Consider the following 57,671-nt stretch of genomic DNA (forward strand, 5'->3'; position numbering starts at 1 on the left):
ACAACATTTCAAAAACTATAAACATGCCTAATAGTGCAACAGAAGAAGATGTACTGAACATATACCTCGAAGCAATGAAGCTAAATATCCGTGGATTAACGATATACAGGGATGGATCACTGCAAACTCAAGTACTCACTTCTGCCAAAAACCTTAAAACAAAAGATGCTTCAAAAGTACAGTTCTTCGTATTGGATGAGAAACATAAACTTAGACCAAAGCCGAGAAAAGAAACGCTCAGAAGCGTCACAAGGAAATTTAAAGCAGAAAGTGGCACAACTTATATAACCGTTAGCTTCGACGACAACGGTGAAGCAGTTGAAATATTCCTCTCGAATGGTACAGAACTTGCCGAGGCGATAGGAAGACTTAGCTCTATTGCGCTAAGAGCAGGTGTTTCAGCTGAAGAAATTCTAGAACAACTTAAAAAAGTTAAAGGCACATATACACCCGCGCTTGCAAAGGAAATTAAACTTGCTGTTGACGATTTCGTGGAACTTTGGGGAGAAAAACCAGCTGAAGAAATTGATACATTTGTCATCGACGGAACTATTAAAACAGCTGAAGAAATAGAAAAATTCGTTACTGCAAATGGTTTGCAATGGAGCGAAGGATATTACATAGATGCAGATGGTAACACTTATTGCCCATCATGTTTATCGAAAAATAGTATTATAAAACAAGAAGGATGTACAAGCTGTAGAAAATGTGGATGGAGCAAATGTAGTTAATAATTAATTGATGCTATTTATTATTCAAAGAAAAACACCCCCGTGGTAATTTTGGATTTTGTTAACCAAAGGTATTGATAAATTTCAAAAACCATATTATCTTCTTAAATAGGGGACACCCCCCAATATACTCTCAATAAGGAGGTATCCCGATATGGCTAATGTCCAACTCAAATGCCCTCATTGTGGCTCTTCTAACTTCATCAAAAACGGTCATGATAAGTTCAAAAACCAAATCTTCTTTTGCAAAGACTGCAAGCGTTACTTTAAACTTTCTTTCACCAAAAAACACAAACTTTTCTCTTTCCCTTACCCTCGTTGTGTTCATTGTAACCATGTCATGGAAATTTACAAAATCCGCCGTTATTTCGTTCGTTTCAGATGCAGAAAGTGCAACTTCAAAACTTCTGTTCCACTTTCTCTTCCTCAGCCTGTGCCTTTCAACTTTCATCCTTTCAAATTCTTCCGTTTCCCTATCTATATCATTCTCAAAGCTTTCATCTTGTACTTCAAATACAACCTTTCTCTTCGTGCTATTAAAGCTTGCTTGAATATCAATGTCTCTCATGTTGCTATTTACAAATGGATTATCAAGTTATCTTCTGTTATTTCGCTTTTTGAGTTTGAGAATGTATTTAAAGTTCACGGTGATGAAACAGTTATTGTATTTCGAGACAAAAAGTACTATGTGTGGCTATTAGTTGAGCATGGTACGAATTTAATAGTAGCTTGGCATGTATCAAGATATCGTGATATGTCACAAGTTAAGATATTGTTAGATAAATACTTTAGTCAAAGAAAACAAAACACACAAATAGAGTTAATAACCGATGGACTAAAAGCGTACGAGATAGCAGTGAAACTAAATTTTGATAATGTTGAGCACAGAGAAGTAAGACTAGGTAAAAACAACGAATGTGAATCGAAATTTTCGTTATTTAAGATGTTTGTTAGAGCAAAAAGGAGCTTCAAGAAATTTAGCAACATACGGTACTATGTAAATGGTTTTTGTGTAGTAAGGAACCTATGCAAGTTATATGAGAACGAAAATGAGATGATTACAGCTTTAGCTTCCATCATCACTACTAGTTAACAGCATCTAATTTTGATATACCATCTCGGGGGTGTTTGTTTTTATTTTAGTTGTATGTTATTTACTCATTTATTTCATTTCCAAGCATTCTGTTGATTATCATATACGACAAAGTTTCAAATGAAAGAGTTATATCAACATCTTCAACAGGTAAAGATGTTCTCAATTTTACAGGTGAGAAGTTAACTATTCCTTTTATACTGGTTTCTTCGATTTGCTCCACAACTAATTGAGCGGCACTTTCTGGAACTGCGATAACTGCCATTTCAATGTTCATTTTTTCGACTAATTCTTTCAAATCACTCATATGATATACGGTAATTCCCGCGATTTTCTTACCGACTTTTTCTCTATCGTTGTCAAATATAGCTACGACTTTGAATTTGTGCTTTGGCAAACCAGGGTAATTTGCCAATGCGGTCCCGAGATTACCAGCACCTATAATAGCTACATTCCATTCTTTATTTATACCAATGATATCAGCTATCTCTCCAAGAAGCTTTTTGACGTTGTATCCCAATCCTCTTTTGCCAAACTCCCCAAAGTAAGATAAATCTTTTCTAACTTGGCTAGGTTTAATATTCAATCTTTCAGCAATATCTTGCGAAGACACAAAGTTAACACCATCATCTTTAAATCTGTTAAGGCACCTATAGTAAAGCCCTAATCTTTTTATAGTTGGTTTTGGTATTTTCATCCAATATTCCCCCTGTTTTGTTTGTTATCTAATTCACAATTTTACCATAACATGATTTTTAAATCAACTATAATAAAAATAAGTTGTTACAAACCTAGTTCAAAGGTTGTCAATATAATCTTTATTCTTTTTGGTTGCCTCAAGGATGATTCCACAACAACAAAATAATTACAAATTCTGTTGCTTGACAAACAATCTTGACAAAGGCCGTTGATGGTACAGGGGGTTTTTAAATTTAATCTTTTCGAATTCATAGGAGAGATATACCTTAATCTTTCACGTGCTTCTTCAATATCTTTTACAACTTTGTTTAAACTGGAAATCAATAAAACATTTTTGGGACCATAAATGACTGCTGCTACACGATTACCGTTACCATCAAGAAATATTAGCTTCCCATCCTCAGTTATAGCGTTTGTACTGCAAACGTAATAATCTGAACGAAAAGCTGCTAATTCTATTTCTCTTTTTTCTTCAGGTGTTTTTGCGCTTGTCCTATCTAAAAAGTTATATTTTCCACTTTTGAGTAGTTCTAAAACACTGCTTTCACTAACGCTCAATGAACCACCACTTGTAACCATAGACTTTTCTGGTATGATTGAGCTCACAGTTGATAAAAGCTCGTCTGTGGAATTTACCACATATACTTCAAAGCCTTTTCTTTCAAGAACAGGTTTGATTTTTTGAGCAAGTGAGTTATATTTCCAATTGTAAAGTTCACTTCTCATGCCCTTCCCTCCTGATTTTTCATATATTTGTAAGATAAATACAAAAACAGGCGAGACATCATGTCTCGCCTGTTTACCATTTATTTGGCGGGGACGACGAGATTTGAACTCGCGGCCACCGGTGTGACAGACCGGCGTGCTAACCAGGCTGCACCACGTCCCCGTCTTTCTTAATTCGTCAACTCATCGCTGACCGTGATATATTTTGCCATAAGGTCATTGGTTTGTCAATGGGTATTTTTCAATTTTCACATAAATTTTCTTTAAATTTTTTCCAACAATTTTCAAACTATTGTTTTAAACATTTCTTCAATTTCTTCTCTTCTTCTTATTAATCTGAAGTCGTATTTTCCGTTTTCCTCGTACACAATCACTTCTGCAGGTCTTGGCATAGAGTTGTAATTGTTTGACATGGAATAACCATAAGCACCTACGTCTCGAACAATTACGTAACTTCCAACTTTCGGTATTTCCAAATTCCTTTCGAAAGCGATAATATCTCCTGATTCACAAAGTGGACCGACTACATCAATGATATATTTTTCACTGCTTTCTGGATCTAATACATTTACTTCATGATAAGCATTGTACATTGCAGGTCTCATAAGTACATTCATTCCTCCGTCTAAAACTACAAAGGTTTTGTGCCGAGTTTTTTTCACATATTCCACTTTTAAAACAAGTAACCCGGCTGGAGCAATCATATATCTCCCAAGCTCGAGAATCACCATTTTGAAATCTTTTAAATAAGGCACAATTCTCTCTTTATACTCTAAAATGTCCAATTCCTTATCTTTGTATTTTATTCCCCAACCACCACCTATGTTAATTTTTGAAAATCCGTATTTTTTAGACAAATCAACAACTTTGGAAATAGCTTCTTCAAAAGGTTCAACATCAGTTATCTGAGAACCTATATGAACATGGAATCCAGAAATGTTCAGTCTCTTCTTTGATAGTATTCTATCAATTTCATCAGTTTGTATACCAAATTTGCTTTTTTTCAAACCTGTCGATATATGCGGATGTGTCTTTGCATCGACGTCAGGATTTACACGCAGAAAAAACTCCGCACTGCTATCTATTTCTGACCAAATTTCGTATTCTTCTTCAGAATCTATATTTACATACCCTACTTTTTTTGAAAGTATTTCTATTTCTTTTCTAGTTTTACCATTTCCATTCCAAACAATTTTTTTGTCATCTACATCTGCTAACTTACAAGCATGATACTCACCGATGGATACTATATCTGCACCAAAACCATTGTCTTTAAACATTTCTATAATCCTTGGATTATTATTTGCTTTGCATGCAAATGTTGGGAAAAGATTTACGCTGCTGAAAACATCCTTAACGGTACTTATTCTTTTCAAAATCTCTTCACGTGAATAAACATAAACTGGTGTACCATAAGTTTTTGCTATAGCCTCAATTAATTCTTTTTCCAATAAAGTACTTGGCACATTCAGTCACTCCTTTAATTATTTACTAATTATTCGGATAACTTTCTCAATTTTACCGCCGTCCCGTATGCAAGAATCTCTGCAGCACTTTGCATTACAGACGATGAACCAAACCTTAGGCCGATAACTGCATCAGCGCCGAGTTTTTCAGCTTCATCTATCATGCGTTTCAATGCGATGTTTCTACTCTCAACTAACAATTCCGTATAACTTTTTATCTCACCACCTGCCAAAGTCTTAAATGCAGCTGCTATATCTTTACCCAGGTGCTTTGAATTAACTATACTACCTGTAACAATTCCTAACGTTTCAACGATTTCATATCCTGGAACAAAATCAGTCGTTACAACTATCATACATGGCACCTCCTTTGTGAATTATGCCTCTTTTTTATTGAAAATAATATAGGCAAAGATGAAAGATACTATTGTGAATATTATAGCACCAATTGTGTATTTAAAATCTATGAAATTTTTTTGGAAAATGTTTGTACCAAGTGCATATGAAAATGTATTTAAAAACTTCAATGGTTTCAGTAGACCTGCCACAGTAGTGATGGCAAGTGTCCCCAAACCCGCAAGGAGTGGTTTTACTTGATCATTGAATAGAACTGAGAAAAATATACCGATGCCATACCAAAGCAAACCCGCAAAATATGATTGAAATGCAAATTTTAACCCTGTTTCGTAAATATAATCCTTTCTAAGCAAAAATGAATAAACCAATGGCAGTAGGCCAGCGATTATTAAGATAACACTCAGCGCAATAAAACCAGTAAGCACTTTATTCAAAAAGATTTCTTTTCTCGATTTTCTAACAAGTAAAAATTCTATTGTTCTATTTTCAAATTCCCTTGCAAAGAGTGGGAATGCCATGATAATACCAATTATTGGAATCATTTGACCAAAATTTTTACCATACCATTGTGAATTAACGTAAAAATTCCATTCTTTAAGTTTATTTAACATACTACCAGGAAGAAACTTTTCTAGTTGAGGATTTCCTGTGTAACCTTCCAACATTGAGAGTGTGAATTTTTGTAAAGGAGCAACTAAAAAGAAGAGTATGAACACAACAACTAAAACTCCAAAAAAACGGACTCTCAAATCGTTAAATTCCTTTCTCATCTTATATCACCTCTGTTATTACCATTAGTATTGCTTCCAACTATAAAAGCTTCAAATAAGACATCGAAGGTCACAAGTTCATATTCAAATTTATTTTCCTTAGCATAATCTTTTGTGACTATGTATATATCTTCCGATTTAGTAGACTTATATTTATAACCTTCCACTTTCTTTCCCTTTTCAACCTTTATTGCGCAGTATTTTTCTTTAATATCATCGAGATATCCGATCTCGATAATCTTTCCTTTATTCATTATGGCAACTTTATCTGCAACTTTTTCAACTTCGCTGAGTATATGACTTGTGTAAAGTACAGACCCACCATCCATCGGAATGTTTCTTATAGCATCAAGTATTTGATTTCTCACGATGGGATCTAATCCCCAAGTTGGTTCGTCTAATATATATAAATCTGCCTTCTGTGATAACACTAAAGCAAGATATAGCTGAGTAGTCTGACCGTTAGATAATTCTGACACCTTTTCTGAAAGTGGCAAATCAAATTTTTCTATTAAACCATAACACTTACTTTTATCAAAATCCTCTGTTAAATCTGCGGTAAATTCCACCATTTTCTTCACAGTATAGCTTTGATAAAGTTCTTTTCCTTCTGGCAGATAAGCTATTTTACCATTTTTGATTATCTCACCTGAATCTTTAAACCTAAGTCCTAATATACATTTAATAGTTGTTGTCTTACCTGCGCCATTCGGACCAAGTAAAGCAAAAATCTCGCTTTTTTCGATACTAAAAGATATGCTATCAACGGCTCTAATCTCTTTGTAGTACTTTTTCAAACCTCTAACTTCTAAAACCAAAATCCTCACCTCCAAGATAAACATTATTTAATTTAATTACTTCCATTTGAAAATTCATTGTCTAGTATTGATTGAATATGTTCTTTTTGGATACCCATTGACTTTAATTTTTTTACTATCCTTCTGAGTTCTTCTAAAGTTTCTATCTTTATTTCATCTTCAACTGATTTTTTTACCACATACCCTTCTCCACGTTCTGCATGAATTATCCCTTCCTGCTCAAGTTCCCTGTAAGCTCTTGCGACTGTATTTACGTTCACACCCAAATCTTTTGCTAAAGCTCTTATCGATGGTATATAATCACCTACTTTTAATTTACCTTTTAAAATCATGCCTTTTATATTTTCTTTTATCTGTATGTACACCGGCACATGTGAATGAAAATCTACACTAAACCACATTCCATTTCCTCCTCAGAGTTCTCATAATATTTTTTAATTCTTTTCACTGTAATATTGTACTATTACAGTAATTAAAAGTCAATAGTTAAAAACAAAAAAATAAAACCTTCGGCTTAAAGCCGAAGGTTTTGAAAAATATTATGAGAGCTAATATCAATCAAAAACTCTTATTGCTTCTGAAGGTGGTATTTTCCTTGATAAATCTGCTGGTATAGAAACAAATACAGTCGTTAGCCCAAACACACTTAAAAGTGTAAGAAGTACCTTACCGTAAGGAATTACAATTTTGAAAGATGGTAATAAAGGACTTACAAACTTAATAAGGTCGTTTATTACAAAGATGCTTGAAATCACAGCAACTATAGTGGCTACAAAAACAACGATTAATCCTTCAAAAATGAACATTTTGAATATTGTATTTCCATCTGTTCCAATGGCTCTGAGCATTCCTATGTCTTTCTTTCTTGCGTAAACATTTCTGAAAGTTATTATCGCAAGGCCTGCAAAGCCCGCGAAAAATCCAAGGTAAAAAAGCTGAAGTGACAATGTTACGAGATTATCTATAGCTGTATACATCTTTTCTATCTCTGCAGTTAAATAAACTGCTGCATCAAATTTTCTTGTTACAAATTCCTGAGCTTCCAAAGCCTTATTTTTGTCTTTAATAACTCCAACATAACCGCTAATCGATCCAAATATTTTTTTGTCCTTCCAGATTATAATACCATCCATTGGTAACAACGCTTCGGTTGGATCGTAAACTCCTTGAACAACGAAACTTTCAGTTAATTTTCGAGAAATTCCGGGAAGAATACCTTTAATTGTGAGTGTTAAAGATGTACCTTTATCAACATCAGCGAAATTTTTAGATATATATATAGACTTATCTGGAATTTCTTTTGGATTGATTTTAGACAAATCTTTCATTAGTTTTTCAGAAGGTAAGACGAGTTTTTCAAATATTTCTTGACTTGATATTATGAAAGAATATTTTCTTTTTTCTCCTAACTTGCTTACTTCAACAAGTTGAATGGGTACTAGTTTCTCAAACTTCTTTTTAAATTCTTCATCGTTTAGATATTTATAAGACCCAAAGAAACTTTTAATAGGATTTTCGATTATTATAAAGTTGTAACCAAATGCCCCTTCTTCTTTTTTTGATTCTATATACTTTGAAATGCTTGTTGGTACAATCGCACTCACTAATATTAAAATAAGCGTTATTGAGTAAACAACAAAGATTATAAAATTTCTCTTTTTGTATTTTTCAATATAAGATATAGCAAGTACAATGTGGATACTCTTAAATTTCTCAAATAGGAGTTTAAGGTAAGGTAGTAATCCAAATATTGAGTAGATGCTACCAATAAGAACAAAACCCGAACGAATCAAAAAATCTTTGGCTGTACCAGATGAAAGGAGTGGAACTATAGAAATCAATATAGCTAATCCATAAACAAATGTTACTATATTTTTTCTGTTGATCTCACCAATAAAGTTAATGATAATTGGTATCAACGAAAGTATTCCTAACAAAAAGTAATTCAGAGAAGTTCTGTATAGTACAAACAAAAATAGGATTACAACCAATATAGCTAAAGCATTGAAAGCTTTGCTTCTCTTTTTCCCTTCAATGTTTCTACCACCGTAGAGGATAGAAGGAGATATATTAGAGAATTCTATGCTTTTGCATGTGAGTATTATCATAGGTACAATTGCAGCTATAAAAATACCAAATATTACACTTAAGAACTTAATATTGAATGGTATTTTATCCTGAACAAATGCAAAGAGTTCATCCGTTCTTTGGAAGGAATTTACTTTGTAAAGAAGATATCTACCAAATCCAACACCAGCAATTGCACCAACTATTTCTGATAAAATCAAATATGCAAGCCCCTCAAGGAACAATATCCAAAACATCTGAGCTCTTGAGTACCCAATTGCCCTTAATACTCCAAGCGATATTTTACGTTCTTCGGCGAGAATTCCAAAAAAGGAAGCTATAAACAAAAAGCTCGATAGAATAGAAAAACCGGAAAATCCTATGAATAAATATCCTATTATCTTATTCAACGGTGATGTCGCTAGTCTGTACTTTACAGCATTTGTTCTAATTGACCCCTCTACTTCTTTCAACTTTTCAGCAAACTTTTCGTGCTCCTCAACAGGTAGGTCGAGAGTAACAAAGTATGCATTTGGTTCTTTTAAAGGATATATACCGTATTCTTCAAAGAGTGATTCAGGCAAGAATATAGTTCCGTTTGACGAACCGGTTTCCCCTCGGAAGTTCAGTTCATCTTTTCCAAATGCCTCTATTCTAACTTTGTAAGTTCCTTTTGAGGATATTATTTCTATTTCATCACCTATTTTCAAGTTAAATGCTTGAGCGGTATCTGAACTTATTGTAATTTTCTCCACGCTTTTCTCAATGTACTTTTGGAATTTTTCAGATACAGCTATAGCGTACATATCAACGTACTTCGAACCAATTTTCGCTGTAATTTGAGCTAATTTCACAGGCACAAAATCTGTGACTTCACCAAATTGTTTTAACGCTATTTCAACTTTATCAGAGTTTATAGCTTTTGGAAGAAATATAGTATCAGATTTATCTTTAATGACTAAATCTATCTTCCCAAAGTTTTTTGTAATTTTTTGTTTTAAATAAATATTAACTGAATCATTTAAAGAAAGGCCACCAATGAGGAGCATGGTGGCCACAAACGTTCCTAATATCGCAAGTAGTCCTATTTTCCAATGTTTTGCGAAATTTCTAAAAGCTATTTTTAGTATCATACTTATCATCTCTTTTCTAGTTCAAAACTCTATCGTGATTTTATCAATCTTCCTCTGTTAATTTTTGCAGCAATCTTAAATATCTGCTTCTTGATGGATGTCTCAATTTTCTGAGTGCTTTGACTTCTATTTGTCTGATTCTTTCCCTTGTAACACCAAAAAATTGACCAACTTCTTCCAGGGTCATAGGCTTACCATTGTATAGCCCGTATCTCATTTTTAATACTTTTTTCTCACGATCATTAAGAGTTTCAAGTAATTTATCTATTTCTTCTCTCATAAGTGTTCTAATTGCTTCTTTTTTGGGTGAACCTATGCTTTCGTCCGCAATGAAATCTCCCATTGAAGAGTCATCTTCTTCATTAACAGGTGTTTCTAAGGAGAGTGTCTCGGGAGCTGCTTGCAATATTTCCTCGATTTTGTCTACGGGCTTTCCAACTTGTTCGGCGATATATTCAATCGATGGTTCCTCACCATGTTCTTGAACATATTCGCGCTTTATTTTCTGTATCTTGTTTATGGTTTCAACCATATGTACAGGTACCCTTATCGTTCTTGCCTGGTCTGCTATAGCCCTAGTAATAGCTTGCCTTATCCACCATGTTGCATAAGTTGAAAACTTGTACCCTTTGGACCAATCGAATTTTTCAACCGCTTTTATCAGCCCAAGGCTACCTTCTTGGATAAGGTCCAAGAAAGACAAACCCTTTCCAAGATATCTTTTCGCCATGCTTACAACAAGTCTAAGGTTTGATATTATTAGTTCTTCTTTGGCTCTTTGATCTCCCATCTGTGCACGTTGAGCAAGCCTTTTTTCTTCAGATGGTGTTAAAAGCCTTATTTTACCTATATCCCTGAGATACATTTTTATTAAATCTTTTGGTTCTGTGCTGTTGAATATTTCTGGGCTTTCTGAAAGATAAGCTTTAACTTCTTCCTCTATGTTCATAAGATCCGTTGTATCTCTAATTTCTATTTTGTTCTTTTCGAGGGTCTCGTATACCATATCCAAAAAGTTGCTATCAAGTGAGTCAGCATCACCTGGTGGAAATGTCCTATCGATATCATCGTATGTAATATACCCCTTCCTTTTGCCAAGTTCTACTAATTTTTCAAGTTTCTTTTGTAACTCTTCGTTCTCCTTAATAACAGTTTTAGACACAAAAACACCTCCTCTTTATTTTGAGGACTTATTAATCATGTTTTTTTGTTTTACTAATTCCATCCGAGCATTTAGTAGTATATTTCTTTCGTCGGTGCTTACCGATTTTTTTATTAGCTCATCTATTTCTGCAATTCTTTTTTCAATCTTTCTAATTTGAAGGTCTTTCTTTATATTTTCAAGAACTTTTTCATCCACCTCGATATCTATCTTCTCTAAGCATTCTTTAACAAAACTTCCCATATCTTTAGACAACTGTTCAAGAGAAACGTTCAAATCTTTTGCAATTAAGAAAAATTCTCTGGCTTTTCCTTCAAGAATATCTGGTGAAAAATCCAATGTTTTAAACAAATCAGGATAGTTGAAATAAATATATACAAGGTAATCTTCAGTCTTTGGAATTTTTACTTTTCTTTCCTCTATTTGTGCATTATAGATTGTACTTTTGCCACTATCAGCTGTTATAGTTGAAAATCTTGATTTAATAACTTCTTTTTCAGAGTTAAGCAAAGAGGCTATCCGTTTGTAAAAGTTATCAAGTGCCGTTGGATTGAATTCAAAAACATTTTTCCATTTTGCAAGGTTCCTTAAAAATGTGTTGACACCATTTGGATTTGATAAATCGTATTCACGTGATAACACGTTAACAACAAAAATTTCAGAGCTTTCAGAGTTATCTAACGCTTCAAGTAATCCATTGCTGCCGAATTTAAAATATACCTCATCTGCATCTTTTCCTTTTGAAAAATTGGCAACAACAACATTGAACTTTTCTGAAAGCAAAGTTTCTATGTTCCTCAGCGTCGCTTTTATACCAGCGCTGTCACTATCGAATGCAAGAATAACGTTATTTGTGTATTTCTTCAATTTGTAAATATGTGACTTCGTAAGCGCAGTTCCAAGTGTAGCGACTGCGTTTTTAATTCCAGCCCTATGAAATGCAAGGACATCGAAGTAACCTTCGCAAATTATAACGTAATCTATTTCTTTTATGTATTCTTTTGCACTATCAAGCATAAATAAAGTTGATGTTTTCTTAAACATCAAAGTATCCTGCGAATTTAAGTATTTAGGCACTCCATCGCCAACTACTCTTCCACCAAAAGCTATAACTCTTCCATAATCATCTTTTATAGGTATAATCACACGACCTGAGAAAGGATCGCTATGTCCGAAACCAAACTTTTCAAGCATTTCCTTTGAAATTTGCAATCTTTGGGCAACTTTCTGTGGTAGCTGCGAGTTTGAAGGTGAAAAACCAAATTCGTAAAGTGAAATTTCCCTCTCGTTAAATCCCCTTTTTTTTAGATAATCAACGATATTTGGCGACTTTCCAAGTACGGCAATATATTCTTGATGTAATTGTTTATAAAAAGAGTAGTAAAGACTCCTTGTCTCATCTTCTTCTGTGAAGTTTACTGTAATTCCAACACGTTCTCCTAGTTTCTTAATTGCTTCAGTATAAGATATATTTTCAATTTGCTGAACAAACTTTATAACATCTCCAGAAGCACCACAACCAAAGCAATGATATATATTTTTGGTGGGACTTACGTAAAAAGATGGAGAAGTTTCCAAATGAAAAGGACATAGGCCTCTGTAGTTAGAGCCTACTTTTTGAAGATTTACGTATTCAGATATGACTTCCACAATATCATTCTTCTCTTTAATTTTCTCAATAATGTCCTTTGGAATCATAATCAAATAAGCCAACCTTATTATGAAAAATCATGAGATTTATAGTTTTTACTTTGAAAGGATCCTTAAGCTGAACATATCAAGGAGTGTTTCAGAGACAGAAACTTACCATGTAGATTCAATTATATTTAATCATATAAGATTAAATAAGGGTAGCAGAGGAGAACTCTTTTCCATCTGCCACCCAGATTGGTTTTGAGAGCACAAATGAGGAATTGAAGTAGGAAAAATATTAACGTTTGGAGAATTGTGGAGCTCTTCTTGCTTTCTTAAGACCGTATTTTTTCCTTTCGACCATTCTTGGATCTCTTGTAAGGAAACCTTTATCTCTAAATGTTTTTCTAAGATCCGAGTTGTAACTTACAAGAGCCCTTGCAAGACCAAGCCTAACTGCTCCGGCTTGACCATTCTTTCCTCCACCCTGAACTCTAATCATTACATCAAGTGTACCTTCAAGTCCAGCAATTTTAAGTGGTTCAATAGCGTGCATTGTCCAAACTTTATTCTCAAAGTACTCATTGAAATCGTTGTATTCTCTATCGTTAATTACTATTTTTCCAGAACCTGGCTTGAGATAAACTCTTGCAGTTGAAGTCTTCCTTCTTCCTGTTCCCATGTAAATTTCTGCCATTTATTTCCCTCCCCTCACAATTAGAGAAGCTCAACTTTTTCTGGCTTTTGAGCAGCATGTGGATGATTTTCGCCAGCGTAAACTTTAAGTCTCTTAAATTGGTGTTTCCCAAGTACCGTTTTTGGAAGCATCCTCTTAACTGCAAGTTCGATAATTCTTTCTGGATATTTTTCCATTATTTGTCTTGCAGTTTGTGATTTTAATCCACCAGGATAACCTGAGTGGTGATAGTAAACTTTTTGATTAAGTTTTTTACCTGTGAGTAATACCTTTTCAGCGTTTATAACAACGACAAAATTACCGTTATCAACATGTGGTGCCCATGTTGGTTCATTTTTTCCTTGTAAAAGTAATGCTATTCTTGTAGCTAAACGTCCAAGTGGCTTGCCAGCTGCGTCCACAAGGTACCATTTTCTTTCTACTTTTGGAAACGAAGTCTTTTGTACAGGAAATGGCCTTGCCATTTTTATTTCCTCCCTTCACTTACTCACATTTTATTTTCTTAGGTTTTTAACTTTCAAATATCTTTTCAATGCGTTTCCTTATAAGTCCATTAATTAACGAGTCTATCGAAAATTTTATTGCATTAAATCCTGCTATCCATGGTAAAAATTTCAATGTTTCTTCAAATGATATTTTCCAATATTTCGGTACTACTATCATGTTCAAAAGAACCATCACACCACTAACAACTATAACACCAACTATATAGCCTATTATTTCAACAACTCTATTTTTACGCCATCTGTAAATTAAAACCGTTGGCAACAAATATGAAACCCCTGCTGCAAAGTTCATGGCTATACCAACTATATCTCCAGATTTCAATAAATAAAAGAGCAAGTTTTTGATTAAGAGAATTATTACTCCATCAACTGGACCAAAGATGAAACCTGCTAAAATCGCCAAAACATCACTCGGATCGTACTTTAGGAATCCAACTGCTGGAAATATTGGAAATTCCAAAAACATTAATCCTGTTGCGAGTGCCGACATTATTCCAATTGTAGCTATTTTGGTTGTTGTTTTTTTCATAACATTATCGCCCCTGATGTAAGGCAAAAATTAGTTTAAAATATTTTAATCTTCAACAACTGTAACATATTTTCTGTTGTTTTTTGTAACAAATTTTACTGTTCCATCTTTTAGTGCGAATAATGTGTAATCCCTACCCATTCCAACATTTTGACCTGGCCAGAATTTTGTTCCCCTTTGTCTTACAATTATGTTTCCTGCTATAACTTTCTGACCATCGAATTTTTTTACTCCCAAGTATTTTGGATTGCTATCTCTTCCGTTTCTTCCAGCACCACTTGCTTTCGCGAAAAGTTGTATGTTAATGCGCATCATCGTTCACCTCCAACTTAATATACTTTGGATACTGTTGTGATAAATCATCTAACGTTTCCCATAGTTCATTTATAAACCTCTGCGATAAGTAATCTTCTGAAATATTCAAAACTTTAAGATAGCCGTCTTCGACAATTACTTTTGCTCCTTCTTTTTCTAAAACCCTTGCAGTATGCTGCGCTATGGTACTTACAGCTGCACAAACAATATCTTTACCCTTCTTACTGTATTCTGCGTGACCACTTATTTCAAATGATAGAAACTTACCATTTTCTATAAAAAACTTACACTTTATCATACGAGTTATATAACACGCGTGAATTACTTAATTTCAATGTTCTCAATCTTTATAGTTGTGTACCACTGCCTATGTCCTTTTATAGTCTTGTGTCCTTTTCTTGGGATGAACTGACCAACGAGGATTTTTCTGGCTCTTGCGTGCTCAACAACAATTCCAGTGATAGTTACGTTCGTCAAGTATGGTTTACCAACAAGAACCTTACCGTCATCTGTCTTCACAAGAACCACCTTGTCAAGAACAACTTTGTCACCCTGCGCAACACCGTTCATCTTCTCCGTGTGTAGTAAATGTCCAACTTCCACCTTGTACTGTTTTCCACCGTTTTCTACGATAGCGTACACAAACCTTCACCTCCTGCGATTTTTACAGGTACTAAAACACGTAGGTTTAGAGACGTGCGGGTATCCCTAAACCGTTTCAAACGCGTTTTATGTACCTTTTTTTCTTAAAATAAACCAATGTTTATTTTACCACTGAAGTTTCGAAAGTAAAATAATTTTTTGTTACTCTTGTTTAACTTTTTGTTACTAAAAACAATTGGCAAGATTTTGGAAATTTTTTAGTTAAGATTTGATTTTTATAAAAATATGTGTTAAAATATATTCAAAGCTTATAAAAATATCACACTACAGAATTACAAGGAGGACAGGTACTATGGAAATATTAAAAGTCAGTTCAAAGTCAAATCCAAACAAAGTTGCGGGGGCTATCGTTGGTTCTCTCAAAAAGAACGGTAAAGTTGAAATTCAAGCTATCGGTGCAGGAGCAGTTAACCAAGCATCAAAAGCACTTGCCATCGCTAGAAGGTTCTTAGAACAAGAAAAACTTGATTTATACGCTGTTCCAGCATTCATTGAAATACAAATCGGTAATGAGACAAGAACTGGTATATCATTCAAAGTTTATATGAAATAATTATAACATTAAAATGGTAGGTTTTTAGTTGAGCAATGGAGGAAATTTCCGAAGTATTAAGTGAAGAATTAAAAATTATCGCAGAAGCTTGCATAAATGACGATAGAATCTTAGAAATTGTCACGTCAATTTCAAAGATGTCTGAAACAGAAAGAGATAATTTTAAAAGCAAAATAACAAGCTATTTTATGAAAAAAAACTCCAAAGAAGATATGGAAGCATACAAGTTTTACAAATTAATCCTTGAAAATTCAAATGCTCATAAGGTTATTGAATTGTACACTAAAATTGTTAGCTCAAAATGATTCAAATAATCATACCGGTGCCAAGAGGCACCGGTTAATTTTGAAAAATTTTTACATTCTTTTTATCTTTAACAAATATGTTCAAAAAATGTGAAAAAGTGAGGTGAATTAATTGAAAGTTGGAGGTCAAGCAGTAATAGACGGTGTTTTAATGATGGGAAAAAAAGTTGTCGTCGCAGTAAGAAAGAAAAACGGAAATATAGAAGTGCAAGAATTAGGAAGTGTAAGTCGAAGTTCTAAATGGTCAAAAATTCCGTTTGTTAGAGGTTTTTTTAGTTTGTTTTATTCTTTGTACTTTGGGATAAAAGCTATAAATTTAAGTGCAGAACTGTCTTCAGATGAAAAGATGAAAAAAAGTGAATCGTTTTTCTCGATACTTTTTTCAATAGTTTTAGCAATAGGTTTGTTCATAGTACTTCCAGCGTATTTAACAAAATGGTTAGGTTTTAAAAACAACGAATTCATTTTTTCTCTTGTTGATGGCTTCATACGTTTAGGAGTGTTTTTACTTTACGTTTACATCATTTCTTTATTCAAAGACGTGAAAGACGTGTTTAGATATCATGGAGCTGAACATAAAGCTGTTCATACATACGAAAATGGTGAAGAATTGACAGTGGAAAACGCGAGAAAATACTCAACTATACATCCAAGATGTGGAACAAATTTTGTGATGATATTTTTAATTATAGCTATTTTAGTACATAGCGTTTTCGGCATATTCGGTCCCCTCAACATGTTGAACAGGATATTACTAAGAATTTTAGTACTTCCAGTTGTTGCAGGGATTGCTTACGAATTATTACGCTTGTTTGACAAGTACCCATCATTAAGAATTTTAGCTGCTCCTGGTTTGCTTCTTCAAAGACTTACAACAGCCCAACCAGATGATTCACAATTAGAAGTCGCTATCGTTTCCCTCAGACACGCCCTTGGAATGTTCGAAATGCTTGATAGTGTTAATTTGGAAAACGAAAATAATAGCAGAAACGATAAAGTAGATGATCAACCCGAATTTCTTGGTTGATAGTATCGCAAACCCCAAGGAGAGAAGATAAGCATTAATTAGGAAAAAAACGTGTCCGAATTTTTTCACACCAATATGATGAAGGTGATAAGTATCAGGTTTAAAAGGATTCCTTCCCAAAAGTATCCTCCTCAAAAATGAGGAGGATATTTCATAAATAGGATATCCAAAAAACACTACCAATTTCAATATATCAACTGAGATTTTTCCAGCTGAATTCAAAAGAATATATGCAACTAAAAAAGCTCCTGAATCTCCCATAAATAAAGACTCTTGAAAGTTAAAAAATAAAAGTATTAGAAGTAATAATGCAATCTCAAAATTAAGTGTCATAAGTGAGTATATAATTGCAATTCCAATTAAAAGTCCGTTCACACCATCTATTAAATTAAACGCATTAACGATTACTATAAAAAATAGAAATGTGACTATTTTTGTAGTTAGATTATCAAATCCTAGAAAATATAAATGATGAGAATTTATGTAAAAAATTCCAGCAATAAATTGGAGCAATAACTTAAGATAATATGGTATCTCAAGTAAATCATCTATGATGCCTATAGCAAATACGATATAAAATACTACATCACTAATTATGTTATTTTCATAAATTCCTAATTTTGAGAGGAATAAAACCATTAAAAATAAAATTACGCCACCTATTAGTGGCACGGGTTTATTATGTTTTTTCCTTTCTGAAGGATATTCAAGCAGTAAACTAGTTTTATTAGAAAAAAAACTGAAAATATATACCAAGATTACTTCGAAAAGTATTATTAGCAAGAAACCGGTCATTACCATAGCAACATCTCCAAACGCTATCGCTGAGTTCAAATTATCGATTCAAGAAAAAAGCTATGTAAAAAATCGCTATCGCTAAATTCCACGCCGAGAAAACTCCGACAATTTTTTCTTCTTTCCAGCCAAGAAGTTCAAAGTGATGGTGAATCGGCGCCATCTTGAATAATCTTTTCCCTCTAAGCTTATAAGAACTAACCTGTAAAATAACACTTATTGTTTCAAGTAAGAAAATTGGTGTAAAGAATAATAAAGAAAGTTCATTGTTAGTCATGAGAGCATAAGTCGAAATGTAAGCTCCTAGTGCCAAAGAACCTGTATCACCCATGAAAACTTTCGCTGGTCTTGTGTTATAAACCAAGAAAGAAAGTAAAGGCATTATTATAACGAAAATCGCTTTATATTCCATAGAACTCTTTGAAAAAAACATGAAGGGAATCATACTTGTTACAAAAACCCATCCAGCGAGCCCGTCAATTCCATCGGTAAGATTTGTAGCGTTCGAGTATCCCGAAACTAATAACATTGTAAACAAATAGAATAACCAACTTGGCACCGTTATGCCAAATATACTACTCGTCCTGTATTGAAGAATTGTATAGGCAATCCATATAGAAAATAAGAATTGAAGAGCCAACTTTTGCCAAGCTCTCAAACCAAGTGAACGCTTCTTTACGATGCTCACAAAATCATCTAAAAAACCTATAAAGCCATAGAAAAGCAACGTAAAAATAAGCTCTTTGGGAAGTTTTAAAATTAAACCCGCAATTACTGTTAAAGATATAAAAACTATTCCTCCAGCGGTCGGTGTACCTTCTTTATAATTATGCAAATCTGGGCCCTCCTGGCGGATATACTGCCCAAGTTTGAGTTTTTTCATGTAATCTATGAACTTCGGGAATATGATTATCCCTAGTACAAACTCAGCTAACAAAGTTGCTGCACTGTATATATCCATTTCGCTAAACTATCCTCCTTTAAAATACTAAGAATCGTTAAAAATACCTAAATATCTAAAATTTTCGATTTAACACTTCTTCGACTATTTTATCAAGTTCAACAGCACGTGATGCTTTGAAATAAAGTACACCATCGAAACTATCGTTGATTAACCTATTGTTTAAAAAGCTTATAATTTCTTTATCATCTGCGCTTCTGAATATTATATTCGAACAGCTTATGTCCTTTGATTCTTCCTCTTTATCATAAACAACAACACCATCAAGTTGTTCTAAAAGTTCAGAAAGCTTTTTATGATAATAAGTTGAATATTCGCCTAATTCTTTCATAGCACCAACTATCGCATAACGCGGTTTAGGAAAATTTTCTAAAATTTCTTCTATGCCCGCTTTAAACGACTCATAGCTCGCGTTATAAGTATCATCAATTAAATATCCTTTGCTAAATCTGTGAACATTAAATCTCCCTTTTAAAGGTTTGTAATTCGCCAGGTTGAGCGGATTAAATAATACATCAATCATATCCGCAATACCAAAGGCTACTAAAGCAGATAAGGCCATCGGCTTTGTCCAATATCCAGGAAGCTGGTAATAAAATTCTTCGCCTTCATATTCAAAGGTAAGAATAGTTGATGAACCGTTGTATTCTCTTTTAGAAAGTATATAATCTCCGCCGGTAGTGCCGAAATACCTACATTTTGTACATCTCATTCTTTCATCGTCAAAATTTACCAATGCTTCTTTTGAATTTTCCACAATTTGCCACTTACCCTTGAAAATGTTTTCAACACTTCCTGCAACTCCAACATGAGCACTCCCCACATTAAGCAAGACCCCAATATCTGGCGGAAAAATTTTGCACAAGTATTCAATATCTCCAACTACCCTTTGAGCCATTTCGAGAATTAAAACAGATTCACCCCTATAAGAATTTATAATAGACAGTGGGAGACCTATTTCAGAATTTAAATTTCCTTCATTTTTGAAAGCAGATATTTCAGAACTTAAGACCGACCATACAATCTCTTTCGTGGAAGTTTTGCCATTTGAGCCTGTAATTCCTATAATCTTAGGCTTGAACTTTTCAACGATAGTCTTAGCTAATTGACCAAGAAATTCAACGGTGTTAGGAACGATTATTTGATTTTCAAATCCCGTATCTTTCTCAACAATAGCTGCATATGCACCGTTTTCAAAAGCGTGTTTTACAAAGTCGTGCCCATCAACATTGTTTCCTTTAATAGCAACAAATACATCACCTGGTTGGACTTTTCGTGAATCTATAACAAATTTATGACCAAATAAATCTGATAACTTCACAGGCACAAAATATCACTCCAGATTTTTATTCAATCTTCCAACATTTTATTTTTTCAATCTCTTGAATAATGGTTTTTGTTTATTTTCGATAGTATTATATCTAGCGCAACATCTCTATCTTTAAATGGAATTTTAAGAGTATCGCTGAAAATTTGATAAGGCTCATGTCCTCTACCAGTAATTAACACAACATCTCCACGGTTAGCTAAGGTAATTGCAGTGTCGATAGCTTCTTTTCTATCCAAAACAGTCAATGATAAAGAGTTTGGTCTAACACCTTTTTCAACCTCATTTATTATTTCTTCGGGATTTTCTCCTCTTGGATCATCTGTTGTGAGTATGGCGATATCTGCAAGTCTCGTAACTACCTCAGCCATCATTGGTCTTTTACCTTTATCAGCTTGCCCGCCGGCACCGTAAACAACAATCACTCTACCTTTGGCCAATTTTCTGGCACTACTGATAACTTTTTCAAGTGCATCCGGTGAGTGCGCAAAGTCTATTACAACTTCTATTCCCAAACGTCTTGCCTCAGGAATTGGTTCAAATCTACCATCTACACCTCTAAAAGAAGAAATATAACTTATTACTTCATCAATTTCATAACCTATTTCAACCAGACCAGCAAGTACTAGTGTAACGTTAAAAGCGTTATACTCACCTATCATCTGTGTGTAAACTTTTTTAGTACCATAAGGTGTTCTTAAAATAAAATTCGTACCATTCCATCCAGTTGTTATATCCGATATCTTGTATTGTGCGTTCTCATTAACTCCAAAAGTTACAAGATTTGGTACTTTTTTCCCGTTTAACAATTGTACATATTCTTCGTTGATAACAGCTATACCATCTTTCTTTAGTAAATCAAAAAGATGAAGCTTTGAGTTAACATAATGCTCAAATGTCGGATGGTAATCGAGGTGATCTCTTGTAATATTTGTTAAACCGGCAATATCAAATCTTATAGTCTCAACACGTCCTTGATCTAAAGAGTGTGAAGAGACTTCCATAGAATAATAGCTTCCACCGTTTTTGTGTGTTTTCGACATATTATCCATTATAGTTATTGCATCTGGTGTAGTGTTATGGACATAAAACTTATCACCTAGAATATCATTAAGAACCGTTCCAGAAAGGCTTCCATTCAATCCAAATTGTTGCATTATATGATGAAATAGGTGAGCACACGTTGTTTTTCCATTCGTTCCAGTAACACCAAATGTGATTAAATGCTGATAAGGATGCGAATAAAATTCTGCCGCTAAGTAAGCTTCAGCTAGTCTGCTATCGTAAACTTGAACGTGTGGGAGTTTCGTATTTATTTCCTCTTCGGTTACAAGAGCAATTACCATTCCTTCATTATAAAGTCTTTCAGCAATAGTATGTGAATCAAATTTTGAACCTTTTCTACAAATAAATAGTGTGTTTTCTTTTAGATTGTTTGAATTGTTCGAAATATGTTCAATGTCTTTATCGATTAATTCAGGCGGAATGTTTGATTTTACAACAAATTTTTCAATAGTTTCGATCAACTTACCTAATTTCAAGTTAATCACCTCTTCAAGAATAGTCTCAAACTGATCTTAGAAAAGCGAAATATCAAAAAAACACTATAAAAATTATAACACTCAACGAAAATTATTCAACTGACAGAAATATATTTTAAATTATAAAAACAGTATCCCCATCAAGGGATACTGTTTGATGAATTTTGGTTTTTTGTTATATTTACTATTTTTTGTATATCGATTGTCCATCAAATATTTTTTATCTTCTCTATAAAATTTTTGACATCATTTTTGATATATTCAACGTTAACATTAATATCTTTTAGGTCTTTTGAATTATTTATTGAATTTAAAATATTTTCAAGATATTTCTCAGCTGTGTTTTCCCAAGTATATCTTTTCGCTAATTCTATGGACTTAGAGTTATCAAATTGTGTTAATCCAATATATAATTTATGCGATATATCTTCAATATCTTCTGGGTCTATCAAAAGTCCCTCGTTGTTAGATAAAATTTCTAACGGTCCTCCATTCTTTGTCGCTACAACAACTAATCCACAAGCAGCTGCTTCAACTATGGCTAAGCCAAAAGGTTCGTATAAAGCTGGTAATACAAAAACTGAATGACGTTTTGCACCTATTCTGTAAAGTGCTGCTAAGCTCTGTTGATCCGCAATATTCAAGAAAAATATGCTTTTACCAATTTCACCTTTACTTTCATTAACTATCTCACGTAAAATTTCGGCTTCTTCATTATTATTTTCATCTATAAATTTCAGTACATCATCTATCCCACGAACTACAATAATAAGGTTCGCAGATTTTTTAAGTTTTTCGTTATTTAGAAATGCCCTTACAACGGCTATATGATTTTTTTTCCTATCAATACGACTTGACATAATTATAAAAGGTAATTTCTGTCTTCCAACCGATGTTTTTGATAGAACGTTTGTTACATATTTCTCTATTATCCCATCTTGGCTTTGTACTTCCGTATTGAAAATCTTGTGATTAATTCCTGGAGGAATAACTTTGAATTTATCACTGTAAGGATCTGCTGTGTATAATTTGTGTGAGTATTGTTCGTACCTTTCTTGAGATGTACTGCAAACGATGAATGAAGAGTATTTTATCGACAAATTCTCAGCTAATATCCGCACAGAAAATCTATATTTTTTCTCAAGTTCATTTTGGTCAAATCCGTTTTTCAGCATTTTTTCAAGTTTCCATGCACCCAAAGAATGCCCGGTAAAAGAAAATGGGATACCTGTTTTTTCAAAAAACAAAACACCGCTTATTCCACCATCTGCGTAATGTGTTGTAACAAAATCAGGGAACTCACCTTCTTTTTCGTATAATTCGTAGATTCTATCAACATACTCAGGAAGATACTTCCAAAGGTCTTCTTTCCTTAAAAACTTTTCGCCACCGAATGGAATTCTAACAATCCTTACGTTAGGCGAATCAGGGTAATAATCAAATGGCTCAGAAAATTCTGGCCAGTCTTTATCAATTATCTGTCTGGTGATGATGTCGACTTGTATACCTTTCGAAGTTATAGCCTTTGCAAGTTCTTTAACATAAACAAGTTGTCCACCAAAATCTGGATGCTCAGTTAAATGACTGTCATTCTTGTCAAAATTTCCTTGAGGGTTAAAAAAAGCTATTCTTTTCACTATATTCTTCATAATCTATCAGTCCTCCAAAATATCTCTGTTCAATTCAACATCAGCTCCAACAAAACCAAGTATGTAAGACGCAACTTTACTCCCTATTATACAAGATTGAACAAAATCTTTTCCATTTAATATTCCATAATACATTCCAGCCCAAAAGCCATCACCAGCACCCGTTGCGTCAACAACAATTTTTGCATAACTTGGAATATGGACTATTTCAGCTCCATCTGAAACATATGCACCATACTTACCAGCAGTTAAAACAACATTTTTAACTCCAGCTTTATGAAATTCACCTATGTAGTAACGCACGGCATCTTCTAATGGATAATCAACATCGCCAAACATAGCTATCGCATCGTCTAAAGAAGGTTTAGAATATGTAGTGTGTTTCAATATATAATTTATCCTATCTTTTGTTATTTTGCCACACTCGAATATTTTGTCTCTACAGTTTGGGTCAAAGCTTATTGAAATACCACTATTAATTGCCTTTTCCACAATCGAAATCGTTTTTTCAAAAGTCTCACTGAAAGAGATAGGCCAGCAACTCAAATGTAAAATTTTTATACCTTGAAAAATATCCTCACTTGGCAATTCTAAAAATCTATCTGCTCCTCTTAAAACAAAAAAATCAGGGCTTCCAGGAGTTTTTTGGACAAAGACAAGTGTGGTTCCAAAGAAATTATCTATTTGGATATATTTCGTATCCACACCATTTTGACTTAGTTTATCTATAATTCGTTCACCAATAATGTCATTCCCAACTTTGGAAAGAATCCGTGTAGGAATACCCAACTGAGCAAGGTACCGTGCTATATTACCGGGTGAACCGCCTATTTTCAGCTCAAAATGCTCGGCAGCATCAAAAATTTCTTCTGTAATCATATCGGCAAGTAATTCACCTACAAAAAGTACCATCAGACAGTCCTCCTGATAACATACATTTTTAATCTCTTAACCTTTCACTGCACCTGAACTCAAACCTGCGATTATTCTATTTTGGAATATTAACACAAGTACCACCAAAGGTACGGTAACAATTACCGCAGCCGCCATTAATTGTCCCCAAGGTTGTTCGTATTGACTTCTACCAGCAAACATAGCTATTGCAACTGGAACTGTGTAAAAATCTGGTTTTTGCATGAATGTAAATGCAAACAAAAATTCATTCCATGCACTGATAAATGTCAGCAATCCTGTAGCGACAAGTCCTGGTGCTGACATTGGAAATACAATTTGAAATAGGGTTCTGAGCCTTGAGCAACCATCTATTGCCGCAGCTTCCTCTATCTCTTTTGGTAAATCTCTAAAGAAATTCTGTAATATCCAAGTTGTTAAAGGAAGTGTGATAGCAACATACGGAATTATAAGTCCCTGATAAGTGTTTATAAATCCCAGTTTTCTAAGTATAACAAACAACGAACCTAATATCGATATCTGAGGGAACATACTAACTGAAAGAATCAAAGCCATTACTATCGCTTTTCCTTTCATCCTAAGCCTTGCTATTGCATACCCTGCAAATGAACCAAAAATAAGAGTTGTTATAGTTGTTATACCGGAAACTATTATACTATTTATTATATTAACGTGGAATGGTCTTTCTTGGAATACTTTCACATAATTTGAGAACGTTGGAGACTTTGGCCAAAGTGTTGGATTGGACTCAAACAATTCGATATTGGGCTTAAGCGAGGATATAACTGCCCAGTAAAATGGAAAAATACACCAAACCAACACAAAAATAACAGCTATGGAAAGAACAATTTTGTATATTATTTTCTTAGTTTTAGTCGACATTTTCTTCACCTCGCTAACCAAACAAAATCAATCAAGTTGCAGTTTTAGTGATTTTATATAAATAATTGCAAATATCGATATAAGCAAGAAAATAACAACCGAAAGTGCAGATCCGTAACCAAACCATGCGCCTGTAAATGCTCTATCCATAAGCAATACCCTATTGTAAACAGCAAGAGTTTCAGTATTAACACTTCCACGGGTCATTATAAACACTACGTCAAACACTCTCAACGCATCCAAAGTTCTGAAAATAAGTGCAACTGCTATAGTAGGCCTCAACATCGGGAGAGTTATACTTGTAAATCTTTTCCATAAGTTTGCTCCATCTATTCTTGCTGCTTCGTAAAGCTCTTCAGGAATTAGTTGAAGACCCGCTAAAATTAAAAGAGCCATAAACGGTGTTGTTTTCCAAACGTCAACGGCTATAATTGCCCACATAGCTGTTTTTGGCATTCCAAGAATAGGAACCCCTTGTTCTATAATTCCCAAATTCTCAAGCCATTTTGATATTATTCCACCTTGATCGTTGAACATCCATTTCCACATCTGAGAAGAAATCGCTGTTGGAATAGCCCATGGGATAAGCATCGCAGCCCTTACCATACCTCTAAGTTTAAACGGCTGATTGACTATTAGCGCAATCAACAAACCAAAAGCGGTTTCTAACGCCACAGAAACAACAGTAAAGAATATAGTATTTTTTAGCGCGAATACAAACCTTTCGTCTTTAAATAGTTCAACATAATTTTGAAAACCAACAAACTTTCTTTCTATATCAGGCCTAAGTCCAAATTCATAAAAGCTGTCATAAAAAGTCTTAAAGAGTGGGAAAAACGCTATGATAGAAATAACTAATATAGCAGGGAAAACCATCCACCACGCAATTACCGTCTCTTTTGTTTTGGCTTTCAAGGATTTCACCTCCTGAATATATTTACAAAAACCGGGGACTTTCGCCCCCGGCGGGAATATAAAGGTAGTGGGAGCTAAAAATTGTTGCCTAAATATTAAAGTACTAAATTATTTACCGAGGACTTTGTTAAGTTCTTTGGCCATGTCTTCTATCGCTTTTTGTGCCGTTGTTTGTTGTGTCAAAGCTGCGTGGACATACTTTTGAATTACATCAGAAATTTCGCTGTATTTCGCTGTCCTTGGTCTTGGAACTGCGTTAATAAACATTCCATAAAGTTCAACCATAAATGGTGCAGCTTTCTTAAGTTCTGGGTTTTTATAAACATCCATCATTGTTGGATTTTGTCCTGCATTGATTGCTTTGTAAAGCTGCTCATCATAGCTTGTAAGGAATTTTACGAGTTTCTTCGCAGCTGCTTTTTCTTCAGGTGTTGCATTTTTATTTATACCAAGCATCCAACCGCCAAGTGTTGCCGCAGACTTTCCAGATGGACCTGCTGGAAGTGGTGCAACTCCAACTTTACCAGCGACCTTTGATTCTTTTGGATCATTCAAAAGTGCCCAAGCGTATGGCCAGTTTCTCATAAATACCGCTTCACCATTTTGGAATTTTCTTCTTGCTTCTTCTTCCATATACGTTGTAACTGCTTGTGGTGATACCTTTTCTTTGTAAATCAAATCAACCATGAACTGCAAAGCTTTAACAGCCGCTGGACTGTTAACAACAACGTTTCCCGCGTCATCAAGCACATCTCCGCCGAATGATACAAGGTATTCCATGAAATCACAAACAAGTCCCTCATACCTTGCGCCTTGCCATACAAACCCGACCATATTCTTTTCTTTTGCTGTGATTGTCTTTGCCATCTTTACAAGTTCATCCCATGTCTTTGGAGCTTCTTTAAAACCGTATTTTTGGAGAAGGTCTTTACGATAGTACAAAAGCCCAGCATCTGTAAACCATGGCACTGCAACAGTCTTTCCACCAACTGTTGCTGCCTTGACTGTACCAGGTAAAAACTTACTGAGTTCAAAATAGTCTTTATCAGCTGTTAAATCTTCAAGATATGGAGCAAATTCTGCTGGCCAGATAACGTCAAGCATGAGTACTGTTGGTTCTTTTTCCCCCGATGCCAAATATGTGACATACAAATCATGTCTTTCTGTAGAAGAATTTGGCATTGGCATAACGGAAACTTTGATATCAGGGTTTGCTTTCATAAACCTGTCAAGTTGCGCATAAAGAACCTCAAGTTCCTTTCCTACCGCTCCCGCTGTCATTGTGATGGTAACCCTGGAAAACGTTACCACTGATAAAACTAACAATAAAGCCACAAATACAAACTTCTTCATACAAACACCTCCCAGTTTTAAGTGTAGGTATGTTCGAATTTCAAAATGAATATACCATATAATCTTTCAAACCACAAAATATTGTTTTTTCAAAATAATCAAAGGACAAAAGTGAAAAAATTAATATTACGCTTATAAACGTTTTTTATATAGTTTTTTAATCAAAAAAAATGGATTTTTGGTATGATGAAATATGCATAATATGTTGTAAAATAAATTCCGATAATATATTCGAAATTCGAATATATGTGTGGAAATATTGTTTCATTTTCCACAGTTCAGTTGAAAAATTAGGTCTTCATTCAAATACTTTAATTTTTTAATTCTAAAAACCAAGAAGGAGGTTATTAAGATGACGGTTGAACTTCCAGTGAAGAAACTTAGCGATTACAGTGTCTTTGCCAAAGATGATGTAGAGAAGATATTCGAAATTGGAAAAAAGATGAAAGGACTTAAAGTTGTTCACGTAAATGCAACAGCGTACGGTGGCGGAGTTGCGGAACTTCTGATGACAATCGTTCCACTAATGCGTGATGCTGGAGTTGATGCGAGTTGGGAAGTACTTGAAGCTCCTATGGAATTTTTCAATGTTACAAAAAAACTACATAACACACTCCAAGGTGCAGATATTGAAATTACTGATGAAGAATGGGCCCTTTATGAAAAAGTTAATGAAGAAAACGCGAAAAAACTAAATTTAGATGCAGATGTTATTATCATTCACGATCCACAACCTGCTTATATACCGCTTTACAAGAGCGGAAATGCACATTACATCTGGAGATGTCATATAGACACAAGCACACCAAATTTGAAAGTGTGGAACAGACTTACATCCAAGATGAATATGTACAAAAAAGCCCTTTTCCACATAATGGATTACGTTAGAGAACCATTTGATAAAATAGCTGTTGAATTTCCACCTAGCATCGATCCACTAAGCCCCAAGAATAGAGAAATGTCAAAAGAAGAACTTGAAAAAATAGCGAAAACGTATAATATAGACATGACAAAGCCATTAATAACCGTAGTTGCAAGGTTTGATCCGTGGAAAGATTTATTCTCATCTATAGATGTATATAGAAAAGTTAAAGAGAAATTTGACGTACAACTCGCAATTGTTTCCGCAATGGCAAAAGATGATCCGGAAGGCTGGATTTTCTTTGAAGATGTGCTTAGATACGCAGGTACCGATAAAGATATTCTTTTCTTAACGGACCTCAAAGGAGTAGGGCACTTGGAAGTTAATGGAATTCAAAGATTATCCACAATAGGTTTACACACAGCTACGAGAGAAGGGTTTGGACTTGTTATAAGTGAAATGATGTGGAAACAACATCCAGTTGTCGCAAGACCTGTTGGTGGTGTTAAAATACAAATAGACGATGGTATAAACGGATACCTCAGAAACGATGTAAATGAACTTTCTGAAGCTATTGTGGACCTGCTTAGTAATAAACAAATTCTCGAGAAAATGGGAAAGAATGCAAAAGAAAAAGTAAGATCGACTTACTTATCAACTGCTCATGTTAAGAGATATTTTGAAGTTATAGAAAGTGTGATTAATGGTTGATAAAATAATTATCAAAATAATTATTTAGTTACAAACGCTGGGGGAATTTTGTTGAAAAATGAAGCAAAGATACTTCTCCAAATCTTGCGAAATAAAACAATTCGTAGGAAAGAACTCGAAGAAATTATCGATGTTACCCCTTCAACTATGACTTATTTACTTGATAAGCTAAAAGGTTATATAGAAATTGAAGAGGGGGATACCAACCTTGGTAAACCCCCTCAATTCATTTCGCTTTCAAAAGACGCCTGGAAAGTTTTGTCTATAAGTGTTGGGCGTGAAAAAATTCGTGCCATACTTTACAATGCCAAAGGCGAAGAGCTTGAAAGGTCAGAATATCGTGTTAAACACGAAAATCTCTCGAACGATGGTATAACAAGTTTAGTCAAAAACATAATTGACAAATTTTATGATTATGATAGTATCGGTATAGCTTTTTCTGGTAATGTCGTAGAGGATAAGGTCTACTCTACTATACTAAAACTTGATAAGTACGATCCTGTAAAGTCTCTAAAATTAAAAAACCTTGGAATTCCTTATGTTATCATATCTGACGTGGAAGCAATAGCCGCATACGAATCAAAAACAACTGGTAATGATAAAGTTTTCGTACTGAATTACGGAACAGGTATAGGTGCATGTTACTATGAATATCATGCACTTTTTACTCGTGATGAATTCAAAGTTATACCCCTTGGTCATATTTATCTAAATGGTGAAGAAAAATGTTACTGCGGAGCTAAAGGATGTCTTGAAACTGTTGCGTCAGATTACGTTGCGGTGAAAAATTACTTAGGTCAAAATATTGATTTCGTTCATTTTATAGAAAACGAAGAGACTTTCTGGGAAGAATTGAAAGATGTAAGAAACCTTTATAAACAGAATGAGGAAGTCGCTGAACGTGTCTATTCTCAAATTATTGACAATCTTGCGTTTGTTGTTGGGAACATAAGTATGATACTTGGACTTGATGAGATAACTTTGTACGGTGAAGGAACTTCAACTTGGTTTGCAAACAAGCTTGAAAAAAGAATAAATGAATTATCGAAAAATTTCAACGTTAGAGTACGACATGGTAAAGTTATGGATGTTGTTGAGAGAGGAACTTCCTTGGAAGCTGCCGTTGCTTTTGTAAGAAAAAAATTTTCAAAATAAGGGGTGAGCTGTGTGTACATAATATTAATTGGTGGAGGTACAGGTTCCGGAAAAACAACGGTTACGAGAAAAATAATGGAAAGGATAGGTAACGAAAAATGCGTTATGTTACCTATGGATAATTATTATAGAGATATGTCACATATACCATTAGAAGAAAGAAAAAAGTATAATTACGACCATCCCGATATGATTGAACACACACTTATAGTTAGACACGTGAAAGAGTTACTATCTGGGAAATCCATTAATTTACCAGATTATGACTTTGCACAGTACACAAGGACACAAAATTTCACAATAATTGAACCAAAGCCAATATTGCTTATAGAAGGTATATTCGCGCTTTACTACGAAGAACTTCGAGCACTCGCAGATTTGAAAATCTTTGTTGACACCGAAGGGGATGAACGTTTTATCAGAAGACTTCAAAGGGATATTTTTGAAAGAGGAAGAACAATAGAATCAGTTATACAACAATACCTTAGCACTGTTAAACCAATGCATGATGCTTACGTTGAACCCACAAAAAAACATGCCGATATAATAATTCCGAAAGGTGGATATAACGAAAAAGCAATAGATGTAGTTGTTGAATTTGTACAAAATTTAGTGTAAAATTAAATAAAGAGTTAGGCATAGCAAAGAAAATATAAAAAGATTAATTAGAATAAAAGATATGGAGGTATAGAATGAAGGTTCATATTTTTACTTATGGTTGCCAGATGAATGAAAATGATTCGGAAATCGTTAAACAACTTTTGAAGGATGAAGGTATTGAACTAACCGATGACGAAAATGATGCTGATGTTGTGATTTTAAATACGTGCGCCGTTAGAAAGAAATCAGAAGAAAAGGTTTACAGTCATATAGGCAAATTAAGAAAAAAAGGTAAAAAAATTGGAATAATGGGTTGCGTTGCTGAAAAAGAAAAAGAAAACCTCTTTAAAAGAGGTGTTTCTTTTGTTATAGGTACGCGTGCTCTTACAAAAGTTCCTGATGCAGTTTTGAATGCTAAAAATGGAAACAAACAAATTTATCTTGAAGATACGTTGGATGAAATCGAGTATCATAAAGTCGAAACACGTTCATCAAACCACCATGCTTGGGTAACAATTATACACGGTTGTGATAGATTCTGTACATATTGTATAGTTCCATACACACGTGGAAGAGAAAAATCTAGACCAATCGACGAGGTACTTAAAGAGGTAGAATCTCTTTCACAAAGAGGATACAAAGAGTTCACGTTCCTTGGTCAAAACGTAGATGCTTACGGAAAAGATTTAAGAGATGGCACATCTCTCGCAAAACTGCTTAAATTAGCCTCACAAATTGATAACGTCAAAAGACTTTGGTTTTTGACATCTTATCCAACGGACTTTTCACTTGAAATTCCAAAGGTGATGCTCGAAAGCGAAAAAGTCGCGCGTTCAATTCACCTTCCGGTACAACACGGAAGTGATAAAATTTTGAAAGCTATGAACAGAAGATACACACGGCAAGAATACATTGATTTGATTAACGAAATTCGAAAGATAGTACCAGATGCATCGATATCAAGCGATATAATTGTTGGTTTTCCTGGTGAAAATGATGAAGATTTTGAAGCTACTGTCGAACTTGTTAAGTTATTGAAATTTGAAAGATTAAATTTAGCAGTCTATTCTCCACGTGAAGGTACTGTCGCGTGGAAATATTTAAAAGATGATGTGCCTTATCAGGTTAAAGTCAGAAGGATGTCGTATCTTCTAAACCTTCAGAAAACTATAAATAAGGAACTAAATAAAAGCTACCTTGGGAAAGAAGTTGAAGTTATCGTGGAAGCACAAGCAAAAAATGGCTTGTTCTATGGAAGAGATATCAGAAATAAAATAATTTCGTTTGAAGCTAACCCGGAATCGATTGGTAAAAATGTGATTGTAAAAGTGAATAAAATATCCGCAGGGCCTTTGTACGGTGAAATTAAAAAAATCTTAGACTAATTTTGGAAATTCTAATGAAATTTTAAGGTTTGTGTGTTATGCTTTTTAACGGAGGTGATAATTCATGAATATTACAAAAAAGCTCATACTCAATATTACTATTTTCATGGTTCTTTTAGCTCTTTTATCAAATCACGCAATGGCTGCTGAGTATGTTGTAAAAGTAGACAACATGCAATTAGGTACTGTGAAAGTACAGGAGACAAAAAATGGCTGGATAAGTGTCAGTGAAATAGAGTATGGTGAAAAGTATGTTGTTGAGGCAAGAACATTGTATGGTAAAAATGGAATGTTCCAAATATACGAAGCAACTTTCAAGACAAACAACGAAGTTGTCGCAAAAATACTTGGTACAAACAAAAACGGAAGAGTAGGTATAACACTTTATATGTATTATAATCCAAAGTCACCATCTGTTAAAACATTCAATTTTGATTCACCAAACTTTGTAATTTTAGACAATAACTTTATAATCCCTCATTTTGAGATGATGTTAAGAATGCCTCAACCGACAATGAATATTATCATTCCACAATCGTTGTTTGACCCATCAAAAACGGAAAAGGCAACAGGTATTGCTCAACTTAAGAGAATTTCGAAAGATAAATACAGCTTTTCATACGAAGGAACGGAAATAACTATAACGACAGACAACTTTGGAATTGTGAAAATGGAATACTCAAATGGAATAACAGTTGAAAGGGTGAAGAAATAACTGAAGACATCAGATTTCTTAAAAAAATATGGTGTGACACTAAAAAAATCACTTGGGCAAAATTTTCTTTCAAGCGAAATTTATGCAGAGAAGATAGTAGGACTTTCTAACGTAGAAAAAAACGATACGATACTTGAAATAGGTGCTGGAGCAGGAACTCTAACAGTTGCACTGGCTAAAACCGGTGCAACTGTTTTTGCTATTGAAATAGATAATCGAATGGAACCGATACTGAAAGAAAGACTTGAAAAATACGATAACGTAAAAATAATATTTGAAGACTTCTTAGAAATGGATATATCCTTTCTTCCAAATGGATATAAATGTATTTCGAATATTCCATATTATATAACGGCTCCTATATTAAAAAAGCTTTTATTTACAAATTTCAGTATGCTAACTATAATGATGCAAAAAGAAGTCGGTGAAAGACTACTTGAAAAGCCTGGTAGTTCTAACAGAGGTTTCTTAACAGTTGTACTACAAACTGTTGCCGATGTTGAGAAGTTATTGTTGGTTCCAAAAAGCGCATTCGTACCAAATCCCGATGTCGATAGCATTGTGCTGAAAATCACAAAGAAAAAAGAATTCCCATTTTCTAATTTATCTGAATTCGAAAGTTATTGGACCTTCGTTTCAAATTCGTTTTCACAGAAAAGAAAGACAATTTCAAATAACTTAAAATCTATGGGAATGGCAAAGGAAGAAATTGAGAACTTACTTAAAAACTTAAACATTAAAACAAATGCACGACCTGAAGAATTATCTACTGAAGAATTCTTAAGCTTATGGAGGATGGTTTATGGTAAGGAAAACTAAAACTTTTGTTTTTGACCTTGATGGTACGGTACTAACTCCAAAAAACGAATTTCCATTAGAAACAAAAGAACTGATAATGAATATTCTAAAAAAAGGCGACAATGTCGTTTTCGCAACTGGCAGAATGCACATTTCAGCCAAAAAATTACTTGATAGAGTTTTCGGAGAAGATGTTTTTCCAATAATATCCTACAACGGGGCCGTTGTTTATGTACCAGATAAAGGCTTCATATTTGAAAAAACTCTTGAATTATCAACTGCTCATAAGGTAATTGATTTCTTTAGAAGGAACAATATCCATGTCCAAACTTATGTAGAAGATATTCTTTATACGGAAAAAGATAACGAAGAAATAAAGTTATATTCTAAGCATGCTGAGGTACCATACACTGTTGTTGATGATTTAAAAGCAATTCATCAACCCCCAATAAAAATCCTTGGAATTGGCGATCAAGAACTTCTTGACCGTTTAATTCCAGACTTGAAAAACGTTGTTGGAAATTCCGCGACAGTTTTCAAAAGTTTTTCTATATTCCTTGATGTAGTTCCCGCTGATGCAAATAAAGGTATCGCTCTTCGTTTTCTTGCCGATTATCTTAAATTCGATTTAAGTGAGACTATAGTTTTCGGAGATAACGAAAATGATATCTTCATGTTTGAAGTTGCAGGGCGAAAAATTGCAGTATCAAACGCTGTGGAAAAACTGAAAGAGGTGGCTGATTTTGTCAGTAAATCCAATGAAGAAAACGGTGTGTACTTTGCTTTTACTCAGCTTTTTCCTGAGTACATCGTTTAGCGCAAATTTCTATAATTTTTATAGTAAAAAATTCATCTCAGACGAAAGATTAGAATATATACTAAAAGATGTAAGTTTACTTACATTAGGAAGTCTCGGTAATCTATCGTTGATAATCGACGTTGGAAAGTACGTAGGAGCTCATGTTAAAAACCAAGGATACGCATATTATATTATGGGTCCTATCGATTCACTCAGTATAGACGATGAAGATTACTTTTACCGTGTAAACAAATCTCCGTTTATAACAGCTGATGTTTATGAAAAATTCGCAACAGGTTTATCTATCGCAGGTGTAATACCTGTTTTCGACGGTAGAGGTAAGATAGATACGAATCTCGTCTCATCGCTGATAACTCGAAAGCTTACATACCCTGTAATTGTAGAAAGTTCTGGTAAAGCAAATTTACTAAGAAATTTAGGTTATACCGGGGTTTTTATATTAGAAACAAGTGATGGTTACGAATTTTTGAACGGAAGATACACACCGCTTTATTGGAGTATAAGTTTACCGAATGGTGAATCTATCAGAAGAAATGTACTTCTAAATTCCATAATATACATCAGTCAAGGAGATATTAAAATTAAAAAGCCGTTTTCAAATAATGGAATTGTTGTATTTTCAGATGAAGAGTTTGTAATTGAAGAAGCTAAAAAAATTTTGGGAAAAAAAGCGGGACCCGGTAGGATCCCGTGGTAAAATTGAAAGCATTTTTCAATCCAGTTATTGATTTAAAAATTATTTTTTTATATTTCTGCTCCCAGGCTTTACAGCTGGAATATTCACTTTGCAAAGTGGGCATTCTTCTGGTTTATAAGTTGGGAAGTCAAATTTTACAAGATACGTGTATTTTTTACCACTATCTTCGAATGGATTTTCCTTCCCCGATCTGTTTATTATACTTGCAAAGCCAACGACTTCTGCACTGTATTGATTAACAACTTCAACAACCTCAAATGTAGATTTTCCAGTTGTGACAACATCTTCGACAATCAAAACTTTGTCATCTGTTGTTAAATCAAATCCTCTTCTTAATTTCATTACTCCATCTTCACGCTCAGTAAACATAGACCTTACTCCAAGGAACTTTGCGACTTCGTATGCAACTATGACACCACCAAGAGCCGGACCAATTACAACTGTACACTCTATACCTTGCTCTTTTACTTTCTCAGCTATCAATCTCCCAATTTCTTGACCATATTCCGGATATTCAAACACCTTTGCACATTGTACATAATTCGTTGAGTGAAGTCCCGAAGAAAGTATAAAATGTCCTTCCAAAAGTGCTTGTGTTTTCTTTAAAATTTCGATTACTCTTTCCATATTTTCACCTTCTCTTTAATCTCCCTAATTTTTCCTTCAGGGTCATTCGACTTATAGACTTCCCTACCTATGACTGCAAAATCAGCTATACCAAGTATATCCCACAAACTCACAACATCTTTTTGATCATCTTTCCCCTGCTGCATCCTTATACCAGGTACAAGAATCTTTCCACCTATGAATTTTCTCATAACAACAGCCCAAGTACCAGGTAAGACAAATGATGAACCTAATCTCGAAAGTCCGATGATAATCAGTTTAAAATCTTCTAATTTTCCGGGCAGTGACGTAAGTTTAATAACCGAAAAGATATGTTTATCAGTTGATTCAAGCGCTGCGCGGACAGCCTCTATTCCGGCATTCGCATGTACGGTAAAGCCAACTATTCCAGGATGGTCCCAAGATTTTATCGATCTAGCGACAGTCGAGGGAATATCTGAAAATTTCAAATCTAATATAACCTTATAACCCATTTCGTACAATGTATCGATAACTTTTTTACCGTTCACTGCAAGGTTATGTCCAACTTTTACGTAATCAAAACTTCCATATTTTTTTATAAACTCAATAGGTTCTTCCATATCCAAACTTAGCACAGGTTCGGTCTTAACGTACAGCTTCGTCTCAAAATTTTCAAGCTTTTCCCCCATGGTGCCAGTATCATTTAAAATACTAAGCATAAGAACATCCTCCCTTTAGTAAATTTTTATAAGAGTTCATTCAAAACCTTTTCATTTTTGAACAAAGCGCTTCCAACACTTACAGCATCCGCACCCAATTTTAAAAATAATTCAACATCTTCGCGTTTATAAACACCGCCTGAAGCGATGATAAAAATATCACTCAATCTCTTTCGTACTTCATAAACTGCTCTTAAAGCTATAGGAAGAAGATTTGGACCGGAAAGCCCTCCTAAAATCATCTCACCTTCATCGTTAAACATAAGTCCTCTAATTGTGTTTATAACCGTCACTCCATCCCAACCAGTATCTTTTACAATTGCCGCGTTTTCCTCCACAAAACCTCCTTCGATACCCAATTTAGCTATGAGAAATACATCAGGTACTTCTGTTCTAATTTCTTTCAATAAATTTTTCCACTCACCTATATCTGACATTATCGAAAGCCCGCCACGTTTTACGTTTGGGCAAGAGAAGTTATATTCAACAGCTATAAATTTACTAGTATAAGGCTTTATTATCTTTGTAATCGATAAATATTCCTCGAAGAAATCACCACCTAAACTTAAAATCACAGGCACTTTATCAAATAACTCATCGTATTCTCCATTCTCAAGAGATTTGATAAAAGAATGCACACCGGGATTTTCTAAACCTATTCTATTTATCAAATAACCACCTTTTGCATACATGCGAGGTGGCCTATTCCCTTCTTTAGGTTTATAAGTTACAGTTTTCGATGTATAAGCTCCTAATTTATTCCATTCGATACCTTCGATTTTTAAGTACTCCCCAAATCCACCTGGTCCGGAAGCTATTATCAGTGGGCTCCTAAGATTTAATTTCCTTATAGACATACTTCATCACCCCGAAACACAGGTCCATCTGTGCAAACATGTTTTATTCCATATTTACTTTCCACCGCACAACTCTTGCAAGCACCAATTCCGCATCCCATATATTCATTAAGAGAAATGTAAACTATTTTCTTATACAAATTTTTAACCGCTATCTTTTCCATATTTTTTGAACCTGAAACAAAAATCCAATCAAAATCAGAATCGTTTAGTCTTTCTGTCAAACCCAAAAATTCACTATCTCCAACTATAAATTCCATATTTTTATCTCTAAACTTTTCAACGAATTTTTCAGAAAAAGGCGTTTTTGAAGTCACGTAAAGTGGCACATTAAATTTTTGAGAAATAAAATATCCTTCAGCAAAACACGAAGGAGCGACAACAACCACTCCATTGCTTTCTCTTGCTCTTTCTGGTTCTCCTGGCATAAATGGATTACCTAACGGCGCAAGGATATCTATCAATTCATTTGTTTCAACAATATACCTTGTTCCATCACCAACTATTTTTACAGAAATTGCCAAGTTACCTTCAAATTTTCCCAAAGTAAATGGTTTTCTTGTAAGTCCGTATGAATCAACATCAATCATACAAAATTGACCACAATCAAAATCGAAACTTCCACCTTCAAAAACTATCAAATAGGTATCAGCTGTGATTTGAAAAACTTCCTTCTTCGATAGTTTATAACTTTTAATCTTTTCACTTGATTTATTCGATAAATTCCCCATCCCAATACACCCACCTTCCGTTTCTTCTTACTCCAAGTACTTTTCCTTTAACTTTGTATCCATTAAACGCACAATTTTTACCTTTGCTATAAAAGTTATTTCCATCAACGATATATTCAGCTTTTGTATCTATAAGAACTGCATCGCTTGGAAAATTCATATTAAAGTCAGCATAACTTTTGCCTAAAATCTTCAAAGGTTTCACAGTCAAATTTTTCAAAACCAACTCTATATCTTCAAAAATCGTTAAATAAACTGAAAAGGCAACTTCTATATGCGAACTCCCATAAGGTGCGTCTTCGTATCTTACCGGCTTTTCTGGATGAGGAGCATGATCTGTCGCAAAAGTATCGATAATTCCACTTCTAACAGCCTTAATAAGTTCATCTCTATATTTGGATATTGGTGGATTTATCTTTTGATTTGGACTGGAAATCATATCAGGTGTGAAGAATACGTGGTGAGGTGTAACTTCGCAAGTTATTTGAGCATATTTTTTAAGGTAAGTGATTACTTCTATCGATTGAAGAGTTGAAACATGCTGGATATGAAACTTGTTAAAACCAAATTCTATACCTGTCATTACTGTTCTAAATATAGCTATCGATTCGTTGGAGTAAGTTCGAATACTATTAGGAAGGTTTGTGCCAATATAAAAATCTCCTGAAAGCTCATGTAATTGAGAGTGGTCAAAGAGTAAATATGGCTTTTTATTCTTAAATCCATCTACCAAATCTTCCGAATAATAGTATATGCCATCTGTTGAATATCCAGTGATCTTTTCACCGAATTGACTATTTGCGTCATATAAATCCTCGACTTTTCCAAATAAACTAACTGTGTAATTATAAAGAACAATTTTATCTTCTGATAATTTAATATGTTCATTCAAAACATCCAAAGAATCTATAACAGGTTTTGTATTTGGTTGCAAATTTACAATAAGAAATCCTCCTACAACAGCTGCTTTTGTTAAAGAATCATAATCTTCCCCATCAATAAGTCTAACATGTGTATGCAGATCAACAAACGGTGGTGAAAGCAAAAGTCCATTGGTAGTTGCCGGATTCTCGGGAAAATCAAGTTCGATATCTTTTAGTTCAAAATCTTCTATCTTACCTTTGTAAATGTTGTAAACTTTTAAGCTTTCCACTCTCTCACCCCTATTCTAATTAAAATAAAAGCAGGACCTTCATAAAAGAAGGTCCTGCTTTAAAATATATAAAACTATTATTGGCTAACGACAAAGTGGAAAAACAATTCAAGGAAAGTAAGAAATCTTCCCTAAAAACATTCTTTCGCTGATTAGTTAAAATCCTATTATTTTGTATATTCTTCGCCTCGTTCAAGCGTACACTCAATCGGTCTTGGCCTCGCTGGACCAAATTAACCATATCATACCCACCCTTTTTTTATTTAAGAAACTCTCGTGTGGTATTGTATCAAATACTTTTTAAAATGTCAACAACAACTTATAGACAAAACTAAAAGTTGTAAAAATCTTTTATTTAAAATAATTTTTGAACATTTTTAAAAGACAACAAACTAAAAATTTGACACACGTTCATGAAAAATGTTATACTATAGGCACAATGGGGGTACTGGGGATAGGTGGGAGCTGTAAATTTAAAAGTTTAAGTCTGTTTATTTTTGTGTGCACGTCATTGACGTGCACACATTTATTTTATCTATTGAATTACTGAATTAAAGAAAGGTACTTGGTCCCATCATCTGGAAAAATGGTTACAACTCTTTCAAATTTATACTTTTCTTTGATATAAATTGCTCCCAAAAGATTGGCAGCTGAAGATACCCCCACAAATAATCCCTCTTTCCAAAGTATTTTCATCATATTTAAAGCTTCTTCATCGACAATTAGTTTAATTTCATCTATCAACTGCCTATCTAATATCTTTGGTACAAACCCAGGAGCTATACCTTGAATTCTATGTTTTCCAGAAATACCATTAGTTAGTACCGGAGACTGCAATGGCTCTAAAGCACAGACTTTTACATTCTCTTTAAGTAATCTTTTTAAAACTCTTCCTACACCGGTTATAGTACCACCTGTCCCAACTCCTGCAACAAATGCATCAACTAAAAAGTTCATCTCTTCCAAAATTTCCGGTCCTGTTGTTATTTCATGTGCAAGAGAATTAGCTGGATTTTCAAATTGATTAGGCATAAACGCACTTCTTTCTGAAACGATTTCCAGTGCCTTTTCGACTGCTTTAGTCATATTTTCAACAAGAATTAAATCAGCGCCCAAAGCTTTTAACATATTCATTCTTTCAACTGAAACACTCTCTGGCATTGTAAGAATAACTTTGAGTCCTAACCGTGCTCCTAGCCAAGCAAGTGCAATACCTGTATTCCCACTAGTTGGTTCCACAAATACAGTATTTTCATTTATCTTTCCGGATTTAATAGCATCACGAATCATAAAATAAACAGGCCTATCCTTAACACTCCCAATAGGGTTGTTTCTTTCAAACTTTGCATATATTCCATACTTATCGATGTATATCAAGGGTGTTTTGCCAATTCTTATACTTGAAATCTTACTTAAATAACTCAACAAAATCACTTCCCATCAAAATTTTCAAAAAATTTTAAAACGTATATGTCAATTCAAACTTATCTATCTCTTTCCGACAAACTGAATCATCTTCTAAATTGGATTTTGCTTTACTCGAATTGACAATTTTAGCTGGAATTCCAACAACTGTAGAATTATCTGGTACATTGTGCAGTACAACTGAATTTGCTCCAACTTTTGTATTATTACCAACGTATATAGGTCCTAAAACCTTACATCCAGCACCTAATATAACATTTTCTCCAATAGTTGGATGTCTTTTACCAGACATTATATACTTCGCACCTAAAGTTACACCATGGTATATAACAGTCCATCTTCCCACTTCGGCAGTTGAACCAATTACAATTCCTGTTCCGTGGTCAATTACAACTCCGGGAGCAATCTTTGCGGCAGGATGGATGTCCACTGAATAAATAACACGATTTAAATGATAAAAAAGATAACCTAAAAATTTAAACCCTGAGTCATAAAATGCTTTGGAAATTCTGTAAAGCCTTAAAGATTTGTACCCTGCGTGAAACCAGTATTGATACCAAACTTCAAAAGAAGGATCAAATTTTTTCAAAGCTTCTCTGTCTTCTCTAAGTGTATTTCTAAGACTTGAAAATTCTTTGAAAAGATTTATAATTTTTTTGCCAAAAATCACTTTGGTATTTAAAACGCCTACTTGAAACATGCGCACCCCATGTGAAATCACTCCTTTATATATTTATTTTGTACTTAGTTTTACCTAATTTTATCACTTCTTCAAAATTTGTCAAGAAATTTTTTAATCACTTGCACAAACTCTAAAAGTTGTGATATAATAAAATTAGATTTTGTCTATAATAAAGTTTAAATACTTAAATCAAAATAAACCAGAGCAAACTAAAAGGAGGTAAAATAAGTGAACGTTACCGAACTGTTAAAGGAAAAGGGAGTTAAGCCAACTGTACACAGAGTTGAGATTCTTGATTATCTTATGAGCACTTATTCACATCCAACAGCTGATGAAATATACTATCATTTCAAGAAAGGACAAAAACTTGCTGTTATATCTAGGGCAACTGTATATAACACTTTAAAAGCACTTGCAGATGCCGGTTTGATTTCTATTATAATCACACCAGATGCAATAAGATACGACTTTGTAAGAAAAAAACATCATCACTTTTACTGCACCAACTGTAAAACAATTTACGACGTTGAGTTAGAAGTCGAATTGCCAGAAATTAAATCAATAGACAATCATGAAGTTCATCATGTCCAATTAACGTTAGTTGGAATATGTGAAAAATGTAAAACAAATCAAGAAATTTAAACCCAATAATAATCCTAAACGAGCGCTTTTTAAAACTTTGTAAAAGGGTTAAAAAGTATTTAAAAACTGTAAAATCATCACTGGAAAGGAGAGGTGTAGTTATGAGGGAGATGACAAAGAAGTTTTTAGAAGATGCATTTGCGGGTGAATCGATGGCTCACATGAAGTATCTTATATTCGCCGACGAAGCTGAGAAAAAAGGACTCAAAAAATTAGCGAATGCTTTTAGAGCAATAGCTTACGCTGAATTTGTACACGCAAGAAACCACTTCAGAGCTCTTAAGAAACTCGGTGATACGCCTGATAACATTAAATCGTGCATAGCTGGTGAAACATTTGAAATTGAAGAGATGTACCCAGTTTATAAAGAAACAGCTAAGCTTCAAGAAGAAAAAGAAGCGCAGATAAGCACACATTATGCACTTGAAGCTGAAAAGATCCACGCAGAGATGTACAAAAAAGCATTGAACCTTGTAAATGAAGGGCAAGATTACGATGCTGAAAAGATTTACATTTGTCCAGTTTGTGGTTATACGGCAGAAGATGTCGCACCAGAAAAATGTCCAGTTTGCGGTGCTCCAAAATCTGCTTTCGTTGAATTTTAACTCTCAAATTTTTTACAACATTTTAGAAGAGGAGGGAATTGGAAATGTTAGGTGAATACATAAAAAGCGGTGATTTTAAAGGTGAAAAGCACGTCCCAGTTATAGAGGCACCTGATACAGTTAAGAAAAACGAATGGTTTGAAGTTGAGGTCAGTGTTGGAAAAGAAATTCCGCATCCAAACCTTGTAGAGCATCATATTGCATGGATTGAACTCTACGCAATGCCAGAAGGTGCTCCGTATATTCTTAGAATAGGAAGATATGAATTTTCACCAACACTAGAAGAACCTGTTATAAAGGCAAAGATTAAACTTGAAAAGAATTCAAAACTCATCGCGTTGTCTTACTGTAATATCCATGGCCTTTGGGAAGGTTCAAAGGATGTAAAAGTCGAAGAGTAATTTGAATATGCATTAATAGAAAAAAACGGCAGCCACTTTTTGGCTGCCGTTTTTAATTTTGACAAAATTAATTATTTAAACAAACTTACCAAAGCAACAATAATTGGTTCTATAAAAAGCGCAGGTAAAAAGTTACCAACCTTTGTATCTTTGATTTCTAATATCCTTAAACCTATACCAATAACCAACAAACCACCTATTGCAATTAAATCGTTTAAATAAAGTGGTTGAGTTAAAAATGAAAGTTTACTTGCAAAAAGCGTAATCGTACCCTGAACAACCAATACACTTACAGCTGAAACCATAACACCTAATCCGTAAGTTGAAGCCAAAACTATCGAAGAAACAAAATCTAACAATGATTTTGTATAAATTATCGTACCATCACCTTTCAAACCAGCTGTTATTGACCCAACGATAGTCATTGGACCAACTAAAAACAAAAGAGAAGCTGTAACAAAACCTGTTGAGAAATCCCCCTCTCTCATCGCGTCACCAATTTTACTTAAAAATCCTTCAATATTAAGCGCTTCACCAATTACTCCACCTAAAACCATAGAAAACAAAACGATAAGAAAATTATTGACATCCAAAATCATCTTTATACCTATTCCGATTGTTGATAAACCTACTGCAATAAACAAAATTTTCCGATAACTTTCAGAAATACCTTTTTTAAACAATATTCCCAAAAAACTCCCGACTATAACCGCTATAAAATTGACAAAAGCTGGAAGAAATTCTCTCAAATTGTCTCCTCCCAACATTCAAGACTTTAAAATTTTAAATTGGCTCCAAACGTCACAAACGCTTCCGGTTTTTGTGGAATATTTCTTCCACCACCTTCTATAAAAAACTCCATCCCATTTAAATTCTGAATGACTGTTGACCACCCAGCAACAAGACCAAAATTGAGATATCCCTTATAATCAACAAAAACCATGGGGCTTAAGTACAAACGATTTGTTGTTTTTGATGAAAATCTAATGCCACCTTTTATGTAATTAACTCCTATGTTTAAAAATAAATTGTTATAGCTATCCGTGTATGTCCTTAATTCAATACCAACAAAGTTATCAGCACTAAATGAAACATACAAATAACTCTTACTTGATGATGAAAAAACAAGAGAACTTAAAAGTAAAATAAACAAGGTGAGAACAAGTGCAATTTTTCTGAACATAAAATCCACCTCCAAATAACATTCAAATTATTGAATTAACAAATTGTAAGAGCCCATAATAAAGTTCATCATGAACTCTTCTATCTGTTGCCTTTGGTAATATACACTCTTTTTTTGGCTCTATAACATTTGACAAAATTTCAGCTGCTCTTATCAACATTTCTTTAGTAATCTTTACCTGTTTTTCAACAGCCACTTTCATTATACCAGGAAAAGCAAGTAAATTGTTAACCTGGTTTGGAAAGTCTGATCTACCTGTCGCAACTATGAATGCACCGTCTTCATACGCTTCATCTGGAAAAATCTCTGGTACAGGGTTCGCTAGAGCAAAAATTATCGGTTTTTTGCTCATCTTTCTTATATCGGAACCTTTCAATATACCACCTTTTGATACGCCTATAAAGACATCCGCATCGATGATAGCATCTTTTAAATTACCTGAATTATTGAGATTACCGGTTAATTCACTTACCTCCAAATGATACTTATGCAAAGCTGTTTTTCTGTTTATTATACCATTTATATCGCAAGGTACAATATGTTTAGCCCCTATTTCAATTAGCAATTTAACGATATTGTAACCAGCGGCGCCTATTCCATTGACAACAATCTTGACCTCATCAATTTTCTTTTCAGCTAATTTTAAAGCATTCAATAACCCAGCTATAACAACTACAGCGGTACCTTGTTGATCATCATGAAATACGGGGATATTCATTTCATTATTCAATCTTTCAAGTACTTCAAAACACCTTGGCGCAGATATATCTTCTAGATTTATTCCACCAAACGAAGGTTCAAGCACTTTTACTATATTAATTATTTGCTCAACATCTTGGGTATCTATACAAATTGGGAACGCGTCTAAATCTCCAAATTGTTTAAATAATACCGCTTTTCCTTCCATTACTGGCAAGGCTCCGTATGGGCCAATATTACCCAAACCAAGTACCGTACTCCCATCGCTTAGTACGGCTATGGTATGCTTCCTTCTAGTGTATATAAAAGTTTTTTCTGGGTTCTCTGCGCACAATTTCGCAACATCTGCAACTCCTGGAGTGTATAATAATTTTAGGTTCTCCTCTGTAATTTCAATAGTGGGTATTATCCTGTATTTTCCATTTAAAACTTCGTGAAGTTGAATTGCGTCCATATCGAAATAAGGCCTCCTTACCATATTTTCTAAAACAATTTTTATCTTTTTTTGATTGAAACAATATATTTTTTCTGCAAAATATGATATAATATTCTTAAAAAGTGAAACTGAATTTTAACATTAGAATAAGAAAACAAAGAGGTGATTGTTTTTGAACAATTACATTGTTTTTTCCATTTATTTCTCGGTAATTATATCCATTGTTAACTTTATTTATTCTTTAAATAAAAAGATTAGTAATTCATGCAAAGCAATACCAATATTGAATTTATCATTGGTTCTTTTCTCTATTTTGGAACTGTTAAAATTAGAAAATAATTCATCAATTTTTGGAATATTCCAGAACGGAATATTGGCTTTCTTACCAGTCTTATTCACGACTTTCATTTTGAAGTTCCATTCAGAAATTATTCCTAGAAAGATTATTTTGTCTTACTCTATACCTATTATATACATTATTCTAAAATTTACAAAAGTATTCAAAAATATACCATATAATTATTATCTTTTTGCCTCTCTTTTGATTATATATATAACATTTTTCCCAACAAAAAAATCCATGGATTATATTAGAATAAGATATCTTAACAGCAATATTATAACAATTTTCTTCGCAAGTATCTTTTTCTACGTGTTTATATTCATATTTTATAAAAATCATCCAGTTCTTTCTATTAGCCTCTCATTTGTAATGATTGTTATTCAATCAATAATTATAAATCGTAAGTTAACGGATCACCCAATTGATAATTTGATTAAAAGTATTGAACAAGCAAATACAATTTTTGTCTTATTAGATGAAGACGACAACGTATTGTACATTAACGAAGCTGGGTTAAAATTCATAGGATTAAGTAGAGACGAAATAATCGGTAAAAAAAACGAAGAAATTATTAAAATAACAAAAACAAGCAATCATTTAATAGAAAAAAATGGAAAAACTTATCGTTTTTCATTGCAAGAGACAAATGCAGGTAAGGTACTTATAATAAACGATATAACAAGTGGTAATAAATCTTTCTCTTCAATTGATATATTGAGCAATCTATTTGATTCACTTTTCGACAATGTACCAGATGGGGTAGTGATAATAAAAGAAGATGGCACGATACTAAAGTGTAACAGACAATTTTTAGAAATGTTTGGATACTCCAAAGACGAAGTTATAGGAGAAATAATAGATAATCTAATAGTACCTGAGGATTTAAGCAATGAACCAAAATTACTGAGAGAACTCGTTAAAAATCAAAAAACACTTAGAGTTGAAACTATAAGAAAAAGAAAAGATGGAAAAAAGATAGAAGTAAGATTGACTGTTGCAAAAATAAAAAATAATAATACTAATAACAACGATAAAGCCGAAGATTTAATTTACGCTTTCTATACAGATATAACTTCAGAAAAGGAAGCATTAAACATTGTACGAAACACTCTCCAAAAAGACATGTTAACAGGTTTGTACACAAGGTCATATTTTCTGAGAAGACTTACAAGCTTAAGCGAATTCTCGTTAATAGGTGATCATCATGGAATAATACTTATAGATATAGACAATTTCAGCCAGATTAACATATTAAAAAATCACGCATTCGGTGATGAAATATTGAGACAAGTGGCATTAAGGATTAAAAATTCCCTAAGAGAGGGAGACATAATCTCACGACCTTATGCGGATGAATTTTGGATAATCATTGAAAAAGCAGGAAAGAATTACCAACAAGCAAGAGAAGTTATAAACAACATAGTTTCAAAAATATTCAATGAAATTTCTAAACCATACTATATCGACGGAGAAGTAATAGAACTCAAATTTTCATCTGGATTGCACGTATTTTCTATTATTGATAATGCCGATGAGGTTATGAGAAAAGCAAATCTTGCATTAAAACGTGCTAAATCTTCCAAAGATAAAATTATATTCTACAATATCCTAATAGACAATGAACTTCAAGAAAAATCAACAAAAGAACGCGATTTAAGAGAGGCTTTCCACAATCGTGAACTGAAAATTTTTCTACAACCAATTTGTAAATACGATAAAACCATCGTAGGAGCTGAAGCACTCCTTAGATGGGTTAAAAAAGATGGAAGTGTACTACCACCTATAGAATTTATCCAACTGCTTGAAGAAAACGGCATGATAGTTTCTGTTGGCGAAGAAATATTAAGACAGGTCTGCGAAGTTCTCTCGGAAAACAACGAACTTAAGTTTATAGATATAAATGTTAGCCCAGTACAGTTAAGAGATGAAAAAATGGCTGAAAGATTCTTTAATATAGTAAGTTCATATGAAATTGACCCGTCAAAAATCGTCATCGAAATAACAGAAAATATACTCATAGATATGAACGATATAGTAAAGAATAATATAGATAAACTTCTAAAGTATGGCTTTGAACTATGTATCGATGACTTTGGTACCGGTTATTCTTCATTGGCATATTTAACACTCTTACCACTTAAAAAGATAAAAATAGACAAGTCTTTCGTTTTTAGACTTCCAGATGATAGAAAATCTATTAAACTTCTAGAAGCTATATACAATATAGCTAAGGCTTTCCAACTAGAGGCCATACCGGAAGGTGTCGAGAACGAAAAACAACTCGAGATTCTTTCAATGATTGGATACAAATTATTCCAAGGATTTTTCTTTGGTAAACCTGTTCCAACCTATGAATTTTTGAAAAGATTAACAAAAGAGTAACACGAAATCCAACCTATTAGAAAACACCTCTAAGTGGTTATAGAGTATAATTTAGTAAGAAAGTTGATTACGTTTTGCTCAATAGTCCAATAAATCACCTAAGAGGTGTTTTCATGCTTCTTTCAAATTTTCCCAACTATTCTTATAAAATCAATAACCAAATCAGCGTTTATTTTTCACACAAAGAATTAAATGGAGAGGTTTTACCTCCCAATTTCCTTTTTGAAGTTTCGGTAGTTATAGATGTTCTTAGAGCAACATCAACAATCGTTACAGCTCTAAACAACGGTGCAAAGGAAATAATACCGTTTGAAGAAATTAAAGAAGCATTGGAATTCAAAAATAAAATTAATGAGAGAAATTTACTCTTGTGTGGTGAACGTGGTGGAATAAAACCGGAAGGCTTTGAGCTTGGAAATTCACCACTTGAATTTACCTCCGAAATTGTCAAAGATAAATCATTAATACTTACAACAACAAATGGCACACGTGCATTTTTAAAAGCTTTCAAAATTTCAAATAAAGTTTATATAGCTTCGTTTTTAAACGTTTCTTCAACTGTAGAAATTCTTTCAAAGTATAACAACATAGCAATTGTTTGCGCGGGAAACAATGGGAGTGTATCGTACGAAGACACACAACTTGCTGGATTTATAATAGAAAAACTTTTATCCAAAAAGGATTATTCTTTATCAGATTCTGCAAAAATTGCTTATAATCTCTGGAAATCGTTGAAAAAACCAGATTTCACAGGTGAACATGCAAAAAAATTAATAGAGCTAGGATTTCAAAAAGATGTTGATTATTGCCAAAATATAGATAAAATAAGTATAGTTTGTGAGGGAATTAGACAACCACAGAATTTATTGAAAGTAAAAATAATAAAAACAAAAATATAGAAAACATAAAGAGGTGACTATATGCTAGAACTCGAGAATATATCGTACAAGACTCAAGAAAAAACGATACTAAAAGACATATCGCTAAAATTCATCCCAGGTCACAGATACGCTTTGATAGGTACAAACGGTGCAGGTAAGAGTACGATTGGTTATTTAATAATGGGACTTGATGGCTATAAGCCTACGACTGGAAGAATTCTTCTTGATGGGAAAGATATAACAAACTCATCAGTAACTGAACGCGCGAAGCTTGGAATCACACTTATGTGGCAAGAACCAGCCAGATTCGATGGAATGACTATAGAAACCTATCTTACATTAGGTGGAAAATTGCCTGCACAAAAATCAGAAATCATTGAAGCTTTGGAATTTGTTGGATTAAACCCGAACATATACTTAAAAAGATTCGTCGATAAGACGTTAAGTGGTGGGGAAAGAAAACGCGTTGAGCTAGCATCTATTTTACTTATTAAGCCAAAGTACGTTATATTAGATGAACCGGATTCTGGTATCGATTTAATGAGCTTAAACATAATAAATGATATAGTTAATTACATAGCACAATACGGTGGGACACCTATAATAATAACCCACCGCGAGGAAATGGCTTACAATACTGACTATGGGTATCTTATATGTTCTGGAAAAATCCTCATGCACGGACCAATAAATAATGTTATAACCGCATTTAGAAACAGTTGTGAAGCATGTAATCATCCAAATATTCCTATTCCAGGGGAGTTGAAATAAAATGGATGTAAAAAAAGAATTTGAAACGATAGTAAAAACGGCTGAAAAGCTTGGAACAGACGCCTCAAAATTCATGGATAAAAGAATTGCCTCGATAATAATAAGTGGTGATAGAGTAATCGGTTTAAACAATGTACCAGGTGTTAAACTCATCCATAAACAGATAGAACACGGCGTACAAGTTGATATGGAAATAGAAGAAAATACCGAAGTGCCTTTCCCAATACATGTATGTACTGGATATATCGAAAAGAAAGGCTATCAAAAAGTTCTATTTAACATAATTGTTAGAAAGAACGCCAAGGTAAAATTCACAGCACACTGTGTTTTTCCACAGGCAGAAGATTTTACACACGAGGCTGTTTCAAATGTAGTCGTTGAAGAAGGCGCAATAATGGAGTACAACGACGAACATTACCACAGCGATCTTGGGACCATCACCCTTAAAACCACAACAAATGCAAAAGTTGAAAAAGGTGGAGTATATAAAAATAGTTTCCACCTTACAAAAACACGTGTCGGAAAATTAAACGTCCTTATGAACCTTGAACTTAAAGAAAACGCTGTTGGAGAACTTGTGTCAAAAGTAAGAGCTTCTAGTAATGATGAAGTTAATATAAACGAAATTGTTTACCTCAACGGTGAGCATTCAAGAGGACTTGCAAAAACCGTCGTTGTTGGTTTAGATGAGGCGAAAGTAAACGTCCTAAATGAAGCTTATGGGAATGCGCCGTATTCAAAAGCTCATATATCTTGTGAGGAAATAACGAAAGGAGAAAAAGTAACTGTTTCAACAACACCTGTTTTAAAAATCACAAACGACCTAGCTGAATTAACACACGAGGCATCTATAGGAAGAGTTAGTCAAAAACAACTTGAAACGCTTATGGCAAAAGGGCTCACTGAAGAAGAGGCAACTGAACTGATAATTAAAGGATTACTTATGTAATTGATGCAATCTCAAATGATTCGAGGTTGATAACTTGATCGCAACGATTATAACAATTCACTTATTTTTCGCAACTGTTTATCTTGTTATCAAAGAACCAGAAGTTGTTTTGAAAAATAAAAAAATAGTCTTAGATTACGCCCGAGTTTCACTTGGTGTTCTTGGGCTTTTGATTGCTTCTGGCATAGCTTCATTAACAACAATAAAATCAGCTATAATGCCACAAATGAATATCGTTCCGTGGCAAATATTGATAATCTTCTTTGGTTCTGCTTACATCTGTGGTTCTCTTGATGCATCTGGGATTTTGAAAATCATCGCTTACAAATTTGCAAGTTTTTCAAATAACGGGAAAAAACTCTTTTTTAACTTATTATTTTTAGCTGGAATAATGACTGTATTTACATCTAACGATATTGTCACACTTACACTCACACCGATAGTAATCTACATAAGTCAGTACGCTGATATCGATCCATTGCCGTATCTAATTACCATCTTCTTTACTTCAAATACATGGAGCATGTTTTTTTACATAGGAAACCCAACGAATGTTATTGTCGCACAGGCATATTCTTTAACTTTTTTCAACTACGCTAAGTTAATGTTCTTCCCAACTTTGGTCGCAATTTTAACGTCCGTAGCAGGATTTTACTTTAAATACAGAGAAAAATTACCTGGCACAATAAATGTTAACCTTGATTTTGATGAGAAAGCTGTTATAAAAGATAAAAGATATACATTCCTTTCGTCTGGTCTATTTGTTATCTTTTTTTTCACAATAGCAATAGGCGACTTAATAAACCTTCAGCTTTGGAAATCGATAACTATATTTACAGCTATATACGTTCTTCTAAATCTTGCTTTTTCAGATGTACTATCAGAAAAAGATGAATTTCTAATTGAAATAGGTAAATTTGATTATAATATCACTTTTTTTGTTGATACAATAAAAAGAGTACCGTGGAAAATGCTTCCGATGGTTGTAACATTTTTCGTATTTGTTCATATATTCACACTATTTGGCATAACAAAATTTGTCGGTCAACTTTTCAATTTTAAAAATCAATTAATTGGCACAATCTTTACATCGTATGTAACTGCATTTGCTGCAAATGTTATGATTAACCAACCAATGACGATATTCTTTGCCCAGGCGTTGTGGAAGAAACCTTTGAACTATGCAATGAGCTTAATTTTAGGGTCAAATATAGGTGGAAATATAACACTAATAGGCGCACTTGCTGGAATTATGTGGTCAAGAATACTAAAATTCTATGGCGTAGAGATGAACAATAAAAAATTTATGAAAGAAACATTCTCAGTATCTATGCTAACTTTACTCACAACAAGCTTGGCTATATACATTGTAACTATAATAATTAAATTATGAAATATGATAAATAAGCTAATAACGATTGGAGTGATACAATGTTTGATTTCACTAAGCATGGAGACATATCTGTGATAAAATTAAATGGAGATTTAAATATCAGCAACTCGATGGATTTCAAAGATTGGATAATAAGTGAGTTTCTCGATAAAAAATAGTAAAAATATTACTTGATATGTCAAATATCAAAAGCTTAGATAGCTTTGCCCTTGGTGTTTTGATTGGAATTTACAAAAGAGTTATCCTCGCAGGTGGAAGACTTTGCATTTTATCACCAAATGAAAATATAAAAAGATTGTTTGAAATAACAGGAATGGATAAGTTACTAAAGATTTATAATACAATTAGTGAAGCTTTGTCAGAAATGAGATAATATTATACTATATTATAAAAGCATTGAGAAAGGAGGATACTATGTTTAACCTATTTGTTTTAACTCTTGAATACTTACTCTCAGGAATTGCAGTACTTCTTGCTTTGCGATTTATGAAAAAAGAAGGGGCTTACGTAGTCTTATCTACATTGATTATAGCTTCAAATCTTGGAGTTGCAAAACTTTTCAATTTGTTTGGTCTTGAAGTAACTGCAGCAAATATGAGCATGGGTATGGCATTCGTTATATATTCTATACTTACAGAAGTTTATGGACAATCTGAAGGAAGAAAAGCGGTATGGGTTGGATTCTTTGCTCAATTTCTCTTTATAATGCTCGGGTTAGTTTACACAATTTACACCCCATCGAAAAACGACTTTGCTCAAAGCTATTTATCGCAAGTTTTTGCAGTAACGCCAAGAATAGCCATCGCAAGTTGGACTGCGTTTATTTCTTCTGGTTACATCGCCGTCTGGATACACGACTCTTTGAGAAAGAGAACAAAACTTTGGATGAGAAATAATGCAGCCACTAAGATAGGACAAATCGCAGACAATCTTATATTTGTAACAATTGCTTTTTTGGGACTCGTTGATTTAAAAACCTACTTCCAAATATTTATAACAACCACAATCGTCGAATTTTTCCTCGATTACGTAGACACCTGGATCGTATACTTAGGTGTTAAATTCTTAAAAGATGAAAAGAAAGATTCGGAAAATTACCAAAAAATGGGAATTGTGTCTAACTAAATATTAAATATTGAATCAAATACAGAAAAAACATTAAGCAGAGTCGATTTCTTCGACTCTGTTTTTTTATTTAAATTTGGTATAATACTAAAGACTTCAAGGTAACGACAATAAATAAAAATGGGGGCTGATATCTCTTGATAGTTTACAAATTTTTGTGCACTATATCACTTGTTTTTGTACTCTTTGGTCTTGTAATAAGTAATGTCGACATATTCGAAGAACTTAAGATAATTATAATTTCTCCGGACTATCTAATAACAGATTATTTTGAGATAGCTGGTATTGGTGGAGCGTTTTTAAACAGTGGACTTCTTATGTTCGCTTTTATTTGTATCCTTAAGTTACTAAAAATAAATCCCTCAGGAGTTTCAATTGCAGCTATTATGACAATTGGTGGTTTTGCGTTGTTTGGAAAAAATATTTTTAACGTTTGGCCAATAGTTATCGGCGTTTTTCTATATACAATTATGACAAACGAGAATATTAGAACTTACTTGTACGTCGCACTTTTTGGAACAGCATTAGCACCAGTTACAACTCATCTGGTTCTTAAAAACTGTCTTAATTTAAACTGGATTGGATTATTATTTGCTATTTTGATAGGGTTCCTCCTACCACCCCTTGCGAGTTTTGCTTTGACACTACACAGAGGATATAATTTATACAACGTAGGTTTTACAGCAGGTTTTCTTGGCATGTTTCTTGGTTCGATATTGAAAGCTTACGAGCTTCATCCTGAACCACGTTATTACTGGCACACAGAAAATCAATTACTATTATCAATTTTCGTTTACTCTTTATTTTATTTAATACTTCTTTATGGTTTAAAACTAAATAATTGGAGCTTTTCGGGATACAAAAATGTTTTTAAATACTCTGGAAAGCTATTAACTGATTTCGTATTGTTAGAAAATGAAGCGATAACATTTATAAACGTTGGAATTCTTGGCTTATTAGGAACTTCCTATGTACTTCTAATCGGAGCGCCCATAAATGGACCAACCATCGGTGGAATAATGACATTAGCTGGTTTTGGAGCATTAGGAAAACATCCTAAGAACATATTCCCTGTAATATCAGGGACAATCATAGGTGCTTTAACTAATTCTCAGGCAATAAATAGCGCCGGAATGGTCTTAGCAGTTTTGTTTGGTACAACCTTGGCTCCTATAGCTGGTGAATTTGGAATTATTTGGGGAATTATCGCGGGTTTTTTGCACAGCTCCCTTGTTATGAACCTGAGTTTCTTGCACCTTGGCATGAACCTTTACAATAACGGTTTTTCCGGAGGATTTGTTGCTATGTTCTTGTTAGCTATAATAGATGCTTGGAAAAAATTAAAAGAAGCTATTGGTGAAAAGTTGAGAAGATTTGTAAAAATGGGGAGTGATTAAAATGGATATCGAAAAGATGATTGTAATAACATTAAGTGATATAGTATACTATTTTTTAAAAAAAGGTGGACATATAGTATCATCTGAAATTATTTCTCTTGAAAATGACTTCCATTTGCTGATTGAAGTTAATATCGATGTTAACGAAGAGATCAAAAAAGACATCGCATTGATGAAGAAAATAAAAGACCATCCAGAGTTAAAATATTACAGCGCCCTCGGAGAAAACATCGGTAATCTCCAAGGTATTTATTTAATTGCTCCTTACTTAAGTAAAATAGACACAGAAATCACTGATGGAGAACTAAAAATAGAGCTCTTTGTCAAAAAAGTGAAATAATGAGAAAGTGAAAGAGGTGAAGAAATGTTTTTCATAGAAAAGGAAAAACACAAGTTCTCTCTAAGTAATCCCGCCTTGCTAGTCATAGACGTACAAAATTACTTTTTCGACAAGACATCACCAGCATATTTGCGTGGCTCAGAAAGAGTTTTGGAAAATATAAAAGAAATAACAAACAGTGTGATGGGAAAAATTCCCATCATTGGTACTTTGCACATTGGAGGTTCAAATCCATTGAAAAAGTGGTGGGGAAACATTGTTGAAGTCGAATGGACCAAACTAATGGTTGAAGATTACAAATTTAATCATATCATAAAGAAAGATACTTATGATGCTTTTTATAAAACATCCCTTGAAGAAATCTTAAATTTTCTTAAAGTTGATCAACTAATAATAACGGGAGTCATGACACACTTATGTTGTGAAACAACCGCACGAAGTGCGTTCGTGCGGGGATACGAAGTTATTATGGTTGAAGATTGCTTATGGGATAAGGATGAGTGGTATCATTACGCTTCATTAAAAAATCTCGCACATGGATTTGCTGTAATATCAAATAAAGAGGAGATATTGAAAAATTTCTAGAATAATATGTTTACTCCTCTTTGACGAAAGTATACGCTTCTTCCAACTTCTTTTGCGCATTCAAGTGCCTTTGCACATACTGACCACAGTTACTTCCTATCTTATTTTCCTCGAGTTCACCAACACTTATTATCACATCGTATCCACTTTCTCTTAACTTATCGACGAATTCTCTATGTTCTAGCACCAAACCCTCACCAGTTACATCAGAATTAAGGCCGTTTTCTATTGAACGATACGTTGGATTCACTGGAGTAATTTTTATCAAGAATTTTTCCGGATTGAAGAAATTCATAATTACACGTGCATCGGCAATGTTTTCTTTCGCTAAGGCAAAGTTCAATGTAATCTTTCTATCTTCGGTTGTGACAAATTTTTCACCGTATTCAGATATTTCTCTAAATGACCATTTTTTTACCGGAATTATCTCATCTCTTTGCTTTTCATCTGTACTGTGAATAGAAAACTGAAGCTGGAACTTTCCACGATAATGCTTTTCTTTTATTTCAATTAATCTCTCAAACCATCCGTTTCTTCCAATTGGCGCAACAGTACTAATCGATGGCATAAGCCCTGGTGCGTCTATTATCTGAGGCAATTCATCTAAAACCTTCAAAACCTCGTCATTCAACGCAGGTTCCCCTACACGAGCAAATTGAATTTTGAACTTTTCGACAGGAACTTCATCCTCGTAACGACTTCTAATCAAGTACAATATTTGAGCCAAAATTTCCTCTTTGGATAATCTTCTTTTATAGTACCCACCAGCATCACACATTTTACAACCAACGGGACAACCATCCATTGTTGAAACAATCAGTACCCATTTTTTATCTCTCGGAATCGGTGGTTGGACTGACTCAACAAATTCCACGAGAGCTCCTTGCCTAGTCTTACCCAAATAAACCATCGCTATATCTTCTTTACCGTATTTTTCGATAATTTCAAGTTCTTGCGTGTATTTTAAATCCTTCAAAACCAAAACACCTCCAACTTCCATTTATTTTTTCATATTTCTATCTTCTTTAATATTTCCATCGCACATTTAACTCCATCACCTATGGCTATAGAAGATTGCCTAAAGTCCACATGTGCAACATCACCAATTATATAAACCTCTTTCCCAATTTCAACATTCTCAATTTCAGGTCTATTCTCAAGCCTTCCAATAGCTATAAGTAAAGCGTCGAAAGTATATCTTCCTTTTGAAGTCTCTACAATAATTTTATCATCAATGCTATTTTTACTTTCCACATTCAAAATTTCATCATTTATTCTTACTGGAATACCTAATCTTTCAACTTCCTTAACAAGCTTTGGCACAGCCTTTATTTTATTACCCCTAACAAAAACGGTGGAACTATTACCTCTCATAGCATTTTTGATAGCGCCATCAAACGAAACATCCCCACCACCATAAAAAGCGATATTTTTCGCGTCCTTTGGTAAATCTCGGAATTCATACACAATTCTATTAGAAATTTCGAATTTTTCAATTCTTTTCGGCTTAGTTCCCGTTGCAATTACGACTATATCGGAAAAATAAACATTATTTTTCCCAACCAATTTTATCTTCCCATCGTTTCCATAATTTTCTCTCTTTGTTATTTTAAAAATCTCATCGTAAACAATATCTATGTTGTTTTCTTTCACTATATTTCTAAATTTTTCAACTAAAAATTCCCCTGGTGCAGGTTCAACCAAGGGAAAATTTTCGACAAACCACGCATTTTCAATTAATCCACCTATAGTTCTTTTTTCGTAAATAACAACATCTACATTGTACCTTTTAAGAAAAGCAGCGCAAGAAACTCCAGCAGGTCCACCACCAACAATTGCTATTAACATTTAAAAACTTAATGCCTCCTATCAAAAATTTAAATAAAATCAAATTAAAAACTTTTTCTCCTCTTTTACAACAACCTTACCTGGTCCCATATCGAATGTGCCACCAAGTGCCAAAACCGTTCCAAGTTCTATTGGTAGTCCAACTCTAACGATTTCTTCTACAACCTTTTTTATATCATACTTCACATGTAAAAATTCATACCAAAAAA

64 protein-coding genes, 1 tRNA gene and 1 pseudogene (2 of these 66 running past the window's edge) are annotated in these 57,671 nt (G+C 33.8%); 27 read left to right on the forward strand and 39 right to left on the reverse strand.

The genetic code is table 11. The features are described from left to right. Positions 1-731: the 3' end of an adenosylcobalamin-dependent ribonucleoside-diphosphate reductase gene (locus FNOD_RS02180; RefSeq protein WP_011993606.1), read on the forward strand. The gene continues 1,795 nt to the left of window position 1, outside the view; 731 of the gene's 2,526 nt are visible here — the last part of the coding sequence; its start codon lies off the left edge, out of view; it ends in the stop codon at positions 729-731. Between the two features lie 154 nt (positions 732-885). Beyond that, entirely contained in the window at positions 886-1,824 is a 939-nt protein-coding gene (locus FNOD_RS09660; RefSeq protein ID WP_011993607.1) for a DDE-type integrase/transposase/recombinase, read from the forward strand. Positions 1,825-1,885: 61 nt separating this feature from the next. Here the strand turns inward: FNOD_RS09660 and FNOD_RS02190 are convergent, their stop codons facing one another. The 17 genes from FNOD_RS02190 to rplU all read right to left on the reverse strand — a co-directional run bounded on the left by FNOD_RS02190 (position 1,886) and on the right by rplU (position 15,343). Then, a complete protein-coding gene (locus tag FNOD_RS02190) occupies positions 1,886-2,521 on the reverse strand; it encodes a redox-sensing transcriptional repressor Rex (protein WP_011993608.1) in 636 nt (211 codons plus the stop codon). 86 nt (positions 2,522-2,607) lie between these two features. Then, positions 2,608-3,249 carry a lactate utilization protein gene (locus tag FNOD_RS02195; RefSeq protein WP_011993609.1) on the reverse strand — a complete coding sequence of 214 codons (642 nt, stop codon included), beginning with the start codon at positions 3,247-3,249 and terminating at the stop codon, positions 2,608-2,610. 85 nt (positions 3,250-3,334) lie between these two features. Then, positions 3,335-3,412, reverse strand: a tRNA-Asp gene (locus tag FNOD_RS02200). Between the two features lie 121 nt (positions 3,413-3,533). Then, positions 3,534-4,715 carry a diaminopimelate decarboxylase gene (gene lysA / locus FNOD_RS02205; protein ID WP_011993610.1) on the reverse strand — a complete coding sequence of 394 codons (1,182 nt, stop codon included), beginning with the start codon at positions 4,713-4,715 and terminating at the stop codon, positions 3,534-3,536. Between the two features lie 29 nt (positions 4,716-4,744). Continuing rightward, positions 4,745-5,071, reverse strand: a complete 327-nt coding sequence (locus FNOD_RS02210; RefSeq protein ID WP_011993611.1) for a YbjQ family protein — start codon at positions 5,069-5,071, stop codon at positions 4,745-4,747. A gap of 21 nt (positions 5,072-5,092) precedes the next feature. Next, the gene (locus FNOD_RS02215; RefSeq protein ID WP_011993612.1) at positions 5,093-5,842 is read right to left on the reverse strand and encodes an ABC transporter permease subunit; all 750 of its coding nucleotides are present in this window, start codon (positions 5,840-5,842) and stop codon (positions 5,093-5,095) included. Further along, on the reverse strand, positions 5,839-6,660 hold the full coding sequence (locus FNOD_RS02220; protein ID WP_011993613.1) for an ABC transporter ATP-binding protein: 822 nt from the start codon (positions 6,658-6,660) through the stop codon (positions 5,839-5,841). The genes FNOD_RS02215 and FNOD_RS02220 overlap by 4 nt, the downstream gene beginning before the upstream one ends. Positions 6,661-6,692: 32 nt before the next feature. Next, complete coding sequence (locus FNOD_RS02225; protein ID WP_011993614.1) at positions 6,693-7,061, reverse strand: GntR family transcriptional regulator; 369 nt, start codon at positions 7,059-7,061, stop codon at positions 6,693-6,695. A 153-nt stretch (positions 7,062-7,214) separates the two neighbouring features. After that, entirely contained in the window at positions 7,215-9,860 is a 2,646-nt protein-coding gene (locus FNOD_RS02230) for an ABC transporter permease (protein WP_238374602.1), read from the reverse strand. 43 nt (positions 9,861-9,903) lie between these two features. Beyond that, complete coding sequence (rpoD, locus tag FNOD_RS09755; protein ID WP_011993616.1) at positions 9,904-11,022, reverse strand: RNA polymerase sigma factor RpoD; 1,119 nt, start codon at positions 11,020-11,022, stop codon at positions 9,904-9,906. 15 nt (positions 11,023-11,037) lie between these two features. Then, a complete protein-coding gene (dnaG, locus tag FNOD_RS09760) occupies positions 11,038-12,720 on the reverse strand; it encodes a DNA primase (protein ID WP_011993617.1) in 1,683 nt (560 codons plus the stop codon). Between the two features lie 232 nt (positions 12,721-12,952). Then, entirely contained in the window at positions 12,953-13,351 is a 399-nt protein-coding gene (gene rpsI / locus FNOD_RS02245) for a 30S ribosomal protein S9 (RefSeq protein ID WP_011993618.1), read from the reverse strand. Positions 13,352-13,371: 20 nt separating this feature from the next. Beyond that, on the reverse strand, positions 13,372-13,815 hold the full coding sequence (gene rplM, locus FNOD_RS02250) for a 50S ribosomal protein L13 (protein WP_011993619.1): 444 nt from the start codon (positions 13,813-13,815) through the stop codon (positions 13,372-13,374). A 46-nt stretch (positions 13,816-13,861) separates the two neighbouring features. Next, on the reverse strand, positions 13,862-14,386 hold the full coding sequence (locus tag FNOD_RS02255) for an ECF transporter S component (protein ID WP_011993620.1): 525 nt from the start codon (positions 14,384-14,386) through the stop codon (positions 13,862-13,864). A 45-nt stretch (positions 14,387-14,431) separates the two neighbouring features. Continuing rightward, entirely contained in the window at positions 14,432-14,698 is a 267-nt protein-coding gene (gene rpmA / locus FNOD_RS02260; protein WP_011993621.1) for a 50S ribosomal protein L27, read from the reverse strand. Then, positions 14,688-14,999, reverse strand: coding sequence for a ribosomal-processing cysteine protease Prp (locus tag FNOD_RS02265; RefSeq protein ID WP_011993622.1), 312 nt, complete (start codon positions 14,997-14,999; stop codon positions 14,688-14,690). Before FNOD_RS02265 ends, rpmA begins: the two co-directional genes overlap by 11 nt. Before the next feature lie 23 nt (positions 15,000-15,022). Then, positions 15,023-15,343: a 50S ribosomal protein L21 gene (rplU, locus tag FNOD_RS02270; RefSeq protein WP_011993623.1), complete on the reverse strand. Its 321-nt coding sequence runs from the start codon at positions 15,341-15,343 to the stop codon at positions 15,023-15,025. A 313-nt stretch (positions 15,344-15,656) separates the two neighbouring features. Between rplU and FNOD_RS02275 the strand changes: the two genes are divergently transcribed. From FNOD_RS02275 to FNOD_RS02285, 3 genes are all read left to right on the forward strand, one after another. Continuing rightward, a complete protein-coding gene (locus FNOD_RS02275; protein ID WP_011993624.1) occupies positions 15,657-15,917 on the forward strand; it encodes a stage V sporulation protein S in 261 nt (86 codons plus the stop codon). Between the two features lie 35 nt (positions 15,918-15,952). Continuing rightward, complete coding sequence (locus tag FNOD_RS02280; protein WP_011993625.1) at positions 15,953-16,222, forward strand: hypothetical protein; 270 nt, start codon at positions 15,953-15,955, stop codon at positions 16,220-16,222. Between the two features lie 112 nt (positions 16,223-16,334). Next, on the forward strand, positions 16,335-17,249 hold the full coding sequence (locus FNOD_RS02285) for a DUF1385 domain-containing protein (protein WP_011993626.1): 915 nt from the start codon (positions 16,335-16,337) through the stop codon (positions 17,247-17,249). A gap of 234 nt (positions 17,250-17,483) precedes the next feature. On the opposite strand, the pseudogene FNOD_RS09970 reads toward FNOD_RS02285, so the two are convergent. The 9 genes and pseudogenes from FNOD_RS09970 to FNOD_RS02325 form a co-directional block, all read right to left on the reverse strand. Further along, a pseudogene (locus FNOD_RS09970) lies at positions 17,484-18,050 on the reverse strand (MraY family glycosyltransferase); the annotation flags it as partial. A 34-nt stretch (positions 18,051-18,084) separates the two neighbouring features. Continuing rightward, positions 18,085-19,005 (reverse strand): phospho-N-acetylmuramoyl-pentapeptide-transferase, encoded by a 921-nt coding sequence (gene mraY, locus FNOD_RS02290; RefSeq protein ID WP_011993628.1) that lies wholly within the window; start codon positions 19,003-19,005, stop codon positions 18,085-18,087. A gap of 55 nt (positions 19,006-19,060) precedes the next feature. Then, positions 19,061-20,332: a UDP-N-acetylmuramoyl-tripeptide--D-alanyl-D-alanine ligase gene (locus FNOD_RS02295; RefSeq protein WP_011993629.1), complete on the reverse strand. Its 1,272-nt coding sequence runs from the start codon at positions 20,330-20,332 to the stop codon at positions 19,061-19,063. 47 nt (positions 20,333-20,379) lie between these two features. Then, the gene (locus tag FNOD_RS02300; protein WP_011993630.1) at positions 20,380-21,873 is read right to left on the reverse strand and encodes a UDP-N-acetylmuramoyl-L-alanyl-D-glutamate--2,6-diaminopimelate ligase; all 1,494 of its coding nucleotides are present in this window, start codon (positions 21,871-21,873) and stop codon (positions 20,380-20,382) included. Between the two features lie 209 nt (positions 21,874-22,082). Continuing rightward, positions 22,083-23,522 carry a glycosyltransferase gene (locus FNOD_RS02305; protein WP_011993631.1) on the reverse strand — a complete coding sequence of 480 codons (1,440 nt, stop codon included), beginning with the start codon at positions 23,520-23,522 and terminating at the stop codon, positions 22,083-22,085. A gap of 6 nt (positions 23,523-23,528) precedes the next feature. Then, on the reverse strand, positions 23,529-24,434 hold the full coding sequence (locus tag FNOD_RS02310; protein ID WP_011993632.1) for a carbohydrate kinase family protein: 906 nt from the start codon (positions 24,432-24,434) through the stop codon (positions 23,529-23,531). Positions 24,435-24,470: 36 nt separating this feature from the next. Further along, positions 24,471-25,316: a carbohydrate ABC transporter permease gene (locus FNOD_RS02315; protein ID WP_011993633.1), complete on the reverse strand. Its 846-nt coding sequence runs from the start codon at positions 25,314-25,316 to the stop codon at positions 24,471-24,473. Between the two features lie 27 nt (positions 25,317-25,343). Beyond that, positions 25,344-26,192 carry an ABC transporter permease subunit gene (locus FNOD_RS02320; protein ID WP_049751078.1) on the reverse strand — a complete coding sequence of 283 codons (849 nt, stop codon included), beginning with the start codon at positions 26,190-26,192 and terminating at the stop codon, positions 25,344-25,346. Positions 26,193-26,339: 147 nt separating this feature from the next. Continuing rightward, the gene (locus tag FNOD_RS02325; protein ID WP_011993635.1) at positions 26,340-27,584 is read right to left on the reverse strand and encodes an ABC transporter substrate-binding protein; all 1,245 of its coding nucleotides are present in this window, start codon (positions 27,582-27,584) and stop codon (positions 26,340-26,342) included. 352 nt (positions 27,585-27,936) lie between these two features. On the opposite strand from FNOD_RS02325, the gene FNOD_RS02330 reads away from it, so the two are divergent. The 8 genes from FNOD_RS02330 to FNOD_RS02365 all read left to right on the forward strand — a co-directional run bounded on the left by FNOD_RS02330 (position 27,937) and on the right by FNOD_RS02365 (position 35,327). Next, positions 27,937-29,157 carry a glycosyltransferase gene (locus FNOD_RS02330; RefSeq protein ID WP_011993636.1) on the forward strand — a complete coding sequence of 407 codons (1,221 nt, stop codon included), beginning with the start codon at positions 27,937-27,939 and terminating at the stop codon, positions 29,155-29,157. A gap of 51 nt (positions 29,158-29,208) precedes the next feature. Beyond that, positions 29,209-30,312 carry an ROK family transcriptional regulator gene (locus FNOD_RS02335; RefSeq protein WP_148202028.1) on the forward strand — a complete coding sequence of 368 codons (1,104 nt, stop codon included), beginning with the start codon at positions 29,209-29,211 and terminating at the stop codon, positions 30,310-30,312. A 12-nt stretch (positions 30,313-30,324) separates the two neighbouring features. Beyond that, positions 30,325-30,930 (forward strand): uridine kinase, encoded by a 606-nt coding sequence (udk, locus tag FNOD_RS02340; protein WP_011993638.1) that lies wholly within the window; start codon positions 30,325-30,327, stop codon positions 30,928-30,930. 74 nt (positions 30,931-31,004) lie between these two features. Continuing rightward, on the forward strand, positions 31,005-32,297 hold the full coding sequence (miaB, locus tag FNOD_RS02345; protein WP_011993639.1) for a tRNA (N6-isopentenyl adenosine(37)-C2)-methylthiotransferase MiaB: 1,293 nt from the start codon (positions 31,005-31,007) through the stop codon (positions 32,295-32,297). Positions 32,298-32,361: 64 nt separating this feature from the next. After that, the gene (locus tag FNOD_RS02350) at positions 32,362-33,012 is read left to right on the forward strand and encodes a hypothetical protein (protein WP_011993640.1); all 651 of its coding nucleotides are present in this window, start codon (positions 32,362-32,364) and stop codon (positions 33,010-33,012) included. Positions 33,013-33,045: 33 nt separating this feature from the next. Next, on the forward strand, positions 33,046-33,831 hold the full coding sequence (rsmA, locus tag FNOD_RS02355) for a 16S rRNA (adenine(1518)-N(6)/adenine(1519)-N(6))-dimethyltransferase RsmA (protein ID WP_011993641.1): 786 nt from the start codon (positions 33,046-33,048) through the stop codon (positions 33,829-33,831). Continuing rightward, positions 33,815-34,627: a Cof-type HAD-IIB family hydrolase gene (locus FNOD_RS02360; RefSeq protein WP_011993642.1), complete on the forward strand. Its 813-nt coding sequence runs from the start codon at positions 33,815-33,817 to the stop codon at positions 34,625-34,627. Before rsmA ends, FNOD_RS02360 begins: the two co-directional genes overlap by 17 nt. Beyond that, positions 34,554-35,327, forward strand: coding sequence for a hypothetical protein (locus FNOD_RS02365; protein WP_148202029.1), 774 nt, complete (start codon positions 34,554-34,556; stop codon positions 35,325-35,327). Before FNOD_RS02360 ends, FNOD_RS02365 begins: the two co-directional genes overlap by 74 nt. 39 nt (positions 35,328-35,366) lie before the next feature. On the opposite strand, the gene pyrE is transcribed toward FNOD_RS02365, so the two are convergent. The 7 genes from pyrE to epsC all read right to left on the reverse strand — a co-directional run bounded on the left by pyrE (position 35,367) and on the right by epsC (position 41,500). After that, positions 35,367-35,954 (reverse strand): orotate phosphoribosyltransferase, encoded by a 588-nt coding sequence (pyrE, locus tag FNOD_RS02370; protein ID WP_011993644.1) that lies wholly within the window; start codon positions 35,952-35,954, stop codon positions 35,367-35,369. After that, complete coding sequence (pyrF, locus tag FNOD_RS02375; RefSeq protein WP_049751081.1) at positions 35,942-36,604, reverse strand: orotidine-5'-phosphate decarboxylase; 663 nt, start codon at positions 36,602-36,604, stop codon at positions 35,942-35,944. Before pyrF ends, pyrE begins: the two co-directional genes overlap by 13 nt. A 56-nt stretch (positions 36,605-36,660) precedes the next feature. Next, complete coding sequence (locus FNOD_RS02380) at positions 36,661-37,491, reverse strand: HisA/HisF-related TIM barrel protein (RefSeq protein WP_011993646.1); 831 nt, start codon at positions 37,489-37,491, stop codon at positions 36,661-36,663. Beyond that, positions 37,482-38,222, reverse strand: coding sequence for an iron-sulfur cluster-binding protein (locus FNOD_RS02385; RefSeq protein ID WP_011993647.1), 741 nt, complete (start codon positions 38,220-38,222; stop codon positions 37,482-37,484). The genes FNOD_RS02380 and FNOD_RS02385 overlap by 10 nt, the downstream gene beginning before the upstream one ends. Then, the gene (locus FNOD_RS02390; RefSeq protein ID WP_011993648.1) at positions 38,203-39,375 is read right to left on the reverse strand and encodes a dihydroorotase; all 1,173 of its coding nucleotides are present in this window, start codon (positions 39,373-39,375) and stop codon (positions 38,203-38,205) included. The genes FNOD_RS02385 and FNOD_RS02390 overlap by 20 nt, the downstream gene beginning before the upstream one ends. A gap of 543 nt (positions 39,376-39,918) precedes the next feature. Then, entirely contained in the window at positions 39,919-40,803 is an 885-nt protein-coding gene (locus tag FNOD_RS02400; RefSeq protein ID WP_011993649.1) for a PLP-dependent cysteine synthase family protein, read from the reverse strand. Positions 40,804-40,834: 31 nt separating this feature from the next. Next, a complete protein-coding gene (gene epsC / locus FNOD_RS02405; RefSeq protein WP_011993650.1) occupies positions 40,835-41,500 on the reverse strand; it encodes a serine O-acetyltransferase EpsC in 666 nt (221 codons plus the stop codon). Positions 41,501-41,710: 210 nt separating this feature from the next. On the opposite strand from epsC, the gene FNOD_RS02410 reads away from it, so the two are divergent. From FNOD_RS02410 to FNOD_RS02420, 3 genes are all read left to right on the forward strand, one after another. Further along, positions 41,711-42,124, forward strand: a complete 414-nt coding sequence (locus tag FNOD_RS02410) for a Fur family transcriptional regulator (protein WP_011993651.1) — start codon at positions 41,711-41,713, stop codon at positions 42,122-42,124. 101 nt (positions 42,125-42,225) lie between these two features. Beyond that, entirely contained in the window at positions 42,226-42,729 is a 504-nt protein-coding gene (locus FNOD_RS02415) for a rubrerythrin family protein (RefSeq protein WP_011993652.1), read from the forward strand. Between the two features lie 44 nt (positions 42,730-42,773). Continuing rightward, complete coding sequence (locus tag FNOD_RS02420; RefSeq protein WP_011993653.1) at positions 42,774-43,130, forward strand: class II SORL domain-containing protein; 357 nt, start codon at positions 42,774-42,776, stop codon at positions 43,128-43,130. Between the two features lie 71 nt (positions 43,131-43,201). On the opposite strand, the gene FNOD_RS02425 is transcribed toward FNOD_RS02420, so the two are convergent. From FNOD_RS02425 to FNOD_RS02435, 3 genes are read right to left on the reverse strand one after another with little or no spacing between them, the layout of a single operon-like run. Further along, positions 43,202-43,879 carry a DUF554 domain-containing protein gene (locus FNOD_RS02425; protein WP_041256816.1) on the reverse strand — a complete coding sequence of 226 codons (678 nt, stop codon included), beginning with the start codon at positions 43,877-43,879 and terminating at the stop codon, positions 43,202-43,204. A gap of 26 nt (positions 43,880-43,905) precedes the next feature. Further along, positions 43,906-44,313 carry a hypothetical protein gene (locus FNOD_RS02430; RefSeq protein WP_011993655.1) on the reverse strand — a complete coding sequence of 136 codons (408 nt, stop codon included), beginning with the start codon at positions 44,311-44,313 and terminating at the stop codon, positions 43,906-43,908. Positions 44,314-44,335: 22 nt separating this feature from the next. Continuing rightward, positions 44,336-45,466, reverse strand: a complete 1,131-nt coding sequence (locus FNOD_RS02435) for an NAD(P)-dependent malic enzyme (protein ID WP_011993656.1) — start codon at positions 45,464-45,466, stop codon at positions 44,336-44,338. A 154-nt stretch (positions 45,467-45,620) separates the two neighbouring features. Between FNOD_RS02435 and FNOD_RS02440 the strand changes: the two genes are divergently transcribed. The 11 genes from FNOD_RS02440 (at position 45,621) to FNOD_RS02485 (ending at position 55,614) form a co-directional block, all read left to right on the forward strand. Further along, entirely contained in the window at positions 45,621-48,173 is a 2,553-nt protein-coding gene (locus FNOD_RS02440; RefSeq protein WP_011993657.1) for a sensor domain-containing protein, read from the forward strand. A 113-nt stretch (positions 48,174-48,286) separates the two neighbouring features. Beyond that, the gene (locus FNOD_RS02445; protein ID WP_011993658.1) at positions 48,287-49,072 is read left to right on the forward strand and encodes a 2-phosphosulfolactate phosphatase; all 786 of its coding nucleotides are present in this window, start codon (positions 48,287-48,289) and stop codon (positions 49,070-49,072) included. Positions 49,073-49,093: 21 nt separating this feature from the next. Next, complete coding sequence (locus FNOD_RS02450) at positions 49,094-49,825, forward strand: ATP-binding cassette domain-containing protein (RefSeq protein ID WP_011993659.1); 732 nt, start codon at positions 49,094-49,096, stop codon at positions 49,823-49,825. A gap of 1 nt (position 49,826) precedes the next feature. Further along, a complete protein-coding gene (locus FNOD_RS02455) occupies positions 49,827-50,774 on the forward strand; it encodes a SufB/SufD family protein (protein WP_011993660.1) in 948 nt (315 codons plus the stop codon). A 34-nt stretch (positions 50,775-50,808) separates the two neighbouring features. Beyond that, positions 50,809-52,167 carry an ArsB/NhaD family transporter gene (locus FNOD_RS02460; protein WP_011993661.1) on the forward strand — a complete coding sequence of 453 codons (1,359 nt, stop codon included), beginning with the start codon at positions 50,809-50,811 and terminating at the stop codon, positions 52,165-52,167. 38 nt (positions 52,168-52,205) lie between these two features. After that, positions 52,206-52,325, forward strand: a complete 120-nt coding sequence (locus FNOD_RS10010) for an STAS domain-containing protein (RefSeq protein WP_476595884.1) — start codon at positions 52,206-52,208, stop codon at positions 52,323-52,325. Positions 52,326-52,330: 5 nt separating this feature from the next. Next, positions 52,331-52,540 (forward strand): STAS domain-containing protein, encoded by a 210-nt coding sequence (locus tag FNOD_RS09360; protein WP_274376824.1) that lies wholly within the window; start codon positions 52,331-52,333, stop codon positions 52,538-52,540. Positions 52,541-52,581: 41 nt separating this feature from the next. Next, the gene (locus FNOD_RS02470) at positions 52,582-53,292 is read left to right on the forward strand and encodes a queuosine precursor transporter (protein ID WP_011993662.1); all 711 of its coding nucleotides are present in this window, start codon (positions 52,582-52,584) and stop codon (positions 53,290-53,292) included. A gap of 137 nt (positions 53,293-53,429) precedes the next feature. After that, positions 53,430-54,689 carry a DUF1576 domain-containing protein gene (locus tag FNOD_RS02475; protein WP_011993663.1) on the forward strand — a complete coding sequence of 420 codons (1,260 nt, stop codon included), beginning with the start codon at positions 53,430-53,432 and terminating at the stop codon, positions 54,687-54,689. A gap of 1 nt (position 54,690) precedes the next feature. Next, positions 54,691-55,029, forward strand: coding sequence for a hypothetical protein (locus FNOD_RS02480; protein ID WP_011993664.1), 339 nt, complete (start codon positions 54,691-54,693; stop codon positions 55,027-55,029). A 24-nt stretch (positions 55,030-55,053) separates the two neighbouring features. Beyond that, positions 55,054-55,614: an isochorismatase family protein gene (locus FNOD_RS02485; RefSeq protein WP_011993665.1), complete on the forward strand. Its 561-nt coding sequence runs from the start codon at positions 55,054-55,056 to the stop codon at positions 55,612-55,614. 10 nt (positions 55,615-55,624) lie between these two features. Here FNOD_RS02485 and FNOD_RS02490 read toward each other — a convergent pair whose 3' ends face one another. The 3 genes in view from FNOD_RS02490 to FNOD_RS02500 are tightly spaced (at most 39 nt apart) and all read right to left on the reverse strand, a layout consistent with a single transcriptional unit that may run on beyond the window. Further along, on the reverse strand, positions 55,625-56,614 hold the full coding sequence (locus tag FNOD_RS02490) for a radical SAM protein (protein ID WP_011993666.1): 990 nt from the start codon (positions 56,612-56,614) through the stop codon (positions 55,625-55,627). Positions 56,615-56,622: 8 nt separating this feature from the next. Continuing rightward, positions 56,623-57,462: an NAD(P)/FAD-dependent oxidoreductase gene (locus FNOD_RS02495; RefSeq protein WP_011993667.1), complete on the reverse strand. Its 840-nt coding sequence runs from the start codon at positions 57,460-57,462 to the stop codon at positions 56,623-56,625. A gap of 39 nt (positions 57,463-57,501) precedes the next feature. Further along, positions 57,502-57,671, reverse strand: the end of a protein-coding gene (locus FNOD_RS02500) for a metallophosphoesterase family protein (RefSeq protein WP_011993668.1). The gene runs 610 nt beyond the window's last position; only the last 170 of its 780 coding nucleotides appear in the window; its start codon lies beyond the right edge, outside the window; the stop codon is at positions 57,502-57,504.

The organism is Fervidobacterium nodosum Rt17-B1 (assembly GCF_000017545.1).
In the GTDB taxonomy this organism is placed as follows: Bacteria; Thermotogota; Thermotogae; order Thermotogales; family Fervidobacteriaceae; genus Fervidobacterium; species Fervidobacterium nodosum.

Excerpts from the sequence above, each read along its gene's own strand:
- FNOD_RS09660 (WP_011993607.1), top strand. The coding sequence starts at position 886 with ATGGCTAATGTCCAACTCAAATGCCCTCATTGTGGCTCTTCTAACTTC.
- FNOD_RS02190 (WP_011993608.1), bottom strand. The coding sequence starts at position 2,521 with ATGAAAATACCAAAACCAACTATAAAAAGATTAGGGCTTTACTATAGG.
- FNOD_RS02195 (WP_011993609.1), bottom strand. The coding sequence starts at position 3,249 with ATGAGAAGTGAACTTTACAATTGGAAATATAACTCACTTGCTCAAAAA.
- FNOD_RS02210 (WP_011993611.1), bottom strand. The coding sequence starts at position 5,071 with ATGATAGTTGTAACGACTGATTTTGTTCCAGGATATGAAATCGTTGAA.
- FNOD_RS02215 (WP_011993612.1), bottom strand. The coding sequence starts at position 5,842 with ATGAGAAAGGAATTTAACGATTTGAGAGTCCGTTTTTTTGGAGTTTTA.
- FNOD_RS02225 (WP_011993614.1), bottom strand. The coding sequence starts at position 7,061 with ATGTGGTTTAGTGTAGATTTTCATTCACATGTGCCGGTGTACATACAG.
- FNOD_RS02230 (WP_238374602.1), bottom strand. The coding sequence starts at position 9,860 with ATGATACTAAAAATAGCTTTTAGAAATTTCGCAAAACATTGGAAAATA.
- dnaG (WP_011993617.1), bottom strand. The coding sequence starts at position 12,720 with ATGATTCCAAAGGACATTATTGAGAAAATTAAAGAGAAGAATGATATT.
- rpsI (WP_011993618.1), bottom strand. The coding sequence starts at position 13,351 with ATGGCAGAAATTTACATGGGAACAGGAAGAAGGAAGACTTCAACTGCA.
- rplM (WP_011993619.1), bottom strand. The coding sequence starts at position 13,815 with ATGGCAAGGCCATTTCCTGTACAAAAGACTTCGTTTCCAAAAGTAGAA.
- FNOD_RS02255 (WP_011993620.1), bottom strand. The coding sequence starts at position 14,386 with ATGAAAAAAACAACAACCAAAATAGCTACAATTGGAATAATGTCGGCA.
- rpmA (WP_011993621.1), bottom strand. The coding sequence starts at position 14,698 with ATGCGCATTAACATACAACTTTTCGCGAAAGCAAGTGGTGCTGGAAGA.
- FNOD_RS02265 (WP_011993622.1), bottom strand. The coding sequence starts at position 14,999 with ATGATAAAGTGTAAGTTTTTTATAGAAAATGGTAAGTTTCTATCATTT.
- FNOD_RS02275 (WP_011993624.1), top strand. The coding sequence starts at position 15,657 with ATGGAAATATTAAAAGTCAGTTCAAAGTCAAATCCAAACAAAGTTGCG.
- FNOD_RS02280 (WP_011993625.1), top strand. The coding sequence starts at position 15,953 with ATGGAGGAAATTTCCGAAGTATTAAGTGAAGAATTAAAAATTATCGCA.
- mraY (WP_011993628.1), bottom strand. The coding sequence starts at position 19,005 with ATGGATATATACAGTGCAGCAACTTTGTTAGCTGAGTTTGTACTAGGG.
- FNOD_RS02305 (WP_011993631.1), bottom strand. The coding sequence starts at position 23,522 with ATGAAGAATATAGTGAAAAGAATAGCTTTTTTTAACCCTCAAGGAAAT.
- FNOD_RS02310 (WP_011993632.1), bottom strand. The coding sequence starts at position 24,434 with ATGGTACTTTTTGTAGGTGAATTACTTGCCGATATGATTACAGAAGAA.
- FNOD_RS02315 (WP_011993633.1), bottom strand. The coding sequence starts at position 25,316 with ATGTCGACTAAAACTAAGAAAATAATATACAAAATTGTTCTTTCCATA.
- FNOD_RS02320 (WP_049751078.1), bottom strand. The coding sequence starts at position 26,192 with ATGGTTTTCCCTGCTATATTAGTTATTTCTATCATAGCGTTTTTCCCA.
- FNOD_RS02325 (WP_011993635.1), bottom strand. The coding sequence starts at position 27,584 with ATGAAGAAGTTTGTATTTGTGGCTTTATTGTTAGTTTTATCAGTGGTA.
- FNOD_RS02330 (WP_011993636.1), top strand. The coding sequence starts at position 27,937 with ATGACGGTTGAACTTCCAGTGAAGAAACTTAGCGATTACAGTGTCTTT.
- miaB (WP_011993639.1), top strand. The coding sequence starts at position 31,005 with ATGAAGGTTCATATTTTTACTTATGGTTGCCAGATGAATGAAAATGAT.
- FNOD_RS02350 (WP_011993640.1), top strand. The coding sequence starts at position 32,362 with ATGAATATTACAAAAAAGCTCATACTCAATATTACTATTTTCATGGTT.
- FNOD_RS02360 (WP_011993642.1), top strand. The coding sequence starts at position 33,815 with ATGGTAAGGAAAACTAAAACTTTTGTTTTTGACCTTGATGGTACGGTA.
- pyrE (WP_011993644.1), bottom strand. The coding sequence starts at position 35,954 with ATGGAAAGAGTAATCGAAATTTTAAAGAAAACACAAGCACTTTTGGAA.
- pyrF (WP_049751081.1), bottom strand. The coding sequence starts at position 36,604 with ATGGGGGAAAAGCTTGAAAATTTTGAGACGAAGCTGTACGTTAAGACC.
- FNOD_RS02380 (WP_011993646.1), bottom strand. The coding sequence starts at position 37,491 with ATGTCTATAAGGAAATTAAATCTTAGGAGCCCACTGATAATAGCTTCC.
- FNOD_RS02385 (WP_011993647.1), bottom strand. The coding sequence starts at position 38,222 with ATGGGGAATTTATCGAATAAATCAAGTGAAAAGATTAAAAGTTATAAA.
- epsC (WP_011993650.1), bottom strand. The coding sequence starts at position 41,500 with ATGTTTCAAGTAGGCGTTTTAAATACCAAAGTGATTTTTGGCAAAAAA.
- FNOD_RS02415 (WP_011993652.1), top strand. The coding sequence starts at position 42,226 with ATGAGGGAGATGACAAAGAAGTTTTTAGAAGATGCATTTGCGGGTGAA.
- FNOD_RS02420 (WP_011993653.1), top strand. The coding sequence starts at position 42,774 with ATGTTAGGTGAATACATAAAAAGCGGTGATTTTAAAGGTGAAAAGCAC.
- FNOD_RS02430 (WP_011993655.1), bottom strand. The coding sequence starts at position 44,313 with ATGTTCAGAAAAATTGCACTTGTTCTCACCTTGTTTATTTTACTTTTA.
- FNOD_RS02435 (WP_011993656.1), bottom strand. The coding sequence starts at position 45,466 with ATGGACGCAATTCAACTTCACGAAGTTTTAAATGGAAAATACAGGATA.
- FNOD_RS02445 (WP_011993658.1), top strand. The coding sequence starts at position 48,287 with ATGCTTCTTTCAAATTTTCCCAACTATTCTTATAAAATCAATAACCAA.
- FNOD_RS02450 (WP_011993659.1), top strand. The coding sequence starts at position 49,094 with ATGCTAGAACTCGAGAATATATCGTACAAGACTCAAGAAAAAACGATA.
- FNOD_RS02455 (WP_011993660.1), top strand. The coding sequence starts at position 49,827 with ATGGATGTAAAAAAAGAATTTGAAACGATAGTAAAAACGGCTGAAAAG.
- FNOD_RS10010 (WP_476595884.1), top strand. The coding sequence starts at position 52,206 with ATGTTTGATTTCACTAAGCATGGAGACATATCTGTGATAAAATTAAAT.
- FNOD_RS02470 (WP_011993662.1), top strand. The coding sequence starts at position 52,582 with ATGTTTAACCTATTTGTTTTAACTCTTGAATACTTACTCTCAGGAATT.
- FNOD_RS02480 (WP_011993664.1), top strand. The coding sequence starts at position 54,691 with ATGGATATCGAAAAGATGATTGTAATAACATTAAGTGATATAGTATAC.
- FNOD_RS02485 (WP_011993665.1), top strand. The coding sequence starts at position 55,054 with ATGTTTTTCATAGAAAAGGAAAAACACAAGTTCTCTCTAAGTAATCCC.
- FNOD_RS02490 (WP_011993666.1), bottom strand. The coding sequence starts at position 56,614 with ATGGAAGTTGGAGGTGTTTTGGTTTTGAAGGATTTAAAATACACGCAA.
- FNOD_RS02495 (WP_011993667.1), bottom strand. The coding sequence starts at position 57,462 with ATGTTAATAGCAATTGTTGGTGGTGGACCTGCTGGAGTTTCTTGCGCT.